At 41.2% G+C, this 57,671-nt stretch carries 52 protein-coding genes, 3 pseudogenes and 1 riboswitch (2 of these 56 cut by a window edge); of the genes and pseudogenes, 24 read left to right on the top strand and 31 right to left on the bottom strand.

All coding sequences use genetic code 11. From position 1 onward, the window contains the following. A protein-coding gene (locus CSQ79_RS22775; RefSeq protein WP_099703409.1) for a SpoIID/LytB domain-containing protein crosses the window boundary here: on the bottom strand, window positions 1-598 show its 5' portion. 527 nt of this gene lie to the left of the window's left edge; only the first 598 of its 1,125 coding nucleotides appear in the window; it begins with the start codon at window positions 596-598; its stop codon lies beyond the left edge, outside the window. A gap of 189 nt (window positions 599-787) precedes the next feature. Here CSQ79_RS22775 and CSQ79_RS22770 point away from each other — a divergent pair, with 189 nt between their 5' ends. After that, a complete protein-coding gene (locus CSQ79_RS22770; protein ID WP_099703408.1) occupies window positions 788-1,747 on the top strand; it encodes a ribonuclease Z in 960 nt (319 codons plus the stop codon). A gap of 40 nt (window positions 1,748-1,787) precedes the next feature. Here the strand turns inward: CSQ79_RS22770 and CSQ79_RS22765 are convergent, their stop codons facing one another. From CSQ79_RS22765 to speB, 8 genes are all read right to left on the bottom strand, one after another. Beyond that, window positions 1,788-2,069, bottom strand: coding sequence for a hypothetical protein (locus tag CSQ79_RS22765; RefSeq protein WP_099703407.1), 282 nt, complete (start codon window positions 2,067-2,069; stop codon window positions 1,788-1,790). 99 nt (window positions 2,070-2,168) lie between these two features. Continuing rightward, window positions 2,169-2,393 carry a Mo-dependent nitrogenase C-terminal domain-containing protein gene (locus tag CSQ79_RS22760; RefSeq protein WP_099703406.1) on the bottom strand — a complete coding sequence of 75 codons (225 nt, stop codon included), beginning with the start codon at window positions 2,391-2,393 and terminating at the stop codon, window positions 2,169-2,171. Window positions 2,394-2,708: 315 nt separating this feature from the next. Further along, entirely contained in the window at window positions 2,709-3,485 is a 777-nt protein-coding gene (locus CSQ79_RS22755; protein WP_099703405.1) for an ABC transporter ATP-binding protein, read from the bottom strand. Between the two features lie 25 nt (window positions 3,486-3,510). After that, window positions 3,511-4,329, bottom strand: a complete 819-nt coding sequence (locus CSQ79_RS22750) for an ABC transporter permease (protein ID WP_099703404.1) — start codon at window positions 4,327-4,329, stop codon at window positions 3,511-3,513. Between the two features lie 186 nt (window positions 4,330-4,515). Then, on the bottom strand, window positions 4,516-5,538 hold the full coding sequence (locus CSQ79_RS22745) for an ABC transporter substrate-binding protein (RefSeq protein ID WP_099703432.1): 1,023 nt from the start codon (window positions 5,536-5,538) through the stop codon (window positions 4,516-4,518). 84 nt (window positions 5,539-5,622) lie between these two features. Beyond that, window positions 5,623-6,324 carry a hydrogenase nickel incorporation protein HypB gene (gene hypB / locus CSQ79_RS22740; RefSeq protein WP_099703403.1) on the bottom strand — a complete coding sequence of 234 codons (702 nt, stop codon included), beginning with the start codon at window positions 6,322-6,324 and terminating at the stop codon, window positions 5,623-5,625. Further along, window positions 6,308-6,688, bottom strand: a complete 381-nt coding sequence (gene hypA / locus CSQ79_RS22735) for a hydrogenase maturation nickel metallochaperone HypA (protein ID WP_099703402.1) — start codon at window positions 6,686-6,688, stop codon at window positions 6,308-6,310. The genes hypB and hypA overlap by 17 nt, the downstream gene beginning before the upstream one ends. Window positions 6,689-6,691: 3 nt before the next feature. Further along, window positions 6,692-7,870: an agmatinase gene (gene speB / locus CSQ79_RS22730; protein WP_099703401.1), complete on the bottom strand. Its 1,179-nt coding sequence runs from the start codon at window positions 7,868-7,870 to the stop codon at window positions 6,692-6,694. A 96-nt stretch (window positions 7,871-7,966) separates the two neighbouring features. Further along, window positions 7,967-8,098, bottom strand: a riboswitch (guanidine-I (ykkC/yxkD leader). Between the two features lie 376 nt (window positions 8,099-8,474). Between speB and CSQ79_RS22725 the strand changes: the two genes are divergently transcribed. From CSQ79_RS22725 to CSQ79_RS22715, 3 genes are all read left to right on the top strand, one after another. Next, window positions 8,475-8,867, top strand: coding sequence for an Npun_F0494 family protein (locus CSQ79_RS22725; protein WP_099703400.1), 393 nt, complete (start codon window positions 8,475-8,477; stop codon window positions 8,865-8,867). A 240-nt stretch (window positions 8,868-9,107) separates the two neighbouring features. After that, entirely contained in the window at window positions 9,108-10,592 is a 1,485-nt protein-coding gene (gene cobQ, locus CSQ79_RS22720) for a cobyric acid synthase CobQ (protein ID WP_099703399.1), read from the top strand. A 4-nt stretch (window positions 10,593-10,596) separates the two neighbouring features. After that, entirely contained in the window at window positions 10,597-10,836 is a 240-nt protein-coding gene (locus CSQ79_RS22715) for a 2Fe-2S iron-sulfur cluster-binding protein (protein ID WP_099703398.1), read from the top strand. 63 nt (window positions 10,837-10,899) lie between these two features. On the opposite strand, the pseudogene nrtS reads toward CSQ79_RS22715, so the two are convergent. The 4 genes and pseudogenes from nrtS to CSQ79_RS22695 form a co-directional block, all read right to left on the bottom strand. Further along, window positions 10,900-11,100 (bottom strand): annotated as a pseudogene (gene nrtS / locus CSQ79_RS22710) (nitrate/nitrite transporter NrtS). 126 nt (window positions 11,101-11,226) lie between these two features. Further along, the gene (locus tag CSQ79_RS22705; protein ID WP_099703397.1) at window positions 11,227-11,676 is read right to left on the bottom strand and encodes an SRPBCC family protein; all 450 of its coding nucleotides are present in this window, start codon (window positions 11,674-11,676) and stop codon (window positions 11,227-11,229) included. A gap of 29 nt (window positions 11,677-11,705) precedes the next feature. Continuing rightward, a complete protein-coding gene (gene zds / locus CSQ79_RS22700) occupies window positions 11,706-13,169 on the bottom strand; it encodes a 9,9'-di-cis-zeta-carotene desaturase (protein ID WP_099703396.1) in 1,464 nt (487 codons plus the stop codon). Between the two features lie 142 nt (window positions 13,170-13,311). Next, window positions 13,312-14,949, bottom strand: a complete 1,638-nt coding sequence (locus CSQ79_RS22695; protein ID WP_099703395.1) for a DUF6930 domain-containing protein — start codon at window positions 14,947-14,949, stop codon at window positions 13,312-13,314. Between the two features lie 240 nt (window positions 14,950-15,189). On the opposite strand from CSQ79_RS22695, the gene CSQ79_RS22690 reads away from it, so the two are divergent. From CSQ79_RS22690 to CSQ79_RS22680, 3 genes are all read left to right on the top strand, one after another. Next, a complete protein-coding gene (locus CSQ79_RS22690) occupies window positions 15,190-15,543 on the top strand; it encodes an iron-sulfur cluster assembly accessory protein (protein ID WP_099703394.1) in 354 nt (117 codons plus the stop codon). A gap of 125 nt (window positions 15,544-15,668) precedes the next feature. Then, entirely contained in the window at window positions 15,669-16,091 is a 423-nt protein-coding gene (locus CSQ79_RS22685; protein WP_099703393.1) for a tetratricopeptide repeat protein, read from the top strand. 124 nt (window positions 16,092-16,215) lie between these two features. Beyond that, window positions 16,216-16,464: a DUF8620 family protein gene (locus CSQ79_RS22680; RefSeq protein ID WP_099703392.1), complete on the top strand. Its 249-nt coding sequence runs from the start codon at window positions 16,216-16,218 to the stop codon at window positions 16,462-16,464. A gap of 416 nt (window positions 16,465-16,880) precedes the next feature. On the opposite strand, the gene thyD is transcribed toward CSQ79_RS22680, so the two are convergent. Next, complete coding sequence (thyD, locus tag CSQ79_RS22675) at window positions 16,881-17,801, bottom strand: thylakoid membrane protein ThyD (RefSeq protein WP_099703391.1); 921 nt, start codon at window positions 17,799-17,801, stop codon at window positions 16,881-16,883. A 165-nt stretch (window positions 17,802-17,966) separates the two neighbouring features. Between thyD and CSQ79_RS22670 the strand changes: the two genes are divergently transcribed. Next, window positions 17,967-19,025 carry an iron-containing redox enzyme family protein gene (locus tag CSQ79_RS22670; protein ID WP_099703390.1) on the top strand — a complete coding sequence of 353 codons (1,059 nt, stop codon included), beginning with the start codon at window positions 17,967-17,969 and terminating at the stop codon, window positions 19,023-19,025. Window positions 19,026-19,088: 63 nt separating this feature from the next. Here the strand turns inward: CSQ79_RS22670 and CSQ79_RS22665 are convergent, their stop codons facing one another. Beyond that, on the bottom strand, window positions 19,089-19,802 hold the full coding sequence (locus CSQ79_RS22665) for a class I SAM-dependent methyltransferase (RefSeq protein WP_099703389.1): 714 nt from the start codon (window positions 19,800-19,802) through the stop codon (window positions 19,089-19,091). A gap of 297 nt (window positions 19,803-20,099) precedes the next feature. Further along, entirely contained in the window at window positions 20,100-20,429 is a 330-nt protein-coding gene (locus CSQ79_RS22660; RefSeq protein ID WP_099703388.1) for a hypothetical protein, read from the bottom strand. Between the two features lie 120 nt (window positions 20,430-20,549). Here CSQ79_RS22660 and CSQ79_RS22655 point away from each other — a divergent pair, with 120 nt between their 5' ends. From CSQ79_RS22655 to CSQ79_RS22645, 3 genes and pseudogenes are all read left to right on the top strand, one after another. Further along, on the top strand, window positions 20,550-21,086 hold the full coding sequence (locus CSQ79_RS22655) for a rhodanese-like domain-containing protein (RefSeq protein WP_099703387.1): 537 nt from the start codon (window positions 20,550-20,552) through the stop codon (window positions 21,084-21,086). Between the two features lie 167 nt (window positions 21,087-21,253). Further along, window positions 21,254-22,302, top strand: a pseudogene (locus CSQ79_RS22650) (SDR family oxidoreductase). 150 nt (window positions 22,303-22,452) lie between these two features. Further along, window positions 22,453-22,752: a hypothetical protein gene (locus CSQ79_RS22645; protein ID WP_099703386.1), complete on the top strand. Its 300-nt coding sequence runs from the start codon at window positions 22,453-22,455 to the stop codon at window positions 22,750-22,752. A 107-nt stretch (window positions 22,753-22,859) separates the two neighbouring features. Here the strand turns inward: CSQ79_RS22645 and CSQ79_RS22640 are convergent, their stop codons facing one another. The 7 genes from CSQ79_RS22640 to CSQ79_RS22610 all read right to left on the bottom strand — a co-directional run bounded on the left by CSQ79_RS22640 (window position 22,860) and on the right by CSQ79_RS22610 (window position 34,889). Next, complete coding sequence (locus CSQ79_RS22640) at window positions 22,860-24,101, bottom strand: FtsX-like permease family protein (protein ID WP_099703385.1); 1,242 nt, start codon at window positions 24,099-24,101, stop codon at window positions 22,860-22,862. Window positions 24,102-24,223: 122 nt separating this feature from the next. Next, complete coding sequence (locus tag CSQ79_RS22635) at window positions 24,224-25,798, bottom strand: B12-binding domain-containing radical SAM protein (protein WP_099703384.1); 1,575 nt, start codon at window positions 25,796-25,798, stop codon at window positions 24,224-24,226. Window positions 25,799-25,878: 80 nt separating this feature from the next. Then, entirely contained in the window at window positions 25,879-27,279 is a 1,401-nt protein-coding gene (locus tag CSQ79_RS22630) for an amidohydrolase family protein (protein ID WP_099703383.1), read from the bottom strand. Window positions 27,280-27,317: 38 nt separating this feature from the next. After that, on the bottom strand, window positions 27,318-27,638 hold the full coding sequence (locus CSQ79_RS22625; RefSeq protein WP_099703382.1) for an Mpo1-like protein: 321 nt from the start codon (window positions 27,636-27,638) through the stop codon (window positions 27,318-27,320). Between the two features lie 288 nt (window positions 27,639-27,926). Next, window positions 27,927-28,430 carry a sterol desaturase family protein gene (locus CSQ79_RS22620; RefSeq protein WP_099703381.1) on the bottom strand — a complete coding sequence of 168 codons (504 nt, stop codon included), beginning with the start codon at window positions 28,428-28,430 and terminating at the stop codon, window positions 27,927-27,929. A 449-nt stretch (window positions 28,431-28,879) separates the two neighbouring features. Beyond that, window positions 28,880-31,045, bottom strand: a complete 2,166-nt coding sequence (locus CSQ79_RS22615) for an ATP-binding protein (RefSeq protein WP_502693959.1) — start codon at window positions 31,043-31,045, stop codon at window positions 28,880-28,882. 184 nt (window positions 31,046-31,229) lie between these two features. After that, entirely contained in the window at window positions 31,230-34,889 is a 3,660-nt protein-coding gene (locus CSQ79_RS22610; RefSeq protein WP_099703379.1) for a WD40 domain-containing protein, read from the bottom strand. Window positions 34,890-35,809: 920 nt separating this feature from the next. Between CSQ79_RS22610 and CSQ79_RS22605 the strand changes: the two genes are divergently transcribed. After that, window positions 35,810-36,979 carry a HetZ-related protein 2 gene (locus CSQ79_RS22605; RefSeq protein ID WP_099703378.1) on the top strand — a complete coding sequence of 390 codons (1,170 nt, stop codon included), beginning with the start codon at window positions 35,810-35,812 and terminating at the stop codon, window positions 36,977-36,979. Between the two features lie 238 nt (window positions 36,980-37,217). After that, a complete protein-coding gene (locus CSQ79_RS22600) occupies window positions 37,218-38,168 on the top strand; it encodes a hypothetical protein (RefSeq protein ID WP_289501448.1) in 951 nt (316 codons plus the stop codon). A gap of 246 nt (window positions 38,169-38,414) precedes the next feature. Here the strand turns inward: CSQ79_RS22600 and CSQ79_RS22595 are convergent. Continuing rightward, window positions 38,415-39,553: pseudogene (locus CSQ79_RS22595) on the bottom strand (trans-sulfuration enzyme family protein). Between the two features lie 456 nt (window positions 39,554-40,009). Further along, window positions 40,010-40,678, bottom strand: coding sequence for a hypothetical protein (locus tag CSQ79_RS22590; protein WP_099703377.1), 669 nt, complete (start codon window positions 40,676-40,678; stop codon window positions 40,010-40,012). A gap of 308 nt (window positions 40,679-40,986) precedes the next feature. Between CSQ79_RS22590 and CSQ79_RS22585 the strand changes: the two genes are divergently transcribed. The 4 genes from CSQ79_RS22585 to CSQ79_RS28380 all read left to right on the top strand — a co-directional run bounded on the left by CSQ79_RS22585 (window position 40,987) and on the right by CSQ79_RS28380 (window position 45,161). Next, complete coding sequence (locus CSQ79_RS22585; RefSeq protein WP_099703376.1) at window positions 40,987-42,777, top strand: M61 family metallopeptidase; 1,791 nt, start codon at window positions 40,987-40,989, stop codon at window positions 42,775-42,777. A gap of 250 nt (window positions 42,778-43,027) precedes the next feature. Next, window positions 43,028-43,465, top strand: coding sequence for a DUF1622 domain-containing protein (locus CSQ79_RS22580; protein ID WP_099703375.1), 438 nt, complete (start codon window positions 43,028-43,030; stop codon window positions 43,463-43,465). Between the two features lie 129 nt (window positions 43,466-43,594). Next, a complete protein-coding gene (mnmA, locus tag CSQ79_RS22575) occupies window positions 43,595-44,650 on the top strand; it encodes a tRNA 2-thiouridine(34) synthase MnmA (protein WP_099703374.1) in 1,056 nt (351 codons plus the stop codon). Between the two features lie 361 nt (window positions 44,651-45,011). Next, the gene (locus CSQ79_RS28380) at window positions 45,012-45,161 is read left to right on the top strand and encodes a hypothetical protein (RefSeq protein ID WP_289501447.1); all 150 of its coding nucleotides are present in this window, start codon (window positions 45,012-45,014) and stop codon (window positions 45,159-45,161) included. Window positions 45,162-45,216: 55 nt separating this feature from the next. On the opposite strand, the gene CSQ79_RS22570 is transcribed toward CSQ79_RS28380, so the two are convergent. The 4 genes from CSQ79_RS22570 to CSQ79_RS22555 all read right to left on the bottom strand — a co-directional run bounded on the left by CSQ79_RS22570 (window position 45,217) and on the right by CSQ79_RS22555 (window position 47,074). Beyond that, window positions 45,217-45,555, bottom strand: coding sequence for a PIN domain-containing protein (locus CSQ79_RS22570; RefSeq protein WP_099703373.1), 339 nt, complete (start codon window positions 45,553-45,555; stop codon window positions 45,217-45,219). A 9-nt stretch (window positions 45,556-45,564) separates the two neighbouring features. Beyond that, complete coding sequence (locus CSQ79_RS22565) at window positions 45,565-45,825, bottom strand: hypothetical protein (protein WP_099703372.1); 261 nt, start codon at window positions 45,823-45,825, stop codon at window positions 45,565-45,567. Between the two features lie 100 nt (window positions 45,826-45,925). Continuing rightward, window positions 45,926-46,144 (bottom strand): hypothetical protein, encoded by a 219-nt coding sequence (locus tag CSQ79_RS22560; protein WP_099703371.1) that lies wholly within the window; start codon window positions 46,142-46,144, stop codon window positions 45,926-45,928. Between the two features lie 54 nt (window positions 46,145-46,198). Further along, entirely contained in the window at window positions 46,199-47,074 is an 876-nt protein-coding gene (locus CSQ79_RS22555) for an EamA family transporter (RefSeq protein WP_099703370.1), read from the bottom strand. Window positions 47,075-47,178: 104 nt separating this feature from the next. Here CSQ79_RS22555 and CSQ79_RS22550 point away from each other — a divergent pair, with 104 nt between their 5' ends. The 4 genes from CSQ79_RS22550 to CSQ79_RS22535 all read left to right on the top strand — a co-directional run bounded on the left by CSQ79_RS22550 (window position 47,179) and on the right by CSQ79_RS22535 (window position 52,349). Beyond that, window positions 47,179-47,640: an Lrp/AsnC family transcriptional regulator gene (locus CSQ79_RS22550; protein ID WP_099703369.1), complete on the top strand. Its 462-nt coding sequence runs from the start codon at window positions 47,179-47,181 to the stop codon at window positions 47,638-47,640. Window positions 47,641-47,756: 116 nt separating this feature from the next. Next, window positions 47,757-48,935 carry a sulfate adenylyltransferase gene (sat, locus tag CSQ79_RS22545; RefSeq protein WP_099703368.1) on the top strand — a complete coding sequence of 393 codons (1,179 nt, stop codon included), beginning with the start codon at window positions 47,757-47,759 and terminating at the stop codon, window positions 48,933-48,935. Between the two features lie 177 nt (window positions 48,936-49,112). Next, on the top strand, window positions 49,113-51,374 hold the full coding sequence (locus CSQ79_RS22540; RefSeq protein ID WP_099703367.1) for a caspase family protein: 2,262 nt from the start codon (window positions 49,113-49,115) through the stop codon (window positions 51,372-51,374). 192 nt (window positions 51,375-51,566) lie between these two features. After that, window positions 51,567-52,349 (top strand): ABC transporter ATP-binding protein, encoded by a 783-nt coding sequence (locus tag CSQ79_RS22535; protein ID WP_099703366.1) that lies wholly within the window; start codon window positions 51,567-51,569, stop codon window positions 52,347-52,349. A gap of 46 nt (window positions 52,350-52,395) precedes the next feature. Here CSQ79_RS22535 and CSQ79_RS22530 read toward each other — a convergent pair whose 3' ends face one another. Next, a complete protein-coding gene (locus CSQ79_RS22530) occupies window positions 52,396-53,259 on the bottom strand; it encodes an alpha/beta fold hydrolase (RefSeq protein ID WP_099703365.1) in 864 nt (287 codons plus the stop codon). 103 nt (window positions 53,260-53,362) lie between these two features. Here CSQ79_RS22530 and CSQ79_RS22525 point away from each other — a divergent pair, with 103 nt between their 5' ends. Together CSQ79_RS22525 and CSQ79_RS22520 are read left to right on the top strand one after the other, a co-directional pair. Further along, window positions 53,363-54,199, top strand: a complete 837-nt coding sequence (locus CSQ79_RS22525) for a helix-turn-helix domain-containing protein (protein WP_289501446.1) — start codon at window positions 53,363-53,365, stop codon at window positions 54,197-54,199. A 448-nt stretch (window positions 54,200-54,647) separates the two neighbouring features. Next, entirely contained in the window at window positions 54,648-56,054 is a 1,407-nt protein-coding gene (locus CSQ79_RS22520; RefSeq protein WP_099703363.1) for an MlaD family protein, read from the top strand. Window positions 56,055-56,073: 19 nt separating this feature from the next. Here the strand turns inward: CSQ79_RS22520 and CSQ79_RS22515 are convergent, their stop codons facing one another. Next, window positions 56,074-56,370, bottom strand: a complete 297-nt coding sequence (locus CSQ79_RS22515; RefSeq protein WP_099703362.1) for a DUF3288 family protein — start codon at window positions 56,368-56,370, stop codon at window positions 56,074-56,076. A gap of 257 nt (window positions 56,371-56,627) precedes the next feature. On the opposite strand from CSQ79_RS22515, the gene CSQ79_RS22510 reads away from it, so the two are divergent. Continuing rightward, window positions 56,628-57,671, top strand: partial view of an AAA-like domain-containing protein gene (locus CSQ79_RS22510; RefSeq protein ID WP_289501445.1) — the 5' portion only. 456 nt of this gene lie beyond the right edge of the window; only the first 1,044 of its 1,500 coding nucleotides appear in the window; the start codon lies at window positions 56,628-56,630; its stop codon lies off the right edge, out of view.

Below are 57,671 nucleotides of genomic sequence, written 5' to 3'. Positions count from 1 at the left end.
CAGCATGAGTACCAGGTGATTCGCTAGCAATACCTTTATAAACTTGTGATGATTGTGTATTGACGACATCGTAAATACCGTTGCTTTCATTTTCTCGCTTGTAAACGGCATAAGTACGCGCTGCAACAGCTTGGGCTTTTAAGGCTTCTTGGTGCCAATTACCATTCATTTCTCCGCCGAGAACGCTGTAAAGATATTGTTCTAAATCAACATAGTTAACGGCAGTGACTCCTTGTTGTGCAGGCAGCAACAAGGTTTTTCCTCGATACCAGCGATCGCCAATAAAAACATAGCCCTTTTCACTTGGTTCAACCCACACTGCCGAAGATTGTACTTCTGCCAAGGAAATTCCAGCAGGATCAGGTTGAGCATAAAATGCATTCATTGCTGCAAGTTGACCTAAAGGTTTGCCACTACTGTAATCGCGTACTGTCGCTGTTGTAGAACTACCAACTTTCAGTTGATTAACACCTTGTTGAATTGCGACTCTAATTTCCATAGCAGCATTTGCAGGAGCCACTAGCACGATCCAAAACAAGGTTGCAAGCCCCCAGAAGCGTCCTTGAACGGATAATAAAGATAAAAATTTAAATCTCATGCTGATATCCTGAAAATATTTTATTTTGGCGATCAAATGGAAATCTGTTATTTTGAAATTTCAAATAAACTAGTATAAGCGAAGCGATCGCATTTTTGCAGTAATCAACTCTATAAATTAGTTTTCTCCTCTAGTCGTGCCACTATAGATAATAGAAGTCGCATTCTGTAGAAGGTTGCCAGATTTTTCGTGCAAATTACATTTTTAGGAACAAGTTCCGGTGTCCCTACGCGATCGCGTAATGTCTCTAGCGTGGCGCTGCGTTTACCGCAAAGAGCTGAAATGTGGCTATTTGACTGTGGAGAAGGGACACAACACCAAATTTTACGCAGCGATCTCAAAATCAGCCAACTCTCGCGCATTTTTATTACCCATTTGCATGGAGATCACATTTTTGGCTTAATGGGGCTTCTAGCCACTTGTGGATTAGCTGGTAATACAAAAAGAATCGATCTTTATGGTCCACCAAAATTAGACGAATACTTGCGAGCGTGTAGTCGGTATTCTTCTACTCACATAGCCTACAGCATTCAAGTACATACTGTACAACCTGGTGTAGTTTATGAGGACGATGAATTTACAGTCACTTGCGAACGTTTAGAACATCGTGTCACAACCTTTGGCTATCGCATTGCCGAAAAAGATCGTCCAGGAAGATTTGATGTTGAAAAAGCTAAAGCACTAGCAATTCCTCCAGGAAGAATTTACGGTCAACTCAAACGCGGAGAAACTGTCACACTTCTTGATGGACGCACAATCAATGGTACAGATTTATGTGGATTGCCAGAAATCGGGCGTAAAATTGCTTATTGTACAGATACAATCTATTGCGATAACGCAGTAGTTCTAGCTCAAGATGCAGATGTTTTAATTCACGAAGCAACCTTTTCTCATCAGGATGCAGAACTTGCTTTTCAACGCTTACATTCCACCTCAACAATGGCAGCACAAGTCGCTTTAGCTGCTCAAGCCAAATCGCTAATTATGACACACTTTAGTCCTCGCTATGCTCCAGGCAATGCCATAGAATTAAAAGATTTACTCCAAGAAGCACGGGCAATTTTTCCCAACACAGAAATGGCGTACGATTTTATGACTTATGAAGTTCCCAGACGCCGAGAAGTAGAATTAGCAAAAGCTGCTGGATAAAATAAATTAGGAATACTTATAATAACAAAGGTTGATCATGTTATTTCTCTGTTTCACAATCAACTGCTGTGATCGGATGAGAGCCACTGCATTCTTCGGCTTCTGCTATTGAATAGTCAAACTGACTACTCGAACCAAAAAACATTTCTATCAATTGCTCTCTACAAAAGAAGTTATCCTCAGCATCACAATAGCCTAGCTCGCTGTAGGCTTCCACTAAACGTACGCAGTTGTCTTCTAGGAGTAGTCGATATTGCCATGTGCCACTAGGCAGCACATCAGTAATATTACTCGATGTATAAATTTGTGCTTTGATTTTCATATTTTTTCTTAATTTTTTACCATTAGAGTGACAAATAGCAGAAGAAAAACTACTTTGATTTCTTAACAAGTGAAGTGATATGACATTTAAGTTGACTCATTAACAATAGACTGAAACATCTTCTCCACACTCCTCAGCTAAATAAGATAAGCAAAGAAAACGAAGATGAACTATCTCATTGTAGAAAGGATTAAGTTTGCACAATGGTGGAATATGTACAAAAATATTGCCAAATTTAATAGTCCTTTCAAAAGGACATTGTGCCGGAACTAATTGACAAATCAATCGAGCTATTTTTGGATATCTTATAATTAAAAATTGCATGGTATCTCCTTACTCTAGGGGAATATTAACTACTCATTGATTGGGCGATCGCATAAAAAACTTCGCATATCAAGAGTTTGTATTTACATAACCTTGCTTATTTTCTACATTACAAGTCGTAACTAATTGCTGTATTAAATTTTTAGGCTACATTCATGCCTTAATACAGACAGACTTACGGCTCAAATCTGTCAGCCACTTTGCTGAAAATGTCATAAAATCACATAACAATGTCAATTAGCTGAATGCCACAAAGATAAAAAAATCCTCATTACCTGAGAGCAATGAGGTAATATCAGTCCTCAAATTGTGTAATTAGCAGGGCACTACTTCTGGCAATTCCTCATCGCGGAGTAAATTAAGCACCATTTCTTTGTGATCCTGAAAGATGGGATGCTTTTTCGAGTGATAAGTGCGATCGCCTGGTAAGTCCATACTTACTTCAGTTTTAATGGTGCCAGGGCGAGAAGTCATAACATAGAGACGCTGCGAAAGAAAAAGTGCTTCTTCTACATCATGAGTAATCATTAAAATTGTTGTTTCCGTACGCTGCCACAACTCTAGTAGGAATTGTTGCATTCTCTCTTTTGTTTGGGCATCTAAAGCACCAAACGGCTCATCCATAAGTAATATTCTTGGTTGAGATGCTAAAGCCCGTGCGATCGCCACACGCTGCTGCATTCCTCCAGACAGTTCTTTGGGTAAAGCATGAGCAAATTGAGTTAATCCGACAATATCCAAATAGTACGCAATTCGTTCGCGTCGTTTAGCAGTAGGAACACCTTGCAACTTTAATCCAAAGCCAACATTCTGCGCTACGCTCATCCACGGATAAAGCGTATACTTTTGAAATACCATCCCTCGATCAGCTCCTGGTCCTGTCACAGAAACACCATTAACCTTAATTTCACCCGATGTCGGAGTATCTAACCCAGCAATCAATCGCAGTAAAGTCGATTTTCCTGAACCAGAAGCTCCTACAGCACAAACAAACTCACCTTGCTCAATTTTTAAATTAATATTTTGTAGTGCAACTAATGTCCCTTTTTTAGTCTTAAAATGTTTATGCAAGTTATGAACTGATAAATTCATCAACTGTCCTTCATCTTTTATAAAATTATTTGCTTACCCAACGAGCAGAAACTCTTAAAATTAAACGAAAAAATAAATCAATAGTTAAACCAATAATACCAATAATAATTATTCCAGCAAAGATTTCATCTGTTCTTAAATATCTTTGAGCCATACTAATTCTACGTCCTAAACCTGTTGTAGCAGCAATCAATTCAGCAACAATGACTAAATTCCACGAAGCTGCCATATTCACGCGGCAAGAATCAATAATGCTTGGCAAAATATAGGGAGTAATAACTTGAAGTAAAACTTGTTTTCGTAACCCTCCTAATGTGTAAGTTGTCTCTACTAATTCTTTAGGAACAAATTTTACTGCATCCATTATCATCAAGGTATTGAAAAATAAGGTTCCAATAAAAATCAAAAGAATTTTAGGTAATTCACCTAATCCAAAATAGAGAATGAGTAAAGGAATAAATGCAGGTGCTGGCATATAGCGCACAATACCAATGACAGGTTCCATCAAAGCACGAATACTATTAAATGTACCCATCAAAATACCTAGTGGAATTGAAACTATAGCTGCAAGCAAAAAACCACCCAAAACTCGAAAAATACTAGCACCTATATCTTCGAGTAAAGTCCCATTTTGCCATAACCGTAAAAGTGCTTCGCCAACAGCTACAGGAGTAGGTAAAAATAAAGAATCTACCACCCCAGAATTAGAAACAATCCACCATAGCCCAAAAGGTACTGCGATCGACAAAAACATTAATGTCCAATTTAAGGACTGAGGAATATCTTCACCAATACGCCAAAAAACAGTTGGTGGTAGCGTTTTATGTGGAGAGGTAGAATTCATAAAGAGTGTTAAGTCGTGAAGTGTTGAGCCTAAAAGAGTGATGAGTTATGAGTTTAAGAAAATTCTTTTGATTCAAAACGTGCTGACGCACCGCTACGCTAACAAAACTTAAAATTCAAAACTCAAAATAAATGCTTCCAGCACCTTTGTTCGCTTTCCCAAACTCAAAACTTTCTAAAGACATGACTAACCTTTTTGAGAAGCAGCATAAGCTTTCACAAACCGATCGTCAAACATACGTGATAAATCTGGAGTACGCTTGATTAAGTCAGCTTCCAAAAGAAAGTTATTAATTTCTTTAGCTGCATAGTGTAACGAATTCATATCATTTCCTGGTTGAAAAGCTTGTAAGTTTTGCTCTACAGTAAAAATTGTTGTACCCGCATCATAGGTTTTATAGTCTTCAACTGAAACACCAGCTCTTTGAGCCATAATTTCCAGAGATTTCTCTTGGTTTGCTTGCACAAAGTCTAAAGTATTAAACCACGTATTTACAAGTGCTTGGACGTCTTGTGGACGCTCATTTATCATTTTGCGGCTAACAACTAAATGGTCTGGAATTGCACCAGGAAAGTCTTTGGAACTGAATAATTCTTTGCTACCAGGGCGTTCTAATGCTTTAGTTGTAAACGGAGCATAAACTGCTGCTGCATCAACTCTTCCTGCCGCAAATGCTGCGGCTGCTGCACCTGTTTCTAAAGGTAAGAATTCAACATCTGCTTGCGTCATACCAGCTTCTTTCATTCCTAAAAGTAGTAGGAAATGATCGACAGTTCCTTCTTCTGCGGCAACTTTTTTACCTCTCAAATCAGCAATACTATTAATTCCTTCACGAACAACAATTTTGTCATTACCAGTTGAGTTGTCATTGACTAAAACAACAACTTGATCAGAGCCATTTGATACTGAACTAATTGTTTGATCTAAAGTTTGGCAGTTAGCATCTAATTGACCTGCATTCATGGCATTCATAGAATCTAAGTAACCATCAAACCATCTCAGATCTACTTGAACATTATTTTTAGCAAACAAATTTTGTTCATTAGCAACTGCCCAAGGAAACCACCCAGGCCACCCACTATAACCCATTTGAACAGGTGTACTTGTTGCAGTAGTATTAGTAGCTTGTTGTGAAGGGGTGCAACTAACGGCAACAGTTAAACTTATTAAAAATATGCTTATAAGCGATAATAACTTGTGTATCTTCATTGTTTTCATCTATAAAATCTGTAAAAAGTAATTTAAAATTATAGATGCTAGTAATTAAGGAGTTACTAGCAATCTATTTATGTTTTAGGTCAAGCTCATAACTGATTTTGCAGTATTTGATTGCACAGCATTTCGCAGCCAATTAAACCAGTCTTCCAAACCATCATTAGTTTTGGCAGAAACTTGAATAATTGTGACATGAGGATTCATTTGACGAACATTTTCCTCTATTTGACTTATGTCAATTTCCAAATAAGGAGCTAAGTCAGTTTTTGTAATTAGCAAGCAGTCAGCTTCTTGAAACATGACAGGATATTTGAGTGGCTTATCTTCTCCTTCTGTAACGCTGAGTAGTGCTACTTTAGCGTGTTCTCCTACTTCAAATTCTGCAGGACAAACTAAGTTACCTACGTTTTCTACAAGTAGTAAATCAAAATCTGAAGGGTTATATTCGTGTTCGAGACGATGAACTCCGCCTGCAACCATTTTGGAATCAAGATGACAAGAACGTCCTGTGTTGATTGCAATTACAGGAACATCGTATTGACGCAAGCGATCTGCATCTAACTCTGTAGTCATGTCGCCTTCAATGACAGCAATTTTAAGTTCATCGCTCAAAGCCGCTAAAGTTCTCTCTAATAAAACAGTTTTCCCCGCACCAGGGCTACTCATAACATTGAGACAAATAATTCCCCACCGATTGAAATGAGCGCGATTGTGTTCTGCGCCTTGCTGATTAGCATGGAGTAAATTAATGCCCAATGCAGCATCAAAAGTTTGGTGCATAAGTATCCTCTATTGTATTAGTTGAGTATTCAACGCGGTCAATTTTGAGTTCGCGCCCTGAACGAATGTCTTCCATTGGAGAATGACATTGAGGACAAGCATATTGAATACCAATTTCAGGATGATATTCTTGTTGGCAGTGGTGACAAAAGGCAATTAAAGGTGTTTCTTTAATACTTAATTTGGCTCCTGCTAAACATGTGTTTTGACTTTGTACCTCAAAAGCAAACTGTAAACTCAGAGGTTCTACGCAGGTAAACTTGCCAACAACTAGATGAACACAGGATATTTTCGGTTCTGATTGAGCTTTCCACCAATCTTGCAGCGTTACAATTAACGCCTTAGTCATATCAGTTTCATGCATCTTCTACTGCCACTCACTGATAACTTCAGGTGTTGCTTCAGGATGGATGTAAGCTGGTTTCTCTTTTCGGGGTAGTTGTCCTGAAATAACTAAATGCGCCATCGTGTCGCAAATTACGCGAGTTGCCATTAGTGCAGTCATGTCGCTGACATCGTAAGGTGGAGAAACTTCAACAACTTCTAAACCGCATACTGGGGCTTTTTGAACAATTTTACCGAGTAGATAAAGTGCTTCCCTGGGTAATAAACCACCTGGTTCAGGCCAGCCTGTGCCAGGGACAAATCCGGCATCGATACAGTCAATGTCAAAGCTAATATAAACGCAGTCAGTACTATCTAACGCTCGTTCTAGAGCATATTCCACTGCTGCATCTAAGCCCATTTCGGTGATGTCAGTAACAGTGAGAATATTGGTAGCGCGATCGCGGCACACCTTAACACCTGCACGTGGAACTTGCCAACCGCCAATTCCTAATTGCACTAAATTTTTTGCCGGAGCATTTTTAATATTTGTTGCGTGAAACCAAGGACAGGTGTGCATTCTTTCATCTAAGTCTGTCTCTTGCGTATCTACGTGGCGATCAAAGTGAATAATTCCTACTTTTTTATCACCTAAGTGACGGCAGACTCCACGTACTGTAGGAAAACCAATTGAATGATCTCCTCCTAAAATAATGGGAAAAGCGCCCGAACCAAAAATATGGGCAATACCTTTAGAAATTTGATCGAAAGACTTCTCGTTGTTGCCAGGAATTGTAAAAACATCACCAACATCACACAAAGTGATTTGTTCGCGTAGATCAACACCGAGTTCAAAGTTATATGGCGTATACAAAGCAGAAATGCGACGAATACCCTGCGGACCAAATCGTGTTCCTGGGCGGTAAGTCGTACCTGAATCATGTGGCACGCCAACGATCGCTACGTCATATTCACCTACTTTACGAACATCTTCGATGTAAGGTGCTTTCAGGAAAGTATTGATACCTGCGTAGTGAGGTAATTCACCGCGCGAGAATGTAGAAATTGTGCGATCGCGAATGCTTTCTGCAGCTTCTAACCCAAACTCTAAACCACGCGAAACTTCTTGTTGCCAGCCTGTAAAAGATAACTGAGTTTCTTTTTCTAAAGCTCTTTGTGCTTCAGTAGAATTCTGTTCGGAAGGGCGTTCGCCTTGTGTCATGTCTCTATCCTGCAAGTTTCAAGTTACAACCAGATAATTACTTCTAGCAATACAAAAGCCCGGACAGCCAGTCACAGTAGTTGTACTGTTTTGTGTCTCTCCCGGGCTTTTTTCCCGCCGTGTACCGCCTAGTTATTTTGACTTCCAGGCTGGCTGCTTCTCTTGGACCAGTCATTTAAATTTCCAATAATTCTGATAATTTAAACCGGAACCCTAGAAGCTATTTGATTGTTTTTACTACATCTTTTGAAGTAGGTTATGGCTGTCTCAATGCTTAAATCAGAAATGCAAATTAGCAAGTAGTAAATCATAGTTTTGTAGCTTTGTCTACATTACTTAGCTACAACACAAATTTAGAAATACTCTGACTTTTTGTCATGCGCAATTCCACTGAAAACCATCACAAAGCTATCACTTACTGTAAATATAATTATTACAAATATAGTGATATTCTATGCAGCAACCTGGACTATAATTACTTATTTACTTCTACAACATATGATTGGGGTTTCAGCACTGAGCAACAACTGTTTAAAATAGGTAGTTAGCACCACAAGATATTGTTAACGGTATTTTTCGCAAAAAGTGTATTAATACATACAAAATGTCAACCGCTGAACCCAAAACTCCTAAAAAAGTTCTTTATCCGAGCAAGACAATAAAAAGAGCAAAAGTGTCACTTGTCTGTTCTCCCTTTCAAAGGCATTTATTTGAAACGATGCGCTATCAAAGTGTCCCAGTAAGTGCGATCGCTACGACAGGAGTGCAGCAAGGCTATATCGAACGTCCTTTATCCGAATTATCAGTAGAAAATGCGTTGCTGTGGTTAGTCAAAGTGGGAGTATTGCGAAGGGAAGTCGATGGACAGGGAATTACAGATAGTTTTCGCTTAACACCGCTAGGTCGTCAAGTGATAGAAGAACAAGGAACGTGGGAATCGACACCTCGCGATATCATAACTAATACGCTCAACCGCTGGTTGCGACTGCCATTTTAATTGAGATTACTTTACAAGTAGTTAAAAGTGAGCAGGAAAAGGGAAAAATATAAAATGAGACTTATGCTGTGGCAATAGTCAATATGGTTAGGACATTATAGAGAGACCCAGAATCATTTCTCTAATTACGGGCAAGGTTATTGCCTAGCCACTGTTTTAACCCTGACCCTTGATCCCTGCTACGTAACTATAGCCAACTTGATACCTCACTTTTTTAACTTCTTGAGCTAAACGCCCCTTATGAAAGCAATCATGGTGGTAGGAACCACATCTCACGCTGGAAAATCGCTCCTTAGTGCAGCTATTTGTCGCATTTTGGCGCGGCGTGGCTGGCGGGTTGCGCCCTTTAAAGGACAGAATATGGCTTTAAACTCCTATGTCACCACCACTGGGGGCGAAATTGGTTATGCACAAGCAGTACAAGCTTGGGCTGCAGGAGTAACACCGACAGTAGATATGAATCCCATTCTCCTCAAGCCCCAAGGGAATATGACTTCTCAAGTGATTTTGAAGGGAAAAGCTGTAGGAAGAGTGAGTGCAACTGATTACTATGAGCAGTATTTTGAGGTAGGTTGGCAAGCAATTACAGAATCGTTACAACACTTAGCTGCAGATTTTGATTTACTTGTCTGTGAAGGCGCGGGAAGTCCGGCAGAAATTAATCTGAAGCATCGCGATTTAACAAATATGCGGGTAGCAAAACACTTAAATGCGTCCACCTTGCTGGTTGTTGACATTGATCGAGGCGGTGCTTTTGCCCATGTGGTAGGAACTTTAGAACTACTGGAACCAGAGGAAAGAGCGCTCATTCGCGGTATCGTTATTAATAAATTTCGCGGACAGCGATCGCTTTTAGACTCAGGTATTCAATGGTTGGAAGAACGGACAGGAATTCCTGTTTTAGGTGTTATTCCTTGGATTGAAGAAGTCTTTCCAGCAGAAGATTCTCTAGACTTACTCGAACGCAAGTCACACAAAGAGCAAGGTGAACTAGAAATTGCAGTTATCCGACTACCTCGAATTTCTAACTTTACAGATTTTGACCCTTTAGAAGCTGAACCTAGTGTATTGCTCAAATATGTTAGTCCTAAACAAGAGCTAGGACATCCCGATGCTGTCATTATTCCAGGTTCAAAAACAACAATTGCTGATTTGTTAATTTTACAAAGAACGGGAATGGCAGAAGCCATTCAACAGTATGCAGCAGCAGGTGGTACTGTGTTGGGAATTTGTGGTGGCTTTCAAATGTTAGGTAAATTCCTCGCTGATCCTGAAGGAGTCGAAGGGGAAGCAGGAAGATTTAAGGGATTAAGTTTATTACCAATTCAAACTGTTATTACTGGGCAAAAAATAGCGCGACAGCGACAAGTTGTCTCTAATTTTCCGCAAGTCGGATTACCTGTGGCAGGATACGAAATTCATCAAGGGCGATCGCGCTTAGTAGAATCTCCAGACACAGCACCTAATACTTATCAAGCTTTATTTGATGACTCTAGCTTAGGCTTAGTCGATAATTATCAATCTGTATGGGGCACTTACTTGCATGGTATTTTCGATAACGGCGCTTGGCGGCGCGCTTGGTTAAATCGCCTGCGGCAACAACGTGGTTTAAAATCCTTACCTACAGGTGTGTCCAACTATCGCAAGCAGCGCGAAATGGTCTTAAATACACTTGCTGCTATTGTAGAAGCAAACTTAGATTTAACAAAGATTTTGCCGTCTTGAGATCATGGCAGTTAAAATACATTTTTTGCCAGATGATATAACGGTTACAGCTACAGTAGGCGAACTGCTATTAGATGTTGCTGATCGTGCTGGGGTAACAATTCCTACGGGGTGTTTGATGGGTTCGTGTCACGCTTGTGAAGTAGAACTAGAAGATGGCGACACAATCCGTGCTTGTATAACCACAGTACCACCTGGATATGATGAACTAGTTATTAATTTGTTTAGCGATCCAACTTGGTAACTGGTCATTGGTCATTGGCAAGAATCTTTACTACCCATGACCTGACCTAAAAAAGTGCGCTCTTTAATTATACTTACATACATAATTAAAGTCTTCGCGTACTGATATACGACCGTGAATATTCACAAAATAGGGGACTAAATAAGTAAGCATCGCTGGATCTCAGCGATCGCGCATCATTTTTCCTTGGATAAAAGCTGCGCCATGATTGATGGCAAACAGCAATGAACCTATGACAACTGCAACCTTGAAAGCAATTGGCATAAATTTAGAACTGACAAGGCTAACAAGATAACCTCGTAGGAATTTCATTCAGCAAGCTTAACTATTGATAGTCAAATATAGCCTTTTTATAGTTTGTAGCTTGTTAATTTAGTTACCGCAGCTATGTTATTTCTGTGCAGCTTTTGCTTGGAGTGCATAGTCGCGGAAGCGTTCTAAATCTGCTTTAATCGTAGATTCTACCGCACGACCAAGGAATAGATTATCCATAATTTTACCTAAAATACCAGGGATTGCGTAGGAGATAGAAAGTTTAACAATACTGGTGTTGTGGCGATCGTAAAAACGAATTGCGCCGCGGTTGGGCAATCCATCAACCGATTCCCATTGAATAATTTGCTGGGGAACCATTTTGAGAATTCGCGATAGCCATGTGAACTCTAATCCCCCTGTATTGAGCTTCCAGCGAGAGAGTTCGGGATTATCTTCTAAAACCTTAACTGATGAAATCCACTTCATCCACCGAGGCATCTGCTCAAGATCAGACCACAAACTCCACACGAGATCAATGGGTGCATCCACCTCAACCTGCACGCTATGTTCTAACCAATCTGGCATTCGATATATTCCTTTGTGTTTGCTGTGGTTTAACTACCAACCGCTGAAGGTTGGGGACTAACGGTTACTGTGCTTGCCAAAATTGCTTTAGCTGCACGGCGTCCAGATAAAGTAGCGCCTTCCATACTATCGATATAGTCTTGCTGGGTGTAACTACCCGCGAGGAAAAAGTTTTCCACAGGTGTTTTTTGAGGTGGGCGATAGGGGTCCATCCCAGGGGCTTCGCGATAGAGTGATTGTGCTAGTTTGACAACGTTATACCACGTCATGTTTAGGTTACGAGAAGAAGGAAACAACTCATGGACTTGCTGCAAAACATGGTGTGCGATCGCCTCGTTACTTTGTTTGATAAAAGGATCTCCAGGAGTCAGTACAAGTTGCATCAATGAACCTTGTCCCTCACGATAATAATCGCTAGGGCTAGTCAATGCTAGGTCAGCGAAGCAAGAAAAATCAGCATCGGGAGTGTATAGCAAATTATCCATACCCGCAGCACGATCGAGTTGCTGGCGTTCGGTAGCATTGTGTAATTCTGTTACCCAACCATCAAATCGCAGTTGTACAGTAGCAACGGGAACTGTATCTAATTTATAAATATTGTCAAATTCTGACCACTTGCGCCATTGTTGTGGTAGTAAACGCTGAATACCTGGGACATCACATGCACATACGTAAGCATCCGCAGTCATTATTTCTTCGGTGTCCCCTTGCGCAATTACTAATCCTGTGACGCGAGTCGGTGCTTCAGTGAACTGAATTTCTCGGACACGGCGACGAGTATAGATTTTGGCTCCCCGTGCTTCTAAGTAATCAATAATTGGCTTGTGTAGGTATTCATAAGGCGAACCTTCAAGCATTCGCAATACTGATGCTTCAGTACGTGCAGCAAACATTTGAAAGATTGTCAGCATACACCGTGCTGAAATATTTTCGGTATCAATAAAGCCTAGCGCGTAAGCAATTGGATTCCACATTCTCTCTAAGCTACCTTGCGAACCTCCCTGGCGGCGAAACCAATCAGCAAAGCTGACATCATCCAAATTTCGGATTGTTGTCATTGCGCCGTCGAAGTCTACCAATCCGCGGACAATGGGACTTGTTCCAAGTGCGATCGCATTTTGGATTTTATCTTGTACAGATAATTGCGATGTAGTAAAAAAAGCCTTCAAGCCGTTGAAGGGTGCGCCAGTAAGAAAACGAAAATCTAAGGCGCCGGTTTTTCCTCCCTTGTTGATAAAGGTATGGATATGCTCTTTGAGACGGAGATTTTGATCGGCTCCCACTTTTCGCATCAATTCAAATAGTTGGTAATAGTTACCGAAAAAGACGTGGAGTCCCATCTCAACATGATTACCATCAGTATCTATCCAACTGCCGACCTTACCACCAACAAACGGGCGAGATTCAAAAATTTCTACTTCCCAACCAGCATCTGCTAAATCTACGGCGGTTGCTAGCCCAGCCAACCCCGCTCCGACGATTGCAACGCGCATTCACTCTATCCTGCTCACATTTTCTTTACATATTTTAATCTGAAGGAGAGGAGATATTTTGTCTAATTTAGAGCGATCGCAATTTTCTAATAGTGAGGGTGGGTAATTGTAAGTTACTTAAAGTCAAGGCTGCTGATATGCTTTATTCAAATTGGGGCATAAGTTGCAGCGTACCAATTCCTAAGTCTTGCGCAGAAAGCGATCGCGCTTCAAACAATGCCATCATGTCGCGTAATTGCGGCTGTCCTCGCGAAGCACCCATTAAGCCACGGGCAATGATTAAACCACAGTAGCCTTCGGTTTTTTTGCAGCGTTCGTCCCACTTTTTGCGTGCAGCGACATGAACAGAATCGTCTTCTAAAAATTCACCGAAGAGAAATAACTCGCCATTTTCAGTTTGTATAATACCTAAGTCATAGCGATCGCCACCAAAGACATCTGCCCCAGGATTAAACCCAATACCCTTAAGTCCTCCAGTTGCTTGAATTGCTGCAATTAAATTTTTAGCTTTGGGACGGGAGGTTTGAATCAAAATTACTGGTAAGCCATCTCCTCTAGAGGACATTTCTCCAGGCTGTGCAAAGTGCGTCGCAGTTTCACGCAGATGCTCTACCATTTCCCACGAAATGACACCCAGACTAAGAAAAGAGTCTTCAGGAATCAAATCATCTCTAATTGCTCCTAAGCTTGGTACATCATCTACATCCACAAATTCATCTTCATGACCAAAACCCGCCATTGCTTCTAGCTCTGCTGCCAATTCTGGCATTGTGTTAACAGTGACATCAACCTGCACACTTTTACGAGTTTTGTTTTTTGGTAAAGCAATACGATAGCGATCGCTTAAATCTGGAAACACTTCTGCAGTCAATTGACGGCGTTTGCTGCTGATAAATCGGGTAAGGGCTGCTAGCGCGAGAAATACTGCTGCTGCTTCTTCTTCATAAAGCACTGCACGCAATCCTTCAAGCGGGTGAATAATACCAAACGAAGGTTGAATTTGGGTTATTGGCAGATCTGCTAAATCGATAATATCGATTTCTTCATCTTCTTCCCCCCCTGTTCGTTCAAATGTTAAAAATAAACAATCCTGCTTCAAAAAAGCTTCTTCTAGCAATTCTGGAGATTCTTCCTCATCAGACAAAACCGAAGCTCGAAATCGTCGCAGTGAATCTTGAGAGCGATAGAACAAAATTCCATACTCCATTCCCAACATTCCCATCACCGAAGCATAAAGTGTGCCAACATCGTTTTGATTTAGCTCAATTGCCAGAATTTGATGTTCTTCGAGCAACTCCCAAGGTGCAGCTTGCCATATTTCTAGAGCTTTCTTCTTGAGAGGTTCAGCAAACTGTGATGGTAAATCAGGCGTATACTCGTTTCTAACTTCTTGGAATCCACGATACAGTTCGTTGATGAGTGGCAATTGTGGCACATAGTCAATGACGATTTCGAGTTCTTGAAGAACACCACGCAAGAAGAACTGTAATTCGCGATCGCTGACGACAATTTTTTGAGGACGTGCGGGTTGGGCTGGAGAATTGGGATGTTCCATTGCCCGCAGTAAGGTACGCACCACAGCTTCTGGACCAGTTTCTGGGGCGACTACATCCATAGCCCTAACAACGCCTTGTGAACCGTCTACCCACAAGATGCATTCACCTTGTACTTCTGAGTCTTTGTGAGTTGACAAAGGACGTCGATCTCCTTCCCAAACACTCGAGATCTGGTTTAATTTTTGTAATCGACGACGGGTAGAGCAATTTAAGGACATTGTCATATAACCAAGCTAACCAGAACAATGCGATGTGAAGCATTAGTTTGAGAGTCTTTTTGCAAGTCTCTGCTTGAGGGTTACAATCTCTATATGTATTTAACCCTTCAATACTAGGATAGAAATCTTTAGAGCGCTTTTAAAGGAGCAAAGTAAATTCCTCAAATCTTTGTATCTCAGCCGTTAAAATAAACGAAAAAGCTGACATAAGTTTACGTTAAAAGATATCAGGAGTTTGATCGGATTATGGTACAAGCACCATCACAACAACGCGGTATTCTACTCAGTGAAGCAGCTTTACGGCAAGTAATGTTTTTGCGTGACCGACAAGGTAAAGATTTGTGTTTACGAGTTGGTGTTCGTCAAGGCGGCTGTTCGGGAATGTCTTACATGATGGATTTTGAAGATCCCAGCAAAATCCGTAGCGATGACGAAGTCTATGACTACAACGGCTTCAAAATCGTATGCGATCGCAAAAGTATGCTGTACCTTTATGGTTTAATGCTTGACTATAGCGATGCTATGATTGGTGGCGGTTTTCAATTTACCAATCCCAATGCTAACCAAACTTGTGGCTGCGGTAAATCGTTTGGAGTTTAATTTAGGCTTGGTATTGTCTAAAATTTTAGGGCAGGTAACGGTCATGGGTTATAGAGATGCTTTCCAATGACCAGTTACCAGTTACCAGTCTTTAGTTACATTGATTTTTACCCACTTACTTAGTAATGACAGAAACGGTCGGCTCTCTATTTGAAACTGCTATAGAACGCTACAAAGCTGGTGAAGACCCTGCAACTTTGGTTCCAGTTTTTCAAGAACTTTGCGATCGCTCCCCTAAAAGTAGTGCAGCTTGGACTTGTTTGGCGTGGATTTATTTGCTGAATGACAAACCAAACTCGGCGTACAAAGCAGCACAAAAAGCAGTAAAGCTGCATCCTCACGATCCCCAAGCCCGCGTGAATCTTGCAGTTGCTATGTTAGAAACAGGTCAAAAAGGAGTCCGAGAACACATCGATCATGCGATGCAATTGATTATGATTGACTCAGAAATGCGCGATGAAATTAAACAAAGTATTGAGGATGGTTTAACTCGCAAACCTGAATGGAAAAGCCTGCAAAGAGTCCAAAGCTGGTTGTTTGAAGCTTAGGAATAGTGCGCTCGATCGTTAATGGTTAATGAAAAATATTTATAATGACCATTGACTAACACAAATTTTAAAGCTGTCTTTATTTTTTTAGTTTATTTGATTATTGCAATCCAGTTTAATTTAAATGAAAGAAAAGTTATTAAATTGGTTAAATACCGCTTTAGTTGCCGACTTTTTCCTTGTTTTATTGAGTTTTTTTTGGCTGGCGATCGCAGTAATTGGTCATACACTCCATATTCCCCTGGGGTTAGATCTGTGGTACAAGTTATGGCAACCAGTGTTTACGCCTGCAATTGGTATCTTGATGGCTGGGTCAATCGTGAGTGGGTTAATCAGTTGGATATTTAAGCGGTTAAACTCACAACAACAGTAATGTTGAGCAGCGACCAATCGAAATAAAACGGACAAAAAACTTCATATGTCTGTTTGACTGTGATAACGACTAATTTCGCACAACGCGATCTGATCGGGGACAACTTAATCAACCACCACACTCCGCATTCGAGCAATCATTCAGCAGGCAATAGTTAAGTGCGATCGCCATTAACGCTGACAACTCACTCTGCTCGAAAAAACGAACAAGTAAAGTTACTGCTCTAGCTGCAAACTTTGACAGACTTCACACAATTGCTTTATTCAGAGTGCAAGCAATCTTATTCATACAAATTCATGAGCTAAGCAAATTCAGCATTAGTTTAGCGACAATTGTCTTACCAACTAACTTCAATTACATCGTCACTTGAACCCAAGTGGTTGAACCTAAAAGTTATTAAGGCATCAGCTTAACTTTTATGACAAAATATCTGCTAACGCTTGTTTCACATTCGGGTACTGAAACTCAAAATTATACGCTTGTGCTCGTTGCGGCAAAACTTTTTGTCCTTCTAAAACAACAATTGCGCCATCTCCTAAAAGCGCTTCTATCGCAAAGCCAGGAACTGGTAGCCAAGAAGGGCGATTCATAACTTCACCCATCGTTTGACAAAATTCTGCCATTCGTACTGGATTGGGTGCAGTAGCGTTGAGCACACCTTGAATATCTTCGCGGTTGAGTGCTGCAATAATTAAATTTACTAAATCGTCGCGGTGAATCCAAGAAAACCACTGACGACCACTCCCAATCGGTCCACCGGCAAAAAGTTTAAAAGGAGTAACCATTCGTGCGATCGCACCACCCATTCCTAAAACAATGCCAAATCTTAAGATAACTAAGCGCACACCATAATCTAAGACTTTCTGTGCTTCAGCTTCCCAAGCGCGACAAACTTCCGCTAAAAAATCATGACCTGATGAACTTGACTCATCAAAAGTATCCGTTTCACTTGTGCCATAGTAACCAATGGCAGAAGCATTGACTAAAACTTTAGGTTTAGGATTTGCTTTAGCGATCGCCTCAACAATTTTTTGCGTACCAAGTTGGCGGCTTTGAAATATTTCCTGCTTGCGTTGAGTTGTCCAACGTCCTTCGGCGATCGATTCTCCAGCAAGATTGACAACCGCATCACAACCGGCAATTTCATTTTGCCAAGAGCCTGATTCCGTAGAACCATATGCCACAATTTCTACGTTAGGGTAAGCTTCTTTAGGAAAAACTCGTTGGGCGCTGGTAGGATTGCGTGTAAAAACTAGTACTTGGTCGCCTTGTGCGTGGAGGCGTTCTACCAAGCGACTACCGACAAATCCTGTTGCTCCTGTAATTGCTACTTTCATTTAATTTGCACCAACTGGTGTCATCTTAACAATTGCTCCAAAGCGAATCTAGCATTTTTCTTGTGTCTTCAATGATCTACCTCTAGAGTGGAGTATTGCGATGCGAGCATTACGGACAATTGTAATAACTTGTTCAATGTTATCCGAAGTATTACCGCTGAGGCGATGATTACACAAACCAACCAAACTGTATACAATGACGCCGAGCAGCAATTTGTAGAACTGCTCGATATGATAGATTTAGACGAAAAATTAGCTTCCGAACCGGAACTTGCCAGTCAATTTGAAGCATCAGTTGATCGCGCTATTCAAGATGCCTATTACACCGGATCTGGTGATGACGCAGCTCATCGTTTTTTACAGCGCGTACTGTATCGTATTAATCGCCTAAAGTTGTTTTGGTACGACGATTTGCGCCACTATACTAACGAACGTTCGGCTTATTTGCGGAGCGTACGCGATCGCATTGAAACACCTTGGCAAGCGTGGGAACTAGCACAACTTGATGTTGCTACAATTCAACAAGAAGATGTTAAGCAAGGGTTAGCAGAACGCGGTGTGAGAGATCTCGATCCGCCGTTATCTGAGGATAGTCGTTACATCCGCGAACAAACTACTGAAGCCGGATATCGCCGGATACTCGCGATTGGTTCTTTTGATGGTTTAGTTGAAGGTAGCCGCCTTTCGCGAATTTTGGGTGGTGCAGCGAATGAAGTGCAAGCAACACTAACTAAAGTGTTACTCGAAGAATATGGTAATGGTCGCCTATCACGCAAGCACTCAACGTATTTTGCTCAAATGCTATCTGAGTTTGGCATGAATACTGAACCCGAAGCATACTTCGATCTGGTTCCTTGGGAAGTGTTAGCTTGCGCCAATCACAACTTTCTAGTGACAGAATGCAAGCGTTATTTCTTGCGCTATAACGGCGGGTTAACTTATTTTGAAGTAGCAGGTCCTGCGGCTTATCGCAATTATCTTGCAGCAGCCCAACGTTTGGAACTTTCACAAGCTGCAATGGGTTACTGGGAATTACACATTCGAGAAGATGAACGTCATGGACAGTGGATGCTAGATGATGTTGCTTTGCCTTTAGCACAGAAGTACCCCGAACAAGCTTGGGAAATCTTGCTGGGATACGACCAAGAAAAACTGATGGGCGATCGCGCCGGAGAAGCAATAGTGCGATCAGCAAAAGAAGCTGATTTAGCTGCAGTCAAATAAGCAAAATTACGTTCCCTGTTGTTTCTTGATAGGGAACGTAATTTTAAAAAAATGTAGAAATATCTATAGAGCAGTCATTATTTGAAGTAATTCTTCAGATAAATCTAACTTTAGCTTATATTTTTTTGTAAATAGAACACCTGCTAGCATATAGATATTTTCTGAGTAGAAAGCCTGATTGTTTTTTCTTAATTCTGTGATTCTTTGTTGTACTTTAGGGTCAGAGCTATAGTAGCCAAATTTTAATGGTGAAACTATAAAATCTGCAATACCATATCCTGTTGTTATTGCATAATCTATTAGACTCTCTGGGTTAGAGTAACTAGAGATCATTAATAATACATTCTCATAAGCTAAAGATAAAAGCTTTTTTGTAATAGTAATCCCGTCTGTTCCTCCATGCAGAAATGGCTGATATATTTTATTGTCCTTAGCAGGCAAGTAAGGCGGATTTGAGATTAAATACTCAGCTTGATGTGCCGCGTCAAAAAATGACGTGTTGTGTATTATATAATTGCTTGCTAATCCGAAGGCTTCTATTTTAGATTGAGCAGCTTCGTACGCCAAATGATTGATTTCAAAGCCGTGTACCACTCCAGGAAATCTTGTCCTTACTAATGATTTTATCACTGGACTACCATCACCGGAGCCAAATTCAACGATCGCTTTTGAAGCCGGACAATTATTTAATACTAATGATTCTATGCAAAATGCATAAAAATCTGACTCTTCTGGGCAAAAGAAAACGTCTTTTAATGGCTGCGGAGAAGTAAGCATAGAAATTTCAGTAAACTTATATACTGAAATTAATCTTTAAGCTTTTCTTTATTCATCTATCGCTAGTTCTATGCCTAAAAGCCTAAGTATTTAAACTAAAAATTACTAAATTATACCAAAAGGATTCATCGTCCAAATCTGATAATATGCAGTAATGAACTATAGCTTAGCTATTGTCAACTTAATTCAACATAAGATGTTGAGTGTAGACAAGCAAAATGTCTACATCACAACAATATTGATTTGGTTGATTAGCCCACTTATCTTAAGTCATTGCTAGCAGAGAACTATCAAATATTATTGTGCTACTACAGGACGTTTTACTGCAAAGCGTCTAGCAACAATAATTGACCCTAAATTAGTTAAAAAACAGGTGCTTGCTAACCATAGCAAGATGTATGTTGGAGCCATCACAACTCCGATCGCAAACCAAGTCCAGATGTGCAACAACATCAACACTGCAAAGATACTAGCAATTCCTGCTGATTGATATATCTGAGCTAAGGGACGCCGCAACGCTGTCAGCAGGATTGTCAGCGAGGTAGCGATTAAGTTAGCAGGAACTAATACTGCACACAAGGCAATACAGTGATTACGTGAAAGCTCTGCAAGAGTGTTGAAAAACATTCAGTTACCTAGACGATCTAAGTTGCCAAATCCTAACACTAATTTTTAGTCAATGAACCATTGACTCGCATAATATTAAACTTTTCGTAATAATCAAGGTGACGAGCCGCCGATAACGTCATGAAGAATGAAATTGACAGCAACATAATTTGGGGTGCGCTCGTACTAAGTATAAGTATTGTAGGGGTACTTAGTTGGCGATCGCTTGCTTTTTGGATTTTGAAACCCCTCATTAGGCGTAAGTTTCCCACAGTTGAATGGTTAACTACACAAGAATTAGCACAATGGCAGAACTCTCAAAACCCACAGCCGATACTACTTGACGCTCGCAATGCAGCAGAATATCAAGTGAGTCATCTGCAACAAGCACAGCATATCAATCCGAAGCAACCTGAGTTATCAGCTTTACCCTCGCAGGAAACACCAATTGTTGTCTATTGCTCAGTAGGCTACCGGAGCGCGAAAATTGCAGCAAAATTAACTGAGGCTGGTTACAAGCACGTATATAACCTTAAAGGTAGTATCTTTCAATGGGTCAATGAAGGACGTCCTGTGTTTCAAGGCAACAATCAGACAACGCAAGTGCATCCTTACGATCGCCTTTGGGGACAACTTCTCAAATCAAAGTATCGCGCGAAACTAAATGAGGAAGAATGACGGAATGACAGAAAGTTACGAGTGTCGAGGTAAAAAAAATCTTTTCACTCAGACCTCAAATCGTCAAACTAAATCTCTCTTGTCAACCTTACGGTTGATGTCTAACTCCTTAAAATTTTTCTAAGTTAATTAATAAAAGTTCACAAACTTCTTTGCCTAGGGAAGTAATCAGGGTGCGGAAAAATTTAGGAGTAAAAGTGACTCAACTTAAACCCATCAATCAACAAGTCGTAGCAATTATCGGTGCTTCTAGTGGAATTGGTAGAGAAACAGCATTGCAATTTGCCAAGCGTGGAGCAAAAGTCGTTGTAGCAGCAAGAAGTGAATCAGGATTGAGAACGCTTGTGGAAGAGATTCAACGCCTGGGTGGTGAGGCGATTTATGTACTGGCGGATGTGAGTGATTTTGAGCAGGTAAAAGCGATCGCAGACAAAACTGTACAAGCTTACGGTAGAATAGACACCTGGGTTCATGCTGCTGCTACAGCCGTACTATCTCCATTTGAGAAAATCACGCCAGAAGAATTTAAGCGCGTCATTGATGTTAACCTGACAGGACAAGCATACGGTGCGATGGCTGCACTACCATACCTTAAACGCGAAGGACGTGGTGCATTCATCAGCATTTCCTCAGTAGAAGCAAGACGGGCAATTCCGCTACAAAGTCCTTATTCTGCTTCAAAACATGGTGTAGAAGGGCTTTTGGAATCCTTGCGTGTCGAATTAATGCACGAAGGTATTCCCATCAGCGTGACAAACATTATGCCTGCGGTAATTAATACGCCGTTCTACAACAAAGCCCGCACCAAATTAGGTGTAAAACCAACAGGAGTACCACCATATTATCAACAAGCTTGGTTGCAGAGGCAATTTTGTATACTGCTGAGCATCCAACACGCGATTTTATTGTTGGAGATATTGGTAAGATTCTCGATCTGATGCAAAAAGTCTCGCCGCAACTCGTGGATGCATTGTTACTAGCGATCGGTTTTGTGGGACAACGTACTGATGAACTGAAGTCAGAAGACGCACCACATAATGTTTTTGAACCTATTGAAGGTTATGACAGAGTTGAAGGAGACTTCAGCAATTTAGCAATACCCAGTTTCACGGATTGGCTAGATAGGAATCCATCAATAAAGTGGGGTGCTGTAGCCGCTGCAACATTAGGAGTTGCCACAGTTCTAAAAGCTTTATTACCTGGCAACGATGCTTAAATAACAAGGAAACAAGCCTTTCAATTAAATTCACCTGAATTTAATCCCTACGAAAGAGATAAGCCAAATACAGAATGAGATATTTTCAAATAAATTGAGGCAATTAGCTCAAATCAAGCCATTGAAGTTTGCAGCAGAGACCAAATTATTATGAGTAACGAACCCGAACAAGTACTACCAGAAGATCCTCGCGAAGCTGAGCCAGGTAGAGGGGCGCCAGGAGATAATCACTATGGCGTGCAAATGGCACAAACAACCGATGTCAATCCCCCAGATGCAGTCATACCTGCTAATACCGACACGGAAAGAAGTGTACAGCAGGTGGAAGCGTTAGAAGCGCAAGAAGAGGGAACAGGATTACCTACCACGGATGGTTATGTGGTTGACGAGTCAGGTAGGTTAGATAACTTTGCTGTTGAGCCGCCTATATATTACGAGGACGAGAAGTAGTTTTTAGCGTCATTATTATCTCCAGCTGAACAACCAAACTATCTTAGAGTTGCTAGTGGCTAGTCGTTAGTTGTAATTCACTCTTTACTAGTCACTAGTCACTTTGATTATGCTTTGAAAACGATCGCCGGATCGACGCGAGTCACTTTTTGAATGGCAAATGCAGCAGAACCAACACACATTAAAACTGTGACACCAAAAATTGCGATCGCACTTACAGGAGTAATCAAAATCATAATTCCCTGTGTTGCCATTGTCCAAGCTCCCACACCGTAGCACAAAATCATACTCGGTACATAGCCTAAAATTGCCATCCACAAGGATTGCTCGACAATGACACCATAAATTTTCCAGTCAGAAGCACCCATTGCCTTAAGCGTTCCAAATTCTTTTAAATGATCTGATACCGACGAATAAAGAATTTGCCCGACAACGACGACTCCAACTATGACACCAACAACTGTACTAAGACCCAAAAGAAATCCAATTCCTGTACGCTGCTGCCAAAATTGTTGATTGTGTCTAATGAGTTCTGCTTGAGTAAAAGCGCGGGTATTAGGTAACGCAGTTTCTATTCTTTGCTTGAGTACTTGTAAGTCTTCTCCTGAGTGTGCCTGAATTAGTACATGAGTAATTAAATCGGATGCTGCTAATGGTTTAGGTGCAGGAGTTGTATCAGGCTCAGGCTGTGTATAAACATTAGTACATTGAATATCTGATGAACCTGCTTGCACTTTGCACGATAAAGTTGCACTTTGACCGGAATTAGCATAGGCGTTAGCATTTGACAAGGAAGTAAATATAAAGGGGTTAGAGATAATCGAGCGATTTCCCTGTGTCAAGCCAATGACTCGTGCTGGTAAAGTCGCAATTTCCTCAACTTCCCCAACATTGTGTACATTGAGTGTTGTGAGATTTGTACCATCCAGCATCACCGTGTAAGGCTCCGATAAAGCACTAATGCTGCCTTGAGTAACGTTTTTGGGTGCAAACAGTTGCCCATTGGGATCGAAGCCAATAATTCGTACTAAGTTAATCTCTTGTAACGAGTTACGCCAAATTGCACCTCTGAGCGTTAAAGGTTCTGCGCTGGCAACACCATCTACTTTTTGAGCGTCATTAACTTTGCTGGCAGGAATAGGCAAAGATAGTTCCAGATGCACAATACTCTCAGAAGTCACCCAGATATCCGCTTGCGAGTGTTCAATAATCTGTGTCGTTGAGCGAGTAAAACCATTAAAAATCCCTGTTTGAATTGTTACCAAGCTTACTGCAAACATGATTCCCGCTTGGGCGACAAGAAAGCGTGGTAGATCTTCTAGGAGATTTTTTCGAGCAACTGAAACCATATTCAGTAAGTGAATGAAAACAAACGTAACTTAAAGGTTGTTAATGGTTAATTGTTAATAAGTTGCCGAACTATCAACAATCTTCACAGCAGGATGAGCTGATGAAGCCGCGACTTTAGTTGTTAGGCTGCATATGTTTTGACTGCCATATCTTCCTTTGATTCTTCCAATAATGTAGCTAATTGTGCTTCAATTTCGTCACGGACAATTTGCCGATATTGAATAAAGTGTTCAATTAGTGCACAATTACTCAAATAAGGAACAAATACACCTGGATTATGGCGCATTATGCCAAATAGTTGTTTCCAGAATTGAAACCGAGTATTACGTTTAAAGCCCTGTCGCCAGCAGATAATGAATACTGCTCGCATCTCGATAAGTTCCAACATCCGAAAGGGTGCTTTGTGTGGTGCTGGCTTCATTGCCATAAAGTGACGGTATACTCTTGATAGATAGCGACGAGGTTCATACAGTTCCCAGAAGCAACTCACGTACTCGCGTGCTAACTCTGGCAAAGGACGCGTAGGAACAAAGTTTGTTAAAGTCATCTGATGACCTTCAGTTTCTTGCTTCGCTTCTAAAAGACGCCCTTCTTTCTGTAGCCGTTGCCATAAAGCAGTATTTGGCAGTGCTTGTAGTAACCCAAACATCGCTTTAGGAATTGCTGTGGTTTCGACAAAATCGATAATGCGATCGCCTGCACCAGGTTTTTCATCATCGAATCCCAGAATAAAACCTGCCATGACGCTCAAGCCAGCTTGATTAATTTTCCGCACCGACTCGACTAACGAATTGCGCGTATTTTGGAATTTGTGAGTTAGCGCCAGGCTGTCGGTATCTGGCGTTTCAATTCCTAAAAATACTGAAGTAAAGTTCGCCGCAACCATCAATGCTAACAATTCATCATCTTGTGCCAAATCTACCGATGCTTCTGTAGCAAGGCGAAAAGGATATTGGTGTTCTGCCATCCAAGGACCAAGTTCCTGTAGTAACAGCTTGACATTGCGCTTGTTACCAATAAAATTGTCATCGACCATAAATACTGAACGCCGCCAGCCTAAATCGTAAAGTGTCTGTAACTCAGCGATTAGTTGTGCTGGTGTTTTGGTTCGAGGTTTACGCCCATACAGCACAATAATGTCGCAAAATTCGCACTGAAAAGGACACCCCCGCGAAAATTGCACTGACATCTCGTTATAGGCGTTGAGATCGAGGAGATCAAATCGTGGAATTGGCGTACTAGTGACATCAGGCTTTTCTCCTTTGGCAGTAAAAATTCCTGAAGTTTCGCCGCGTTCGAGTGCAGCAACAAGAAGTGGTAACGTAATTTCGCCTTCATCTAAAACGAGAAAATCTGCTCCCGCTTCCTGCGCTGCATCAGGGACAGAAGTCACATAGGGACCACCCACTGCTACCAATTTATCCCGTCGCTTTGCCTCATGAATTAGATGCAGCATATCAGGTTTTTGGACAATCATGCCAGAAATAATGACTAAATCTGCCCAAGCCCAGTCTGCTTCAGTTTCCTCGCCTACATTGCGATCTACAAGGCGGAACTCCCAGTTTTGAGGCAAAATTGCTGCTACAGTAATCATCCCCAATGGGGGCAGAGAAACTTTACGCCCAATGAGTTCTAGTGCGCGATCAAAGGACCAGAAAGATTTGGGGAAAAGTGGATATAAAAGTAGTACACGCATTGTGTTAGGTGCTAGGAGTTAGGAGCGAGGGGTTAGTGGCTAGTGGTTAGTAACTAGGAATTAATTTGAGAAATCCGACTTCATGTAGATAGATTTGCTGTTTGCGTTGAGAGATGAGTTGGTAGCGTTTGACGCAGGCGATCGCCATATAATGCTAAAGCATTACCACCTAGAAGTAACTCCAGGTGCTCGCGATCGTAATCTGCAACTGTCGCAGCATCGCGGACGCAATTTTGTAATACGCCATCCCAGTGGCCATAATCGCCGGAGAAGCAAGCGAGGTGCTTGCCAGTTTCACCCATAGCAATGTGTAGATAGGCAGGACCAGGATCGTCAGATTCAAATGAAGTGAAAATTTGTCTGCGTTCAAAATATTCTAAGGGATCGCGGTGACGTAAGTCGTAGTGTTCGTACAAACTTGCATCATCAATTTTTGTCGGATCGTGCTGTGTATTCCACAATAAATCAAATAGGTTTTTTGCTTGACTAATCAAGTTGACGTTATTGTGTGTCCCGCGTTCTTGAATCATTAACTTGGTAAATTCCATCAACGACGGGCGATAAGGGTGTTTCGGATCAAAATCACGAATGCGCTTTTCCCAATGTTCGTGGAATGCATGGGCTAAATCGGGTACCCAACCACAACCCCCTTCTAGAAACCCGACGCGCAAGGTGGGAAATTGCTCAAATGCGCCATCAAATATCATCCGTGCTAAAGCTAGCTGTTGTTGGTTGCGCTGCACAAAAATGTGGGTGAGGACAAAAGTCTCGGTGTAGTCAGATATTCCGCCTACCATGTAAGAACCAGGTCCTCCATGTATTCCCAAGCCGATATTCAAATCGACTGCAGCTTGAAGAATGGGGCGAAAGTCTGGATGGCTAATTGTTTTGCAACTGCGGATTTCGGGAAAGGCATCAGGTGCTTTCGGGTGCGGAATTGGCATATTTGGAGCAACAGCAACGCTGATCATCCCCAGTTCATTAACACAACGATGCATCTCGGCAACTGCTGCATCAACGTCTTGTAGTGGAATCACGCCAATGGGTTTCAATCGATTATCATAACCCCGACAGTCATCTGCCATGTAACTGTTGTAAGCACGGCAAAGCGCGATCGCTAAGTCTTTATCCAGAATGCTAGAAAAGATTAAGTTTAACGTACCGTAAATCACATGAACGTCAATGCCTTCGCGATCCATATGTTCAATGCGGATGCGATTAAACATTGCGCCTAATGTCGTATCCGGATGCAAATTGCGGAAACCACCTTTACCCATGCCTTGGGGTTGCGGAAACATCCGCATCAAGTCGTTTTTTCCGGTTGCGGGGTTAAAGTCAATAATTCTTGCCCTTTGATCGCCTAAGCTATCAATCACTAAACCAATGCGATCGCGATACTCTGGCTCGATATAATCTCGCATGACCAATGGATTTTCGAGCTTATGGGCATCCGCATCAATAACTGGTAAACCTTGATACATGAGTTATCCTTAAAATCAATAAATATTGTTGCTTGAAACTAATCACTGAGAGCTTTATGCTGGAAATACTGCAAGAGTTGGCGTGCACCAAACCAATTCTCAAAAGACCACTGCATTGATGCTAAAATTGTTATCCCTGGATACTTGACAAACGCAGGTTCATTCTTTTCAAAAAAAGCATGACCGCCTAGAGCAAAAACTTGGGTTAACACTAAACAGACAATTGTGAGTCGCCAATCGTAGAACAAAAAGATAACAGCGGCGATCGCTACAATATTTGTCAAGTGATGTAGAAATTGATTAATCGGGTGCTGGTGGCTTGCAACAAAGTGGGCTTTTGCCTCTTGGAAGTATTTCACAGCGTATGCCCCTATCTCAAAGAAAATTGCCAATGTTGTTAGGAACAATAGCACCACAAGTCTCTATGACCAACAAAAATAATAAATTCTTTATTGATCTTGAGAATTCAATGAGATATACAAACTCAAAATGAGGAGTAGCATATAGAAATTGTTAATCCAATTAGGACATTCTAAAACTTACAACTGTCTTGTACAGTTTGCTGAACGGCAAAAATCTCCGCACGCAAATTTCTGCAGCTTCAAATAATTACTTTGAACTGCAATGCGCAGTGTCCTCTGCTATCCTTACCACCATCGCAACTGCAGATAACCGCGTTCAGGTTGATTTCGTTCCTCATCAGTGAGCCATTCTACAGGCTTGTAAGTCCCAAAAACGCGATCCCACCAATCTACAGCTAAACCAAAGTTGTGATGCCACATACCGTACTTATGATGGACATAGTGAACAGGCATTTTCATCCAAAAGCACTTTGTAGGGTTCTCATGCTGCAGTTGATGTGCGTAAGCTGAGAAAGCAGCATAAATTAGTCCTCCTAGAAACCAACCGATTCCGGCTTCTAAAGAAAGGAAAAATACAACAATCATGACAACAAAGCTACCGCGCACATAATCGCGAAATTCCCAGATGACGCCTTGTCCTTCATTGCGGCGGTGATGATCGCGGTGACGTTCGCCAATTTGATGGGAAACGTGCATTAATCGATGCAGCCAGTACTCTACCAAACTCGCTAAGACAAACGCGAGTGTAAAACAGATAACTCCAATCAATATGCTGTGCAAAGTAAACATAACGCCTCCTAACACCGCTAATTCTACTTAAATTTAAGTTATCGTTAAATTTTTAGACTATTTCACTTGATTCCTACTGTAGAAAAATATTCTTCACTTCTGCATCTGTACTCTTGCCACTGTCAAGCACAACAGTATAGGGTAACACTTCAAATGACAACCTTAGCTTTTTACTGCCCTAAGTTAATACCGCTTTTGTCTTGGTATAACTCGCAAGGCGATCGCCACCAAGTTTCCGAAGATACAACAATACAACAAAGGAAACGGAAGGCTATGTAAATTAGGAGACAGTTTCGACTGAATAATTCCGATTATTTTTGTAGTTTTTAAAGAGCGTAGGTATCATTCATACACTCAAATTCTTGATTATAAGCAAACCGTCATTATAGTAAATTCTAAGGCGTTCTTGGGGTCTAGGCAGTAATAATTAATGCAAAAGCGATCGCATTTTAAGCTTTAATAAAAGTTTGCAATGTATGTTGTAAAGTAATAAAGTTCAAAGGTTTACTAAGATAAGCATCTGCACCGGATGCAAGACAGCGATCGCGATCTCCTGTCATAGCCATAGCTGTCAACGCAATTACTGGAACTGATTGCCAGTAAGGACTATTTTTGAGTTGTCGGATGAGTTTGAATCCGTCAACTTTGGGCAATTGAATATCCATCAAAACCAAGTCAGGCAAAGCTTTTGCAGAGATAACATATGAATCAATTGCTTTCATCATCATTTGACCATCTGCAATTAACTCTACCTTGTAACCCTGTAACTCCAGCATTTCTGTAATTAAAGCTTGGTTATAGGGCTGATCTTCTACAACCCAAACCCATTTACTTTTGCCAACACTAACTATCTGTTCTTCAGTAGCATCCCCTTTAGAGGATACTAACTGTTGACGCATTTCGGTAAGCGGTAGCCATACGCGAAATGTACTGCCTTGATCTGCTACTGATTCAAGAGAAACAGTTCCGCCATGCAGTTCTGCTAATCGTTTTGTGAGTGCTAATCCTAAGCCCGTTCCTTCATGTTGTCGTGTTAAAGAAGCGTCTATCTGTTGAAAGGGACGAAAGAGTAAATGCCATTTTTCTGCAGGAATACCAATACCTGTATCTTCAACTGCGATACACACATAAGGTGTACTTAGATTAATTGGACTACAATCTGGTCGATACATCTCTGATTGCAATTGATTGCCATAAGCGATACGACAACTAAGTTTGATGTGACCACCTTCAGGTGTAAATTTGACTGCATTAGAGAGTAAGTTAATTAAGATCTGGCGAACACGACGCTCATCAAGGTTTGCCTGTGTTAGGCGATTGTCAAGATCGAGTGATAACATCAGTCGCTTCTTATTTATGCGAGGCTGAATCATCTCTTGACACTGCAGACAGAGATCGGGAATGGATACAGGTTCTAGTTCTAGTTCTACTTTGCCAGATTCAATTTTAGATAAGTCGAGAATATCGTTAATTAACTGCAATAGATGTTGACCACTTTCTTCAATCACTCGCAGATATTTAGTTTGGCGCGGAGTTAAAGAATCAAATTGGCGTAGTAGTAAATCTGAGAAACCTAAAATACTATTGAGGGGCGTACGCAATTCGTGCGACATGGAAGCGAGAAATTCTGACTTAAGCTGCGAAGCTTGCTCTAAATCTTCGTTAATCTGACGCAGGCGTTCCTGAGCTTGAGCGCGTTCGATGGCAACTCCAAGCATTCGGCAAGCTGCTAATAGCATATCTTGCTGTGGGGCGTCTTGTAATTTGCGTAGACTGCGAGATTCTAGAGTCAAGACACCGATAATCGTACCATCAGCCGCAGGAATCGGGAAAATGCCTAACTGACCAATACCTGGATGTCGAAATGCAGATACAGCCTGAGGATGTTTGTAATAGTCTTCAATAAATAATGGTTTAGCCGTATCAACGACTTGCCACAGAAGTCCTTGTCCGTAGGGAATTCCTCGCTCGAGAAATTTTGCCATTTCTGCTGTCACTGTATCGCCGTAAGTCGCAACAAACTGCGCAGAGATTTCACTGGTGAGTACATAAGCCCAAGCTTCTTGGTTTTTTCCTGAGATCACTTTGACATCACCAAAAGCAGCTCCCATTGTTTGGACAAGATAACTAAGAGCAAACTGTCCAATTTCTCGCAGTTCACTCGCAGGCTGGATGCGTTCCATTAATCCCAAAAGAAATGCTTGCCGTTTGAGTTCTGCGTTGAGATATGCTTGAGAGCGCCGATGCTCAGTAATATCCAGAAAAGTTATCATTCTTCCAGCATCGGAAGTTTCACTAGAATAAACTTCCAGCGATTTCCCGTCTGTTTGTTCAATGTAAACGGGGAAAGTTGTATTACCATTTAATAGAAGCAACAGTTGTTCGGACTTTGCTTGTGACCAGTAGCCTTGTTTGACAATTTCAACAAAAACTTCTTTGTCATAAGGCTTTTGTTTGAGCCAATCAGAATGTAATCCCCAATTTCGACAAAATTGTTGGTTAAAGACAACGAGGCGATGTGCACAATTGAATAAAGCGATCGCTTCGCCTACTCTTTCAATTAGTGTCTCCTGCTGATGAAGATTGATGTTGTGCTTTGATTCCAATGGCTGTATCAATTAATTCACCTGCAATGGCAGTATTATACAAGACGACAGTCTTGTGTAGGCTCATTCAAAAATCTACTGAAAAAATAAATTACATTTAGTGATCCAAACAACTTACATTTGTGATCTAAAGCACATTAAGACAGTGTTAGAGGAAAAATTTATAGATTTCTCTTCATTCCACCGACACAATTTAAGCTGTAGTTTCCTCTGCTTCTATCTCTACTGCACCAAGTGCTTTAAGCATGGCAATTTGAGCGTCAGTCAACCCTGTCACACCTGTAATATTCATTCCTTCATAAGGGCGATCGCTGCGGATTGTTGTAATACACTTGCCGGTATCAAGATCCCAAAGTTTAATTTTTTCTTCTTGTTCGCCACTTGCAAGAATTTTACCTTGCGGATGAAAGCTCACTGATGTGACGCGATCGCTGTGCCCTTCTAATGTTTGTAAACATTTACCAGTACGAACATCCCAAAGTTTCAATGTTTTGTCATCGCTAGCACTTGCTAAAAGTTGCCCATCTGGACTAAACGCAACAGACCAAACACCATTAGTATGTCCTTGTAATGTTTGTAAACATTTGCCTGTGTCAACATCCCACACTTTGACTGTGTAGTCATCGCTAGCACTTGCTAAGATTTTACCTTGCGGATGAAAGGCAACAGACCAGACACCATTAGTATGTCCTTGCAGAACTTTAAGACATTCTCCGGTTTGGATATCCCATAATCGTACTGTCACATCACCACTGCTTGCTAAGATTTTGCCTTGAGGACTAAAAGCAACAGACCACACCCAATTAGTATGTCCGATGAGGGTTTGTAAACAACGCCCTGTATTCACATTCCACAACTTTACAGTATGGTCACCACTTGCACTCGCCAAAGTATCATCTTGAGGATTGAAAGCAACTGACCATACCCAGTTTGTATGTCCTTGTAGTGTTTGAATGAGCTTACCTGTATTGACATTCCATAAATTAATCTTTTCACTAGCACTTGCGAGAATTTGTCCATTGTGACTAAAAGTGGTTGAAAGAATACCACGGGCATGTCCTTGAAAGGATTTTATGACTTTACTCGTGGAAATATCCCACAATCGCACTGTGCGATCGCTACTTCCAGTTGCCAACATTGTGCCATCTGGACTAAAAACAACAACTCGTACTAGATTTGTATAACCCCAAAGAGTCTTTAATGCGTTACCTGTAGCAACATCCCACAGCTTTAACAAGCGATCGTCACTCCCGCTAACTAAAGTTTGACCATCCGGACTAAAAGCAACAGACCAAACTCGACTCGCGTGTCCTTGCAGTGTTTTTGCGCATTGTCCTGTGGTGAGATTCCACAACTTGATTGTTTTGTCGTGACTTCCACTAGCTAGTGTTTGATCGTCAGGGCTGAAGGCAAGGCTTTGAACTAAATAGGAGTGTCCTTGCAATCGCCAACAATTCCCACTATTGATATTACATATTGTGATGTTGCCATCATCGCTACCACTTGCAAGCAGCGTACCATCTGTACTAAAAGCGATCGCTCGAATTGGCTGTGCAGATTCAGTGAATTTGATAACCTGAGTGCTACTGATATCCCACAGCATGATGCTACCATCGTTGCTTCCACTCGCCAACAAATTACCTTGAGAATTAAAGCTTACCGACTCGACCCGATTTGTATGTTCTTGTAAAGATTGCAAGATTTTACCTGTTGCGATGTCCCAAATTTTTACAGTGCGATCGTCACTACCTGTTGCTAAAGTTTTACCATCAGGACTAAAAGCGAGTGACCAAACCCAACTCAGATGTCCGTGCAATGTTTGCAGTAGTTCACCTGTATGCGCGTCCCAAATTTTTACAGTGCGATCGTCACTACCCGTTGCTAAAATCGCTCCATCAGGACTAAACGAAACTGCTAAAATCCAACGAATATGACCTTTCCACGTTAAAACGGGCTTCATGTCTGCAACGCGCCATAACCGGATTTGACCTGCTTCACCTGCAGTCACGATGGTTTGACTATCTGGACTATAAGCTAATGCTAAAATGCAGCCGAAGTTTTCGGTAAATGCTGAGTTTGTTAAATCTGCATGTTGTAAATTGACGTGTTGCAAGTTAACGTCTTTAAGATAGGCTTGCCAAACAGTAATTTCTGAAAAGTCGTAGTAATTTAAATCAGCTTGTAACTGCACGAGTAGGTTAAGAACATTACCTCCTGCATATCCTGGTGTAATTGATGTAGACAACCGCAGTTCGAGAAGAATGCGATTGAGCTGTTCTTTAATTCTTTGTTTGTTGCCAAAGCTAGCTAAAAGTGTGTTGATTAATGGTTGAAAGATCAACCGTTGCGCATCTCGAATATAGTCTTTAGTTTGTGCTTTGATCAAAGCATGACTATTGAAAAGATTAATATCTTTTGTCGTAATTTCGTTACAAATTTGAGAAATAAACTGAGCAGTAACATACTCCATCACCGCAGGCTGCTGCGTAAAACTAGCAGCACTTTTGCTAACAATCGGTACAGCTTTTTCAATTAAAGAGCGCTGTTGTAAAGATTCTAGTGCTTCTAGAACTTCGCGTGGCGATATGATAGGGAGAATATCTTGCTTTAGCTCTGATAATGTCACAGGTTCGCGATTGATTGCTAACCAATACATAACTTGCTGTTCAGCTATCGACAGACGCCTAAATTGCTGACCTAAAAGATCCCAAATATCTCCAAAAACTGCGGTACCTTGCTCGAGAAATTGCGTCACATCGCCATCAAATAACTCTTGAATATTTGTCGCAACTATCTTTAATGCTAGTGGATTACCACGATAGTGTTCAAATAACAGTTGCTGTTGTACATCTGAGCAAAAAAGTCCTTTAGTCTCAAAAATATCTTTACCTTCAGATTGAGTTAAGCCATCTAAATGAAGCGATCTTACAGGTAAAGTAATTCCCTCAGAGGATGCTAAGCCCCTTGGTTTCTCACGGCTTGTAACAACTAAGCAACTTTGATGATGTGTTTGTGCAACACAGCGTAAGAGTTGTCCATATTCTTCGTATTCTTCAATGTAATGTCCCGCACGTTCCCCTTGACGTAAAATTGTTTCTACATTGTCAAGTATCAGTAAACATCGAGACGAACGTAAGTAATTTACAAGATGTAATATTCTATCTTCTACACTTTCCGGTAAATCGTTGATGGTTATTTGTTGATTTGAGAGAAATGAAATCAAGTTAGTGAGTAAATCTTGTATAGCTGGAGCATTCCGCAGCGATCGCCAGATGACATAATCAAAATCTGTATGGATTTCTTGCGCTAACTTAACTGACAAACTGGTTTTTCCAATTCCTCCCATTCCTAGTAATGTCACTAATCGGCAGCGATCTTGCACAATCCATTGTTGTAGTGTTGCTAATTCTTTCGTTCTACCATAAAAGATTGATATATCAGGCGCACTTCCCCAATCGTATTGAGTTTTAACTTCTCCTAAATTCGGAGTTATGTGCGCGTTCAATGCATAAATCTGTGGAGTTTGTTCAGGTAAAGTCTCCTTGGTAAAACTTGCTTTTTGCCATCTTAATGTAGCCAGATTATTAAAATCTTTGTGTGTAACCCGTGCATACCGTAAGACAACAGACTGAAAGTTGTTTTTAGTCACTTTTTTACCAAAAACTTTGGTCAGCAACTGCCACAGATGAGAGCCAGTGTCTTTAATATAACCCGTATCATAACCAGAGGCTCTAGCAATCTCCATGTAAGATTTCCCCTCCCAAGATTGTCGAAATACAATTTCTTGAGCTTTGTTCAAGCGTCCTTGTTCGAGGAGCTTCTCTATAATATCCATTGCTTCTTCAACGTTCATCTACCAGCACCTCTAGTGTTTGTTGTCGTGCTGAATCAAAGGAGAGATAATAAATCTATCACCTCTTGGAATGGGTATTATATCCGTAAAATAAAAACTAAAATTGTAATTTAAATTACTCATCATCTAGCATACAACTATTAGTAGAAAAACGTGACCGTCATCTATCTTACTCATTTAGCAGCATTATTCTACTATTCCTCCTGATAAGGCACGTCCGACTTTAATACATTTTTATGACTTTTAGCTGACCTTGTGGTGTCTTTTACCGACTGACAGGGAAATGACAATAACGATAAAGTATGTCTCAAGTAAGTTACTTGAACTACTTCAGAGTTCTTAGCTTTGAGGAAAACCTTAATAAAAATAAAAGTAGCAAATTAATAAACCATAACACCTAAAACAGATTCTAGATTCTTAAATTTCTCTTTCTACATCATACTGATAAAGCAAAAAGGTAGTTAAATGTATATAGAAGGTAATTTTAGGCAATTTGTGTATGTTTTTCTTGTAGTTTCAAAAGCAAATAATTCAGAAATATTATTTTCTGAAAGTCAAGCTGCTAGAAGCTTATTTAGCGCTAAATCAAACTTAATGTATCGCTCTGATATTGAAAGATTAAATAAAAGTTAGGAAAACTGATTTGTAAAATTTAGTAAATAATGCATTGTTGCTGGCTTTGATACTGAGAAATCAATAGATGTTAACCAAAATTTATTAATAGATTTTTAAGGTAGAACGAGCAACATAAAGGTTAAAAACTTTTAAAAAAGAACTGAGTATTGAAGTAATGCAAAATTTCTAATAAATATTGCAAAACATCACAAAAAGGCAACTGAAAGAATTTGCACAAGTTAACACAATCAGAAGCATCTGCTACATAAATTAATTGAGTGCCACATATAGAAGTGCAGGTTGTCATGCAAACTTTACGGGTATTTAAGGAAGACAATCTCATGATTAAATGGACAGAAACTTTGACACAAGGTTGGCGATCGCGGCTTTGTCGCGAACTACAACAATATTCTGAAGTCACCCAAGAAAGTATTTGGCGCTGGCTAATTGGCAATGATATTGAAAGAATCGAGACAATGCTTCCCCACGAGCTAGATCTCGTACAGCAAGGAATGGAATACCGCTATTGCATTTTACTGCAGCGCTATTTAGGACAAACGCCAGAACGAGCTTACCGCAACTTGACAACTCGATTGAGTAGCTTGGTGCTTCTCCGTAATAAAATTCGGACTTGGGTATCTCTGAGTCGCGATCGCACGACAACAGTGTTGGATGTTTTACAAGAAGTTATTCAAGAGTTGTTGCAAAGCGATCGCTATATGCAGCAACAAATGAACTGGATTGCCCAATGTACTAACGATGTGAAACTACGCAACGCACTACTATTTACTAGTCTAGAAGAATATAGCTTGCGCCGGATTAGGAATCAGCCTTTGATTGCCTATCGATTTGTTAACTATTTACGCCGTATTTCGCGTGGAGGATTAACGCAAGTTCCCGCCCAAGATCTCGTTAAGCTTGTCTCAGAGGATCTCCTCACTGAGGACAACGACGATCCAATTAGCCTATTTGATACACCAGCGATCGCTGAATATCAAGATCGACAAGCTTTCATAGAACAACAAAGTTTAAGAATCAAAGTTCAAAAGGAATTTGAAGCTTATTTATTCCAAAAATTAGGAGCAACCGCAGTTAAATGGTTACAGCTATATCTGCAAGGAAAATCACAAGAAGCGATCGCCCATTATTTAAACTTGCAAGTCAAAGAAGTGTATCGGCTACGTGAGAAAATTAGCTACCATGCAGTGCGCGTATTTGCTGCAAAAGAGCAAACTGAACTTGTCGGAAACTGGCTAGAAAATTCTTTACAAGAACATAGCTTCGGTTTAACGCCGCAGCAATGGCAAAGCTATTGGGCTAAATTAACTCCCAAGCAGTGTCAGCTTGTTAAGTTACTAAAAGATGGTAAAGATACAGCAGCTATCGCCCAAACAATGCGTTTGCAAACACATCAGGTACTTAGCGAGTGGACTAAACTGTACTTAGTAGCTCAAACGATTAGAAGTCAAGATTGAGACGATCTACTTTCTCTTGAATGCTTTTAACATAGCTGTCATCCGCAGATTTTAGATCGCTTTATGTATCTTTTTTCTTCAGTAATCTAGAGAAATTTACGACAACAATCGCCATAATATTCCACTATACTAGAACGAGAAGAGAATTAATTAACACATAAAGTTAAGTAATTTTACGGTTGTTCGACCAAGTAATTGATTAGTATAGCGATCGCACGTTTATAACGGGGTGCTACAGGTGGATATTCAGCAAATGTTCTGGCTTATCGACAACATCATATCTCTTGAAGCCTGTTTGTATCATCAAGTGCTGCCTTTGACTTTAGCAGAAAATGTTTTGCGGCTAGGCATGGTAAATCCAGAAGACAGTGTCGCTAAAGATTACGTCAGTTGCATTGTTTCCCACCTGAGTTGCGCTTTGGTACCACAATCAATTGGCTTAAACACACATCGGGCAATGCTATCAGCCTACTTAAAACACAAAGAAACTTCCCAACAAGCCAAACAGCCCCCAATTCCTCCTTTAGCTATAGAAAAGACATCATCTACAAGTGAAACAGAATCAAAAGAAAATTTACTAGCCTTGCCAACGTTAGAAGTTAATCCACTTCATCTTTCTAGTTCCATAGAATTACTGTCAACCTTACCTGCAAAAGATCTGCTGCAAGAGTTACTCGGACGAATACTCACCGAAGGAATTGGTAGACTTTATTTTGAGCGGCAATATCCTCAGTTTGGTCGCATTCTCTGGAGTCTTAATGGTGTTGTGCAATCGATACTAGAAAAACTCCCTGCGCAACGATTTCAAGAAGTTATTGATGAACTCAAGGAATTAATGCATTTAGCGATCGCACCTGTAGAAGAACAAACACAAGTAGAAATTGAACGCCTTTACCAAAATAGTCGCATACTATTACGTTTACAAATCATGCCTGGTGCTTTTGGTGAAGAAGCAACCCTCCAAATCTTACGTGGCGCAGCGCTAGAGTTTTACCAACAGCAGCAATCATCACACTTGGGTCAAGATGCATTATCCATTGCCCAACAATTACAGCAAAAGTTGCGGGAAATGCACAAACGAGCTAAAATGCACCCTAACTTAAGCCGCGAACAATTAGAAGCACTACCAGTACTTAATCAACTGCTGGCAAACGTTAACAGTCAACTAGAAAAGCTTAAAGAAATTTAATGAGTACCCAGGTGAAAATAAACGTCACTTAAAAACTATTAACTTATTGGCAATTAGCGATCAACAATTAGCTTTTGTTCGGATAAATTTTGACTGCGTAAGTGCTTTTCTATTCTCCATTTCTCACTATCAAAGTTCACCTGAAGATTGAGCTAAGCGGACGGAAATGTCCTCTGCCGCTCGATAGATATCCTATCTTCGTTCCGCTTCAGCGACTTGTTATACTGCTCAAGATGCCGTTAAACATTACGCCTTTTTCATCGATAGCTCTAAGTCTTTACAGATATCTTCAACATCTTCGAGTCCTACTGAAAATCTAAACACTCCATCGCCTGCAAAATTTCGATAGTCAGCCACTTGTGTCTGATTAAGTGTAAAAGACGTTTCAAGCATCTCCTGAGTCGAAATATAGTAAATAAGGCTACGCTGATGACCCAGTGAGACTGCATAGTGAACAATCTGCAAGTGTTCAGCAAAAGCTTGAGCAAGGGAAACAGGGTTTTGCGTCTGAAAGCAATCATACCTGAAAAGTTACTCATCTGTCGTTTTGCCAACTCATGCTGAGGATGAGTTGGCAATCCAGGATAAATAACTCGCTTGACTTGAGGATGGGCTTCAAGAAAACGCGCAACTTTAAGAGCATTCTCCTCGTGGGCTTTCATACGAATGGGTAGCGTTGTGATACCTCGCATAATCAGCCAAGCATTAAATGGACTGAGCACACCCCCAAGATGAACCAGCAAATGGCGAATACCTGACATATCAGCACTTGCCCCCAACACTGCTCCTCCAATGGCATCTCCATGTCCACATAAGTACTTGCTCAAAGAATGAATTACAAAATCTGCACCTAACTTAATCGGTTGAGTTGCGACTGGTGTTGCAAAGGTCGAATCAACCGATAGCTTTGCGCCAGCAGCATGAGCAATCTCAGCAATTGCCTGAATATCTGACAATCTGACAATTGGGTTGCAAGGTGTTTCAATATGGATCAGTTTTGTCTGAGGAAGTATTGCCGCTTGTATAGCATCTAAATCTGTTGTATTGACTCGTGTAACTTGAATACCAAGCGTGGGGATTAATCCCTTCATCAACTCAGCTGCACCCACATACGCAACATCGCTCATGACAATGTGATCGCCTGGCTTGAGCGTATGAAATATCAAGGCTGAAATGGCAGCCATGCCACTGCTAAAAGCAACGCAAGCTTCAACATCCTCTAATGCGGCTAGTTTTTGCTCAAGCTGCTGGACAGTTGGATTACCTTCACGGGTATAGAAAAACGTAGTCTGCTCCTGTAAATTCTCAGCCGAGAAGGGAGTATCTGCATCTGTTACGAAGGATGATGACATGACAATGCTAGGAGAAGAAGCACGGGTTGCCATATCAGGTTTTTCTCCTGCATGAATCGCTGTAGTTTGCAATCCCCGAAAAATGTCGTTGCCTGTTGTCATTTAGATAGAGTCTCCCGCCTGGTCTTGTCCTTCACGTTACCCTTAAACTACTTGGCTCGAATATTAACAAACAAGATTTTGGCTACTGTCATCACCAGGAACTAAGTGGCATAACTATTTTAACTATTTATTGTACAGAAAATTGTGTGTAATCTTTTTCTAAATCAAGAGATGTAAGCGTTACAGCCCTTTACTGTCAGAAAGAAAGATTCTTGTTTACGCCGCTATTTGACTATTATCCAGCTTTTTTCATGTATGAGATTGTTCTGCAGCCTCTGACAGCATCCATTCAGGTACTCTATTTGATATTTCCTGAGGTCTAACGCGCAGATAACTGCGATCGCCCCATATGGATGAGGAAGCTAGCGTCTACCTCAACCTTATTCACTAATCAGAACCAGTTGTAGTTGCTGCACGTCGAAACAGAATAGCAAGCGACCATGTTGATCCTGGAAACGTCACTGCCCAAAGTGCCGCGATCCAGATTAGAGGATGGAAGTACATTTGCAGCGCAATGAAAGGCACTAACAAGCCATTTGCAGTTAAGAACACCCGTACAACTCTTTCTATCCCCTTACCCACGAACACCATTGCGGCAAAGAGAGTAGCCACGCTCATAAAGCTGTATCCCAGAATATCTACGGCATATAAAAAGGAATCAAACGGTACAAACAAAAATACCTCGATTCCTTCACTTTGACCGTGCGCAAGTCGGGGCATGACGAGCGTGAGTTGCACAAAGTAAACTATACTGATCAAGACTGTGTAAACAGTGGCAAATGCAACGGCTGTATGACTCCAAATTCTTCTTTCCGGCAACGCGAGTTGGTGAATACTAACAGTAAGTACAAGAAAGGAAGAACCCAACAGTAGTGATGGCGTAAGCAGTAAGACTAGACCAAGTGGCGTACTAGAACTCTCTGGTCCTCCCTGAGACCCCAGTAATCCTAACCATTCGGCAAGCTGCCCTACGATGTACGCGATGCTGAAAACCGTGGCGAGAACCGCAGACCAGAATCCGACCGTCTTAGTTGATGGCGAAATCTGTGTGACCATGTTGTATCTCCCTAAAAAGGGATCTTGTTGCCAGGCTTAACTACAATTATATGGAACATTTCTGAGTAATATCTTACTAAAGCAAGATATATAAGCGTTAGAGCCTTGTACTGTCAGAATATACAAAAAGCTTCTTGTTTGCCCCCTATTTCTACTTTTGGCTTTGCAGGAGATAAATTACTTTAGTAGTCTCATAGATAACGTAGAATGGCTGCCTACTAGAATGTAAAGCACCTTAACACTTATCAGTGACCTCATCCTTAATAAACTGCTACATTGGCTTTTAAGTCTCAACAGCCAAGATAACAATGACGGAAGCAACTGCTGTTCGCCCCGATAGCAAAATTAGTGCAACTCCACAAATCCTGTATCGGGTAGCAATGCCGCAACCTGAATCACATTTATTTGAAGTTAGCTTAAACCTGACAGGTTGGAAATCACCTGTACTCGATCTCAAGTTACCTGTTTGGACACCTGGTTCTTATTTAGTCCGAGAATATGCCAAGCATATCCAGAATTTTACAGCAACAGCAAGAGAAAAACCGTTGTTATGGCACAAGCTGAGTAAAAATCACTGGCGAGTCACAACTACTGATTTAGAAGAGACAATTACAATAAAATATCGGGTGTTTGCTCACGAGTTATCAGTACGTACAAATCATCTAGATACAACTCACGCTTACTTTAATGGTGCTGCGCTATTTTTTAGAGTTCCTGAGTGGGAAAAACAGGCAATTAGCGTGACAATAGTTCCGCCCAAACCTAAATGGCGGGTGACAACTCCTCTACCAACATTAGATGCGCCCAACACTTTCATCGCTGCTAACTACGATACTTTAGTTGATAGTCCCTTTGAGATTGGCTGTCACGAGTTACATCATTTTGAAGTTTTAGGGAAATCCCACGAACTCGCAATTTGGGGTAAGGGAAACATTGATGCAGTCAAAATGATTCCAGACATTCAAAAGATTGTTCAGGTAGAAGCCGAGATATTTGATGGTTTACCTTACGAAACATACATCTTTTTGTTGCATCTATCGTCTCAGGGCAATGGTGGTTTAGAACACAAATATAGTTGTTCTTTGAATTATCCACGGCTGGGATTTCGGGCAAAAGAGAAGTACGATCACTTTATGCAGTTAGTTGCACATGAGTTTTTTCACTTGTGGAACGTTAAACGAATTCGTCCTAAAGCGTTAGAAGTATTTGACTACGATCGCGAGAATTACACGCCCTCACTGTGGTTTTGCGAAGGAACAACAAGTTACTACGACATCATTATCCCTTTAAGAGCAGGTATTTATGATGCTAAGTCGTTCTTCAATAACTTAAGTAAAGATATTACGCGCTTACAGACTACACCAGGGCGATTGATACAACCACTCTCTGAGTCAAGTTGGGATGCTTGGATTAAGTTGTATCGTCCTGATCCCAACAGTGGAAATTCACAAATTTCTTACTACCTCAAAGGCGAATTAGTGTCGTTCATACTAGATTTACTAATTCGCGATCGCCACAATAACACGCGATCGCTTGATGATGTCATGCGACAAATGTGGCAACAATTTGGTAAATCAGAAGTTGGTTTTACTCCAGAACAGTTACAACAAGTCATCGAGTCGATCGCAGAAATCGAGTTGACTGATTTTTTTGATCAATATATTGACGATGTTGAAGAGTTACCCTTTAATCGGTATCTTGAACCCTTTGGTTTACAAATATCAGCGGATATGGAAGATAATGCAGCACCTTATTTAGGAATCAAGGCGCAAGCAGAAAATGGAAAAGAAGTTATTAAGTTTGTTGAAGCAGATACACCAGCAGCTATTGCAGGGATCAATGCGGGGGACGAGTTACTGGCGATTGATGGCATAAGAGTACAAGCAACTCATTTAAGCGATCGCCTTAAAGATTATCAGCTATATGACAAGATTCAAGTATCAGTCTTTCATCAAGACGAATTACGCACTTATGATGTTACACTTGCCGAGCCTCGTCCTAACAAATATCAAATTGTGCCTGTGGATCATCCTTCTGCTACTCAACAGCAAAATTTTCAAGCATGGTTAGCAGTGCCGTTAGAGGCAGCTTTTGATTAGTAGCTAGTTGATAATCACTGTTGTAATCTAGCATAACAAGGCTAGTATACTCGCTATGTTATTAGTTCGATTCTCTAGATGAAAATAGTAAGTTTGCTCTCCTTCTAATTAGGGATCATACCTGGTAAAGATTACAAAGAAGTAGAGTCTAACTTAAAATACAGTTCAACCGATGTAGCTTTTGTTAGTTAAAGTTTTGAAAGCTACATTTTTTATCTCTACTTTGAATCAAATATTTGGATTGTGACTGATGATGTCAGCAGTAAGCATAATAGAAAATTTTAATTTAGCCCAAGATGTAGAAACAATAGTTCGGATACTAGATAAACAAGTCGTAAGCATCATTCAACTACTTGCACTTTTTGTAATTTCTATAGGAATTATTAAAGCTTTACTGATTTTTGTTCAACAAGCTTTATTTCAATCTCATTCTGGTACTGCTTTTCAAAAAAGCCGCTTAGAAATGGGCTATTCTTTTTCGTTGGGGCTAAGCTTTCTTGTTGGTGCTAGTATCCTAAAGACAATTATTGCGCCCACTTGGGATGATATTGGCAAACTAGGTGCAATTATCTTAATTCGCACAGTTCTAAATTATCTCCTGCTACAAGCAATTGCTAAGCAATCAATAACAAACAATACCATTACTAGTACAAGTCAGCCTAGAGAGATAATGGTAAGTGCTAAGTAGTTGCTCCCCTTATATATTTCCGCTGCTTAAATCTCGCTTTTAACCTTGACTGCCAAAAGGAGTCTCCTGTCAAGTAAGATTGCATTGGTCTAGAATTAATATCTGGGCAATTGTTTTGAAGCCACGTTCATGAAAAAAGTCGTAGTTGGTCTATCTGGTGGCGTTGATAGTTCTACAGCAGCTGCCATTTTACAACAACAAGGTTACGAAGTTGTAGGTCTTACTCTTTGGCTAATGAAGGGTAAAGGTCAGTGCTGTTCTGAAGGTATGATTGATGCGGCTTATATTTGTGAACAGTTGGGAATTGAGCATCATGTTGTCGATATTCGCGAAGTTTTTCAAACTAATATCGTCGATTATTTAGTTGCAGGTTACAGTGCAGGAATTACACCTTTACCATGTTCGCAGTGCAACAGAACTGTAAAATTTGGTCCTATGTTGGATTATGCCCGCGAACACTTGGGTATAGATAAAATTGCTACAGGTCACTACGCTAGAATTACTTACGATGCTGCAACAAATCGCTACCAGTTGCGTCGTGCGGTAGATCGCAACAAAGATCAAACTTACTTTTTATACGATTTATCACAAGATTTACTTGCAGGAACAGTGTTTCCTTTAGGGGAAACAGTAAAGACAGAAACACGGCAAATTGCCGCTCAGTTTGATTTAAAAACTGCTAACAAACCAGAAAGTCAAGATTTATGTTTAGTCGAAGCTAACGGTTCGATGCGTCAATTTCTTGACAAATACATTACACCCAAACAAGGTGAAATTGTCGATGCTACGGGAAAAGTGTTAGGACAGCACGAAGGAGTGCATCACTATACAATTGGACAGCGTAAAGGCTTAGGAATTGCGGCGGCTGAACCTTTGTATGTGATTGGTTTAGATGCAGCGATGAATCGAGTGATTGTTGGCGATCGCACCAACGCTACGCAATCAGAATGCACAGTACAACGAGTTAACTGGGTTTCAATTGCAGAACCTACTGCACCAATTCGGGCGGAAGTTCAAGTACGCTATCGTTCGCACCCAGTTCCTGTCACAGTTATTCCCCTAGAGAATTCTCGCGTCAAGCTAGTGTTTGATGAACCGCAATTTAGTATCACCCCTGGTCAAGCTGCAGTTTGGTATGATATCGATACAGTGTTAGGCGGCGGCGTGATTGAACGCAATAACTAACAGCAAACATTTTTTTAAAGAGGTAATTAAGCCTCTTTTTTTATGGCATTTTTAGTTAATTTTGCCTGTGAAACTTATTAATTTGACCCAATGGCTTTCAAATACTAACTTGCTAACGATTGATACGCCATTCAATTAGTTTGTTCTCTGCATAACTGTTCGCGTTGATATTTTTCGATCGCAGCTTCGTCTAACCAATCCGAAGGGGAATCTACGATCGCACGTAAGCATCTAATTCAAGTGGTAATTTTACTCCAACTGCTTTTTTAGCTACTTTTCCACTGTAGTTTGACTTGAAATACGTTTCTGGATTACCACCTTTTCTTGCCATAAATACTTGTAGTATTCTTACCACACTGCATTGCAATTCAAAATTGCCAACATTCAAGCGCGATCGCTACACGGTAAAATCATTCACATTTGTTCTGTTCACGTCAGCCTAACGGCACAAGCCAGTGGCGGCAAACTTTGTAACACTATTGAGGACTCGTATTCGTCCGTTGCAGCGTAGTATTAGCTTGCATTTAACGACTATAGGGTTGCTCCATGTTCAGTCCTGGTATTACTCAATAGTGCTTAGTATTAAACGTGCAGAGTATAAAACCATGTCCTATGGCACAGGCAGCAATTAAAGCATCAATTAACCCTACCTTGTGCGATAGACTATAAACTGTGAAATCAGATAAAGCACGGGCACAGTCAGTTTCAGTAGGCCAAACAACAGGTAATGGTGCTACAAGTTGCAATGCTTTACGAACTTGCTGCTTGTTTTGTGCATCCTGAATTAACTCCATGACAACAAAGCCAGGAACGCTTGGAACCTCCAAAAGGGTTGTAAACCAAGCAATTGCAGGAGTATGACCGCGCTGGATATCAATTAGGACATCAGTATCAAGTAAATACATTAACAATATCTATGCTTGCTGACGGTTTTCAGCTTCATGACGTAACCTGCGAGCATATTCTTGACTATCGTTGATATCAGGGCGAGAATTGATAACTCCATTGTTTTCCCAATATGTAATGAGTTCCGCACCTGTCTTCGGCGGATTTTGCAAAAATGGTCGAAACGAGAGAACACGCAAAATATATTCTGTTAAAGGCAACTTCAACTGAGATGCTTCAAAAGATAGTTCGTCTTCCAGGTCTGTTGGCAGGTCTAAATTAATACTCATTATTACCTTTTATTGTGGATTTTATAGATCAAAAGTTAACATTTTCAATTGAGTTTGGTACAAGTAGGTAAGTAAATGCACCACTATTGAGATAGCTATATTAAGCTTTACTTTGGTGCTTAAGCCTACGACTCGACTTAACAGCCATCTTGGTGTGATATTCTTGACAAAATTTTTTTCTCTGCTCAGGGGGAGTTACTGAATATTCACCATAAAATTGGCTAAATTGCCAAAATGCTTTGATTGCAACAAATAAATGAGACTTGATTGTAATTTTACTCCAGTCTTCGGTATTAAGTTGTAAGGCTAACCAAATCATGATGTACTCCTATCGCACTTTACACTTTAGGTTGACAGTTCGCTTAAACTACCTCTATCCCTCTATAAGGGCTGGTTTGTGAATTGAGACACCAACCATTACAAGCGAAATTCCTATAGCATCTTTCAAAGTGGGAATTTGACCAAGTACAATCGCGCCAACAAGAGTTGCAGTTGCAGGGAGTAATGCAAGCATTAGTGCGAAGGTATTTCGTGGAATGCGAGACATAGCAAGCTGGTCGCAAACGTAAGGAATTACCGAGGAACAGATTCCAACCCCAACCCCCGCCAGAATGAGTGTCGGATGAGGTAGTGCGGCTACTGCTTGACTAAATCCAATTGGCATTACAACAATGAATGCAGCAGCCATCGCAGCACCAAGGCGACCAACACCTTCTCCTGCGCCCTGACGTGCTGTTCGATGTCCAAGAACGATGTAGGACATGAATAATAAACCGTTGATTATGGCATAGGTAAGTCCTATTGGGTCGCTAAACCAATGAATACCTGTCAGAATAAAAGCTCCAATTGCTGCTAGTAACAGTGCTATATAGTTATGCACCGACCTTAATCCAAATAGAGCGATAGCAATTGTGCCGACAAATTCGATAGCAGCTACTAAACTGAGTGGTAGGCGATCTATGGCGAGATAGAATGTGCTATTCATTAAAGCAAGACAAGCACCAAGTAGCCAAAGCAGAATCAGGACTTCTCGGTTTGCTGAACGAAAAGTTTTCCAAGGTCTAGTCAATATTGCAAAGATCATTGCTGCGCTAGCAATCCGAAACCAAGCAACGCCAAGCACACCAACGTACTGAAACAGAAGCACTGCAAAGGATGGACCAAGATAGTGAAAAATTGCACTTATAACAAACCAAATATGAGGTGGTGCAGCCGCAGTATACGATAAAACAACTCTTAATGTTTTCATGCAGCTTATGTTATCAGGGCTTTTTTCGAGTTAACATATCTATGTCAAGTTGATATTGGCTTATTGCCTAATAAAAAAAGAAAATAAAGGCAAAATGCCTTCGGATGAAAAAAGTAAAATTAGATACTACAGACGTGAAACTGCTCCATTTACTAGAAGTAGATGCAAGAGCGTCGATTGCAGATCTGGCGAGAGCACTTAATATGTCTGCTCCCAGCGTTTCTGATCGCCTACGTCGCTTAGAAGAGTCTGGAGTACTTCAAGGTTTCACAATTAAGATAGAGCCGAAAATCCTTGGTTATTCTTTGGCATTCTATATTCGGATTCGACCACTACCTGGACAACTCTCAAAAATAGTTTCCCTCATCATCGAAATAGAAGAGGTCGTTGAATGCGATCGCATCACAGGTGATGATTGCTTCATTGCCAAAGCATATGTAAAGTCTGCTGATGATCTAGAGCGCATTATCGATCAACTGATACCTTACGCTCAAACAAACACATCTATGATTCAGTCATCCCCAGTCAAACGACGACTACCTAGATTAGATGAGTATATATCTTGAAAGGCTTGCAATAGAGAACTATTATCCTACACCACTTTTTTCACTACTACTTCTCTATTGGGCGACATCTTGCTACTATATGCTTGCAGCGCAAATCTAAATAAAATCTAAAAAAGATGAGTTATCGAGACGGCATCGCTCCCCACGGAATGCAGTTGATCAATCGTGTCGCTACACCTGAACAAAAGCAAGAATTTTTAGATAAAGCTGATTCTTTACCGCGAGTCCAACTTGATCAGCGAGCCGTTTCTGACTTAGAAATGATCGCAATTGGTGGCTTTAGCCCACTAAGTGGATTTATGGAACATGAAGACTACGAACGGGTAGTCGCCCAAATGCGATTAGCAAACGGTTTACCGTGGTCAATTCCAATTACGCTATCAGTAGATGAAGCGATCGCCGAACCGCTCAAAGAAGGCGGCTTGATTCGTTTAGACGATACTAATGGTCGATTTATTGGTGTCTTACAACTTACACAAAAATATCATTACGACAAGGCGAAAGAAGCTGTCAATGTTTATCGTACTGATGACATTAAGCACCCTGGTGTAAAGGTTGTCTACAATCAAGGCTCAGTCAATCTTGCTGGTCCAGTTTGGTTATTACAGCGCGACCCTCATTCACTATTTCCTAAATACCAAATCGATCCAGCCGCATCGCGACAAATGTTTAAAGAAAAAGGCTGGAAAACAGTTGTCGGCTTTCAAACTCGTAATCCTATCCACCGCGCCCACGAGTATATTCAAAAGTGCGCACTAGAAACTGTTGATGGATTGTTTTTGCATCCTTTAGTAGGTGCAACAAAAGAAGACGACATTCCAGCAGATGTGCGCATGAACTGCTATGAAATTTTGCTGGAACATTACTACCCTCAAGACCGCGTTATCTTAGCAATTAACCCCGCAGCAATGCGGTATGCTGGACCCCGCGAAGCAATTTTCCACGCGCTGGTTCGTAAGAACTATGGTTGTACTCACTTTATTGTTGGACGCGATCATGCAGGTGTTGGCGATTACTACGGTACATACGACGCGCAATACATCTTTGATGAATTTGAGTCAGCAGAGTTGGGCATCACACCAATGATGTTTGAACACGCTTTTTTTTGCCAGCGGACTCAGCAAATGGCAACAACAAAAACAAGCCCAAGCAAACCAGAAGAACGGGTTCACCTTTCGGGAACCAAAGTACGAGAAATGCTCCGTCGTGGAGAGTTACCACCACCAGAATTCTCGCGCCCTGAAGTTGCAGCAGAATTGGCGAAAGCAATGCGGATACCAGTAGAAGCAAAATAGAGCAGAGGGGCTTCAGGTGCAGAGGAAACGGAGAGTTACTCGTTAAGAATATTGAGGTTGAGTTAAAAAAATTCTTTATTCAAAACTCAAAACTCAAAACTCAAAACTAATTACTCGCTCCTCGCTCCTCACCCCTACTCTCTGCTAGGCTGAAAGCTGATGGCTAATAGCTAAAATATGAAGCGGCGGGAATTTTTAAAAGCGGCTGGCGGAATTGTTACAGCCTTGGGCATAAGTGAACTTGATTTATTCAGGTTGAGCGATCGCTACGGCTCAGCTTTAGCTCAATCTACACCACGAAAACTGGCATTGTTAATAGGCATTAATGAATACTCGTCTGCGCGATTGAACGGTTGCCTGACTGATGTGGAACTGCAAAGAGAACTGCTGATTCATCGCTTTGGTTTTCAAGCAGCAGATATTGTTACTTTGAGCAATCAACAAGCTACTCGACAACAAATTGAAGCGGCATTCTTACAACATTTGACTGAACAAGCCCAGCCAGGTGATACTGTTGTCTTTCACTACAGTGGGTATGGACGTTGCATTGAGTTGAGTGACGAGCAGTTCTCTTCGCAGCAAAATACAGAAATCCAGCCAGCACCATCAGATCTGGCAATTAGTAGTTTAGTTCCGATAGATGGTGAGATCGTCTCATCCGAAGTACCAATTGTTAATGACTTACTAGAAGAAACACTGTGGTTACTGTTGCGATCGCTACGAACAGAGAACGTCACAACAATTCTCGATACTAGTTTCCATACTCGCAATACATTAGCAGCGGTTCCAAATAACTTAAGATTTCGTTCCTACCCACATGGACGAGGGCAAATTAATCCACTTGAGTTAGAACTTCAGCAGCAACTTATACATCAGATTGCACCTCATCAACTCTTAGGATCACCTCATGCAGTCAATTTACCAGGATTGTTTATGACTGCATCGCGTACAGATCAACCGGCTACCGAGGCACAATGGAGTGGTTTTAGTGCAGGAGTCTTTACTTATGCTTTAACTCAGTCATTGTGGGAAGCAACTCCAGCAACAACTATTCACGTTAGCTTAAGTAAAGCAAGTGGAGTCGTCGAGCAAATTGTAGGACAGCAACAGCCACAACTATGTGGTCAAAACAGCCAAGTACAGGCTACTATGCCTCACTTTATACCTGATAACAATATCAGTGCAGATGGTGTAGTGACAAGTGTAGAGGACGACGGCAAAACGTCACAATTATGGTTGGCAGGATTACAACCAACGCTTTTGCAATACTACGGTGCAAACTCTCGCTTTAAGGTTGTTACTTCCCTAATAGGTGAAACAGACTCAACCTCTCAAGCGCAATTACAAATGCGATCGCGTACAGGTTTAACAGCAAAAGCCTTACTAATAAATGAAACTGAAAATACGTTGCAACCTGGTCAATTAGTCCAAGAAGCAATTCGAGTTGTGCCGCGTAACATTAATCTAAATATAGCTTTAGATCCTGGACTCGAACGAATTGAACGCGTAGATGCTACTAGCGCATTCTCTACGATCTCGATTGTGACATTAGTGAATGCAGGAGAGCAACCAGCAGATTATTTGTTTAGCCGAGTACAAGAAACAACACCAGAAGCCCAATCAACAACTGCTAGCCGTTATGGCTTATTTACACTGGCTCAGGAATTAATTCCTAATACTGCTGGAGAAGCAGGAGAAGCCGTTAAAGTAGCAGTACAGCGATTGATCCCTAAATTACAAACACTCTTAGCAGCGAAGTTGTGGCGGTTGACAAGTAATGAAAGTTCTCAATTAGATGTCAGAGCTACTTTAGAAGTTGTCAGTGCCCAAAAGCAAGTTATTATTCAGCGTGAAACGCACCACTCTCAACAAGCTAAACAGGAAACGGCAAGTGGTACTCCGCCAACTACTGTTACAGGTTCTGGTATTCCAACATTACCGATTGGTAGCCGGATTAAGTATAAAATTTCTAATTACGGCGATCGCTCTGTTTACTTATTACTCATTGGCTTAGACAGCAGCAAAAATGCGATTGTCCTATTTCCAGGAAAGGCGATCGCAGCTAGTGATAGTATGGAGACAACACCTGGAGCGCAAGATATAGCAATTGCTCCTGGAGCAACTTTAGCTGTACCCCAAACCGAGATTGATTTTGAATGGATACTTCACGGTCCTCCTGCTGTGTGCGAAACTCAAATCATCTTTAGTAGAAGTAAATTTACTCAGACTCTTGCCGCTTTAGATGCTTCGCGAGAAGATCTGCGCACTGAAGAGTATATTAGTGTTTTGTCAAATCCTCTAGAAATTACTCAAGCGCTGTTGCGTGACTTACAAAACGCCAGTGCGATCGCGCCAGAAACAATCGGTGCAGCTACCGATACTTATGCTCTAGATGTTAATACTTGGGCAAGCTTCAATTTTATTTATCAGGTAGTTTAAAAATAGAACATGATGAAGGGGTGAGGGGTGAGGAGTGAGTGAAAGAGTGGCGCTTTAGCTAGTTACTAGCGATCAGTGCGTGAGTTTTAAATTAAAAAAAGAGTCTTAACTCATAACTCAACACTCAACACATTCATCACTCATAACTCTCTGTCCCCCTGACCCCTGACCTCTGACCCCCAACCTCTTATAATGGCTGAGCCGATAATTGAACTCAAAGGCGTGAGCAAAGCATTTGGTAACAATATCGTTTTAGATGAAGCAGATCTAACGCTTTATCAAGGAGAAGCCCTGGCAATTATTGGCCCTTCGGGAACAGGGAAATCGACAATATTGCGTATTATTGCTGGATTATTAGCACCAGATGCAGGAGAAATTTATATCCAAGGACAGATGCGCCAAGGTTTAATTGAAGATGCCGCAGACCCGCTCAGCATTGGTATGGTGTTTCAGCAAGCAGCATTGTTTGATTCATTAACTGTTGAAGAAAATGTTGGTTTTTTGCTCTATCAGCACTCTCATCTGTCGCGATCGCGGATTCGTGAATTAGTGAATCAAAAATTAGAGATGGTCGGCTTAACTGGAGTTGGCGATCGCTATCCGAGCGAACTGTCTGGTGGAATGCGCAAGCGTGTCAGTTTTGCCCGCGCAGTTATGTCTAATCCCGATAATATCAAAGACTCTCCAGCCGTTTTACTGTACGATGAACCGACTGCTGGACTTGATCCAATCGCATCTACAGTCATTGAAGATCTCATTCGATACTTACAATGTAGTACAGGGAATTGTAATACTTACGCCATTGTGACTCACCAAGATAGTACAATCCGCCGTACTGCCGATCGCGTTGTCTTTCTGTACCAAGGAAAAGTTCAGTGGGAAGGTTCCGTAACCGATATTGACGCTTCTGACAATCCCCTAATTCAGCAGTTTTTTAGTGGCAATGTAGAAGGACCAATTCATGTTATTGGTTAGGCACTAGACAATCACTATACAATTTTATAGAGTTGGTACGAACCAACTAGCCTTGAATAAATGTCAGTAAATCGAGATTGAAACGATCCTTATGAGTAATGAACAAACCGTGCGCTGCACCTTCATACAATTTGAGTTGACTACTCGGTATTAACTGCGCGGTCTTATATCCAGAAACTTCGATGGGTACGTACTTATCGCGATCGCCATGCAAAATCAACGTCGGTACGGTGACGTTACGCAGATCAGCTCGAAAATCGGTTTCCGAAAGCGCACGAATCATGTCAATTGAAGCTTTTGGGGAGGCTTGAAGTGCCAGTCCTACTGCCCATTGCATCATTTCAGACGAAACAGAATTCAGCAGGTCTACACCGAAAAATGTGGGTGCAACGGTAGCAAGATAGTGCGGACGATCTTTGTTCACCTCGGCAATCATGTTATCGTAAAAGCTCTTGTCTATTCCATCTGGATTATCTGCCGTCTTCAAGAGGAAAGGAGTGGTCGCAGCAACGAACACAACGCGATCAATGCGATCGTCACCGTGACGCGACAGATAGCGAGCGATTTCGCCACCCCCCATCGAGTGAGCAATTAATGTCACTTTGTGTAAGTCAAGCTGTTCGATCAGTGCTGCCAGATCGTCAGCAAGTCTATCAAAATCGTAGCCTCCTCCAGGCTGGCTAGAGCGTCCACAACCACGCCTGTCATAAGCGATGCAGCGCAAATTTCGGTTGACCAATTCGGTCATCTGATACTCCCAAATATCGGCGTTAAGTGCCCAACCATGAATAAAGATAACGGGCTTACCTGTACCCCAGTCTTTGTAGAATAAACGAGTGCCATCATCGCATCGCAGGTTAAATAAACTAGGTAAAACTGTTTTTGCCGATCGATCAATTGACTGAATCATGTTTCTTCCCTGTGAGTAGGTATACCACGATCGTGTCAAGGGGAGATAATAGAAACAATTACTTCTAAGGTAATCAAATCTATTGTCTCAAGCTATTCCTACGATGCAACGACGTTCAATGGTTTCTAATTCCAGCGAAGCTCATTCGTTTGGAACACTTCTCAAACAATGGCGCGCTCAACGAGGGTTCAGTCAGCTCGATTTAGCTTTAGAAAGTGAAGTATCGCAGAGGCATATCAGTTTTCTTGAATCGGGTCGAGCTAAACCCAGTCGGGAGATGGTTCTAGAATTAGCGACTGTTTTAGAAATTCCCTTAAGGCAGCAAAATCTAATGCTGACGGCGGCGGGATTTGCTCCCATTCACACAGAAACTGATCTATCTGCTCCCGAAATGACCTCAATTCGCCAAGCACTCGATTTCTTGTTGCTACAGCAAGAACCATTACCTGCGATCGTGGTTGATCGCTACTGGAATTTACTGCTGACTAACAATGGAGCCAATCGACTCCTCACTACTTTTATTCATCCAAGCAGATTACAAACCCTTTTCTGCATTGACGGAAAAATCAATTTGATGCGGGTGGTATTTCATTCACAGGGGCTACGTCCATTTATCGCCAACTGGCAAGAATTTGCAGGACATTTACTTGGGCGGATGCATCGAGAGGCAAACTCAGTCGGTGAGAGCGAACAGTCCACTTTGCTGTTCGACGAACTGATGAGTTATCCTGGTGTTTCTGAGATTTGGAACACCTCAAACCGAGCCGCACAGAATACTTTGCTCTTGACCATTCACCTCAAACAAAACGATCTCAGTTGGCAATTTTTCTCGACGATCGCCACGTTGGGTACTCCTTACGACATCACTCTTCAGGAACTACGAATTGAGTGTTTATTTCCAGCCGATGAGGCAACCGAGCGAAACTGGAGACACTCTTAAATTCCTTGCGCCTGATTAGACTAACTAGATGCGATCGCCCTTTAACTTCTCTCACATTCCCACAGATTTAAACTGCCGCTGCGTGACTGATTCATGCAAGCTGCTCAAAAAAAAGTCGTCTTCACTCTATTGAATCTCTTGCGCGTGAACACACTTTACTTCTGATAACCTCTGTTGCCTCATTTGAGAAAATTGGCATTAGATTCATCCCTGCCATATATTAATGACCTATAATCCTTGTCAAACACAGCTTTTTCTCTATCAAAAGCTTTCCTGTTTTGCAGAGAGCCACTCACACTCAGGAGTAGAGGAATTCTAAGGCTTTGTACATAAATTCGGAAATTAGAAACTTATGAACCGGACTCGATCTCAGACAGTGTTTCAAATTTAAAACCTAGAATTCAAAATTGTGTAACGCAGTTTACAGTAAGGGCAGGGGGATAAAAAGATGCAGCGATCGCGTTCAGTTCGAGAAGGTTCTGTAGGGTTGTTATTACTCTTAGGAGTAGGTTTATTTGTCGGATTGGTTTTGTGGTTACGAGGAGTCACCCTTGGTAGACGCAGCTACAGTGCAATCATTGAGTTTGCAAATGTTGGTGGGATGCAAGAAGGCGCAGTTGTGCGCTACCGTGGCGTCAACGTTGGTAACATTTCTGCGATTCGTCCTGGACCTAATGGTGTCGAAGTCAGTGTAGAAATTGCCCCAGCTAACTTAATCATTCCCCGTGATATCCAAATTGCCGCTAACCAATCAGGTTTAATTAGTGAAGTCAGCGTCGATATTACACCACAAAAAACACTGCCAACCGACGCAGTTAGTGCGTTACCCCTCGATCCCAATTGCGATCGCACGCTAATTGTTTGTCATGGTGCTCGTTTACAAGGTGAAATTGGTATTAGTCTCGATCAACTTATCTCTGCTACTACCCGCTTTACAACGGCTTACAGCGATCCTAATTTCGTTAATACTGTTAACGAAGCAACCAAAAATGCTTCAGAAGCAGCAGCAGGAGTTGCACAACTGACACGCGAACTTTCTAGCTTGACACGCGCAACACAACAACAAATTGGCAGTTTGTCAGCCACAGCCAACTCGGTACAACGAGCAGCAGATGAAATCACAGCTTCCACAACAAGAACTGCTGCACAGTTTGGTGCAACTGCTGATCAAATTCGCTTAACGACAACTCAAGTAAATCGCCTCGTCACTAATCTTGATGATTTAGTGACAACTAACCGCACAACACTTGTGAGAGTTTTAGAAAATATTGACCAAAGTAGCGAACAATTACGTCTCACTGTTGGTGCGCTTTCACCTACCGTTGATCGCTTCACGCAAGGAGAACTCATTCAAAACTTGGAAACATTATCAGCGAATGCAGCACAAGCATCCGCAAATTTACGTGATATCTCTGCTGCTCTGAATACTCCTACCAATGTTCTCGTACTCCAACAAACTTTAGATTCTGCTAGAGTAACGTTTCAGAATGCACAGAAAATTACTTCTGATTTAGATGAACTAACAGGAGATCCAGCATTTCGTGAAAATGTGCGGCGGCTTATTAACGGGTTGAGTGGTTTGGTGTCTTCTAGCGATCAACTACAACAGCAAATCGAAGTTGCCCAAACTTTAGACTCTGTATCCAACACTGTGAAAAACGCAAACCTCAAAAATCCCGATCCGACAAAAAATGAAACTGTTCAGATTGATCGTTCAACTGTGACAGCTTTACAAAGGCTTGAGGATTTATTAGAGCGATCGCCTGATGCTGCAAAAACTGCAGGTACACAAGCTTTACCTAATCCACAGAATTTTGATTCGCTCGAAAGTTCGCTTGACTTGTCAATAGAGTAGTCTAATGACGCCTACCTACTTAACTCCAGTCTTCTGTCTCGCTTTTATTGCCACGACTAACGTACACTGACTGAGTGGCATGAAGCTGACGAGTCTTTTCAAAAAGTTCTGCTTCGGTTAGATTCCATCTTTGCATAACTTGATCCAAGTCAGCTTGGAGATCTCGCGCCCCAGGAAAACCGTTATAACGAATGCGCATCCGCGCAAGTTCCACTAAATTCAAATCACTTGGCGCCGCAGTCAGTAAAGAATTAATCAGGGCACGGTCTTGGTTATAGAGCGGATGCTGTTGATCTTTATTTTTTGATTCTGTCATAACTGCTACTAAGTCACTAGATGAGAGTATGTGCTGTCATCTAGTCATTTCACTTACCCTTTTCAGATTTTTTTCTTATAAAGTTTTTATTTTTTTCTAGTTTAATAATCTCTAGTAGTAACTTTGCCTAAGTCAATTTACTTAATTTAACTGGAAACCCTAATAATAAAGCTGAAGAATAAATTATAACTAACCACGAGCGTTTCACTAGCCTTATCTTCTGACTCGAAATTTTATCTTTAATCTGGAAGCAAAAATTGCACAAACCTAAACGATATCGAGGGACAGTCCTCACACACACAGGACTACAGAAGCTATACGCTCAAATTGAGCAGCTTACTACTGAAAATGGCGAAAAGATAACGCCGCGCCGAATTGCCGAAAAAACGCAACTCATCGAACCTCAAGGATTAAATGCTGCTACCGTGCGCAAAATCTTGCAAGCGCAAATTGGTGTAGATCAAGAATCGCTTCGTTTAGTTTTTCAAGCCCTGAATTTAACACTAGAGCCTTTAGACTTTAGCCTTTTTCATCATATTCGCAACCATCAGGCTACACCTGTTGCCATCAAGCACCAACAGATTTTGGATGGCACAGGAGTATTTTCGTCTAATTCGATTGATCGCGATCGCTGCAGAGACGTGCGACAAGTAAAATCCAAAATTGATGTACCTCAGTATCCAGGTAGTCCACTTCCTTTAGACTCTAAATTCTATATTGAGCGTTTAGCTATCCAAACCCAAGCTTATGCAGAACTGCGCCAGCCTGGAAGCTTAATCTGGATTAAAGCCCCCCACAAAATGGGTAAAAGTTCCCTATTATTACGGATTCTGCATCAAGCTCAGCAACTCGGTTATCATACAGTACACCTTGATTTTCAACAAGCCGATCAAAGTATTCTGTCAAATTTAGACAGGTTGTTGCGTTGGATGTGTAAAACTATCAGTTTGCAGTTGCAAACTGAATGCTGTTTGGAGCGTTACTGGGACTGCGAACTTGGTTGTAAAGTTAGTTTTATTATTTACTTGCATTATCTTTTAGAGCAAATTAATCAGCCGTTGGTTTTGTCTTTGAACGAAATTAATCGCTTATTTGAATATCCTGATGTTTATCGCGAGTTCTTACCTTTGCTGCGATCGCTAAATGAAGAGGCTAGGTACGATCAAGTTTTACAAAACTTGCGGTTGGTTCTGGTGTCCTCAACAGATACTTGTGTATCTCTCAATTTCCACCAGCAGCTACCGTTGAATACAGGACTTACACTTCGTCTTTCTGAATTTAGTCTTGAGGAAGTGCAAAGG

Origin of the sequence: Gloeocapsopsis sp. IPPAS B-1203, from assembly GCF_002749975.1 — a bacterium.
Taxonomy (GTDB): Bacteria; Cyanobacteriota; Cyanobacteriia; order Cyanobacteriales; family Chroococcidiopsidaceae; genus Gloeocapsopsis.
This window is presented reverse-complemented; position numbering and strand designations above follow the sequence as displayed.

What these genes read in the sequence shown, in the direction of transcription:
- CSQ79_RS22690 (WP_099703394.1), top strand. Translation starts at nt 15,190, where the DNA reads ATGGTACAAGCACCATCACAACAACGCGGTATTCTACTCAGTGAAGCA.
- CSQ79_RS22525 (WP_289501446.1), top strand. Translation starts at nt 53,363, where the DNA reads ATGCAACGACGTTCAATGGTTTCTAATTCCAGCGAAGCTCATTCGTTT.
- CSQ79_RS22760 (WP_099703406.1), bottom strand. Translation starts at nt 2,393, where the DNA reads ATGCAATTTTTAATTATAAGATATCCAAAAATAGCTCGATTGATTTGT.
- hypB (WP_099703403.1), bottom strand. Translation starts at nt 6,324, where the DNA reads ATGCACCAAACTTTTGATGCTGCATTGGGCATTAATTTACTCCATGCT.
- CSQ79_RS22635 (WP_099703384.1), bottom strand. Translation starts at nt 25,798, where the DNA reads ATGCGTGTACTACTTTTATATCCACTTTTCCCCAAATCTTTCTGGTCC.
- CSQ79_RS22665 (WP_099703389.1), bottom strand. Translation starts at nt 19,802, where the DNA reads ATGCTTACTTCTCCGCAGCCATTAAAAGACGTTTTCTTTTGCCCAGAA.
- CSQ79_RS22715 (WP_099703398.1), top strand. Translation starts at nt 10,597, where the DNA reads ATGGCAGTTAAAATACATTTTTTGCCAGATGATATAACGGTTACAGCT.
- thyD (WP_099703391.1), bottom strand. Translation starts at nt 17,801, where the DNA reads ATGAAAGTAGCAATTACAGGAGCAACAGGATTTGTCGGTAGTCGCTTG.
- CSQ79_RS22605 (WP_099703378.1), top strand. Translation starts at nt 35,810, where the DNA reads ATGCAAACTTTACGGGTATTTAAGGAAGACAATCTCATGATTAAATGG.
- CSQ79_RS22620 (WP_099703381.1), bottom strand. Translation starts at nt 28,430, where the DNA reads ATGTTTACTTTGCACAGCATATTGATTGGAGTTATCTGTTTTACACTC.
- CSQ79_RS22560 (WP_099703371.1), bottom strand. Translation starts at nt 46,144, where the DNA reads ATGATTTGGTTAGCCTTACAACTTAATACCGAAGACTGGAGTAAAATT.
- CSQ79_RS22570 (WP_099703373.1), bottom strand. Translation starts at nt 45,555, where the DNA reads ATGTATTTACTTGATACTGATGTCCTAATTGATATCCAGCGCGGTCAT.
- CSQ79_RS22580 (WP_099703375.1), top strand. Translation starts at nt 43,028, where the DNA reads ATGATGTCAGCAGTAAGCATAATAGAAAATTTTAATTTAGCCCAAGAT.
- CSQ79_RS22555 (WP_099703370.1), bottom strand. Translation starts at nt 47,074, where the DNA reads ATGAAAACATTAAGAGTTGTTTTATCGTATACTGCGGCTGCACCACCT.
- CSQ79_RS22640 (WP_099703385.1), bottom strand. Translation starts at nt 24,101, where the DNA reads ATGGTTTCAGTTGCTCGAAAAAATCTCCTAGAAGATCTACCACGCTTT.
- CSQ79_RS22645 (WP_099703386.1), top strand. Translation starts at nt 22,453, where the DNA reads ATGAGTAACGAACCCGAACAAGTACTACCAGAAGATCCTCGCGAAGCT.
- CSQ79_RS22685 (WP_099703393.1), top strand. Translation starts at nt 15,669, where the DNA reads ATGACAGAAACGGTCGGCTCTCTATTTGAAACTGCTATAGAACGCTAC.
- CSQ79_RS22540 (WP_099703367.1), top strand. Translation starts at nt 49,113, where the DNA reads ATGAAGCGGCGGGAATTTTTAAAAGCGGCTGGCGGAATTGTTACAGCC.
- CSQ79_RS22725 (WP_099703400.1), top strand. Translation starts at nt 8,475, where the DNA reads ATGTCAACCGCTGAACCCAAAACTCCTAAAAAAGTTCTTTATCCGAGC.
- CSQ79_RS22530 (WP_099703365.1), bottom strand. Translation starts at nt 53,259, where the DNA reads ATGATTCAGTCAATTGATCGATCGGCAAAAACAGTTTTACCTAGTTTA.
- CSQ79_RS22565 (WP_099703372.1), bottom strand. Translation starts at nt 45,825, where the DNA reads ATGAGTATTAATTTAGACCTGCCAACAGACCTGGAAGACGAACTATCT.
- cobQ (WP_099703399.1), top strand. Translation starts at nt 9,108, where the DNA reads ATGAAAGCAATCATGGTGGTAGGAACCACATCTCACGCTGGAAAATCG.
- CSQ79_RS22670 (WP_099703390.1), top strand. Translation starts at nt 17,967, where the DNA reads ATGATTACACAAACCAACCAAACTGTATACAATGACGCCGAGCAGCAA.
- CSQ79_RS22765 (WP_099703407.1), bottom strand. Translation starts at nt 2,069, where the DNA reads ATGAAAATCAAAGCACAAATTTATACATCGAGTAATATTACTGATGTG.
- CSQ79_RS22550 (WP_099703369.1), top strand. Translation starts at nt 47,179, where the DNA reads ATGAAAAAAGTAAAATTAGATACTACAGACGTGAAACTGCTCCATTTA.
- CSQ79_RS22755 (WP_099703405.1), bottom strand. Translation starts at nt 3,485, where the DNA reads ATGAATTTATCAGTTCATAACTTGCATAAACATTTTAAGACTAAAAAA.
- CSQ79_RS22535 (WP_099703366.1), top strand. Translation starts at nt 51,567, where the DNA reads ATGGCTGAGCCGATAATTGAACTCAAAGGCGTGAGCAAAGCATTTGGT.
- CSQ79_RS22520 (WP_099703363.1), top strand. Translation starts at nt 54,648, where the DNA reads ATGCAGCGATCGCGTTCAGTTCGAGAAGGTTCTGTAGGGTTGTTATTA.
- sat (WP_099703368.1), top strand. Translation starts at nt 47,757, where the DNA reads ATGAGTTATCGAGACGGCATCGCTCCCCACGGAATGCAGTTGATCAAT.
- mnmA (WP_099703374.1), top strand. Translation starts at nt 43,595, where the DNA reads ATGAAAAAAGTCGTAGTTGGTCTATCTGGTGGCGTTGATAGTTCTACA.
- CSQ79_RS22695 (WP_099703395.1), bottom strand. Translation starts at nt 14,949, where the DNA reads ATGACAATGTCCTTAAATTGCTCTACCCGTCGTCGATTACAAAAATTA.
- CSQ79_RS22750 (WP_099703404.1), bottom strand. Translation starts at nt 4,329, where the DNA reads ATGAATTCTACCTCTCCACATAAAACGCTACCACCAACTGTTTTTTGG.
- CSQ79_RS22585 (WP_099703376.1), top strand. Translation starts at nt 40,987, where the DNA reads ATGACGGAAGCAACTGCTGTTCGCCCCGATAGCAAAATTAGTGCAACT.
- zds (WP_099703396.1), bottom strand. Translation starts at nt 13,169, where the DNA reads ATGCGCGTTGCAATCGTCGGAGCGGGGTTGGCTGGGCTAGCAACCGCC.
- CSQ79_RS22745 (WP_099703432.1), bottom strand. Translation starts at nt 5,538, where the DNA reads ATGAAGATACACAAGTTATTATCGCTTATAAGCATATTTTTAATAAGT.
- hypA (WP_099703402.1), bottom strand. Translation starts at nt 6,688, where the DNA reads ATGCATGAAACTGATATGACTAAGGCGTTAATTGTAACGCTGCAAGAT.
- CSQ79_RS22630 (WP_099703383.1), bottom strand. Translation starts at nt 27,279, where the DNA reads ATGTATCAAGGTTTACCAGTTATTGATGCGGATGCCCATAAGCTCGAA.
- speB (WP_099703401.1), bottom strand. Translation starts at nt 7,870, where the DNA reads ATGACACAAGGCGAACGCCCTTCCGAACAGAATTCTACTGAAGCACAA.
- CSQ79_RS22655 (WP_099703387.1), top strand. Translation starts at nt 20,550, where the DNA reads ATGAAGAATGAAATTGACAGCAACATAATTTGGGGTGCGCTCGTACTA.
- CSQ79_RS22515 (WP_099703362.1), bottom strand. Translation starts at nt 56,370, where the DNA reads ATGACAGAATCAAAAAATAAAGATCAACAGCATCCGCTCTATAACCAA.
- CSQ79_RS22705 (WP_099703397.1), bottom strand. Translation starts at nt 11,676, where the DNA reads ATGCCAGATTGGTTAGAACATAGCGTGCAGGTTGAGGTGGATGCACCC.
- CSQ79_RS22610 (WP_099703379.1), bottom strand. Translation starts at nt 34,889, where the DNA reads ATGAACGTTGAAGAAGCAATGGATATTATAGAGAAGCTCCTCGAACAA.
- CSQ79_RS22590 (WP_099703377.1), bottom strand. Translation starts at nt 40,678, where the DNA reads ATGGTCACACAGATTTCGCCATCAACTAAGACGGTCGGATTCTGGTCT.
- CSQ79_RS22680 (WP_099703392.1), top strand. Translation starts at nt 16,216, where the DNA reads ATGAAAGAAAAGTTATTAAATTGGTTAAATACCGCTTTAGTTGCCGAC.
- CSQ79_RS22660 (WP_099703388.1), bottom strand. Translation starts at nt 20,429, where the DNA reads ATGTTTTTCAACACTCTTGCAGAGCTTTCACGTAATCACTGTATTGCC.